Source organism: Nocardia abscessus NBRC 100374 (genome assembly GCF_000308455.1).
GTDB classification, from domain to species: domain Bacteria; phylum Actinomycetota; class Actinomycetes; order Mycobacteriales; family Mycobacteriaceae; genus Nocardia; species Nocardia abscessus.
Map to the genome: position 1 here is coordinate 1 of NZ_BAFP01000042.1, position 50,961 is coordinate 50,961.

The 50,961-nt window shown below is 67.7% G+C and carries 49 protein-coding genes, 1 tRNA gene and 1 pseudogene; 28 read left to right on the top strand and 23 right to left on the bottom strand.

All coding sequences use genetic code 11. The annotated features are described in order from the left end of the window. The coding region (locus ON19_RS08865) for an AI-2E family transporter (RefSeq protein WP_043688903.1) at positions 1 to 605 on the bottom strand (605 nt) is incomplete at its 3' end. Between the two features lie 124 nt (positions 606 to 729). Between ON19_RS08865 and ON19_RS44500 the strand changes: the two genes are divergently transcribed. The 3 genes from ON19_RS44500 to ON19_RS08875 all read left to right on the top strand — a co-directional run bounded on the left by ON19_RS44500 (position 730) and on the right by ON19_RS08875 (position 3,579). Next, positions 730 to 1,281, top strand: coding sequence for an NAD(P)H-binding protein (locus tag ON19_RS44500; protein ID WP_306307037.1), 552 nt, complete (start codon positions 730 to 732; stop codon positions 1,279 to 1,281). A gap of 229 nt (positions 1,282 to 1,510) precedes the next feature. Next, positions 1,511 to 2,188, top strand: a complete 678-nt coding sequence (locus ON19_RS44505) for a DUF2867 domain-containing protein (protein ID WP_306307038.1) — start codon at positions 1,511 to 1,513, stop codon at positions 2,186 to 2,188. 92 nt (positions 2,189 to 2,280) lie between these two features. Continuing rightward, the gene (locus ON19_RS08875; RefSeq protein WP_043688906.1) at positions 2,281 to 3,579 is read left to right on the top strand and encodes a vWA domain-containing protein; all 1,299 of its coding nucleotides are present in this window, start codon (positions 2,281 to 2,283) and stop codon (positions 3,577 to 3,579) included. Positions 3,580 to 3,695: 116 nt separating this feature from the next. On the opposite strand, the gene ON19_RS08880 is transcribed toward ON19_RS08875, so the two are convergent. Then, a complete protein-coding gene (locus ON19_RS08880; protein ID WP_039796837.1) occupies positions 3,696 to 3,971 on the bottom strand; it encodes a hypothetical protein in 276 nt (91 codons plus the stop codon). A gap of 399 nt (positions 3,972 to 4,370) precedes the next feature. Here ON19_RS08880 and ON19_RS08885 point away from each other — a divergent pair, with 399 nt between their 5' ends. From ON19_RS08885 to ON19_RS08905, 5 genes are all read left to right on the top strand, one after another. Then, positions 4,371 to 4,664: a hypothetical protein gene (locus tag ON19_RS08885; RefSeq protein ID WP_040865713.1), complete on the top strand. Its 294-nt coding sequence runs from the start codon at positions 4,371 to 4,373 to the stop codon at positions 4,662 to 4,664. Between the two features lie 254 nt (positions 4,665 to 4,918). Further along, entirely contained in the window at positions 4,919 to 6,337 is a 1,419-nt protein-coding gene (locus tag ON19_RS08890) for a DUF1254 domain-containing protein (protein WP_051168670.1), read from the top strand. Positions 6,338 to 6,541: 204 nt separating this feature from the next. Next, on the top strand, positions 6,542 to 7,960 hold the full coding sequence (locus ON19_RS08895; RefSeq protein ID WP_043688910.1) for a DUF1254 domain-containing protein: 1,419 nt from the start codon (positions 6,542 to 6,544) through the stop codon (positions 7,958 to 7,960). A 240-nt stretch (positions 7,961 to 8,200) separates the two neighbouring features. Then, a complete protein-coding gene (locus tag ON19_RS08900) occupies positions 8,201 to 9,430 on the top strand; it encodes a cytochrome P450 (RefSeq protein WP_043688976.1) in 1,230 nt (409 codons plus the stop codon). An 8-nt stretch (positions 9,431 to 9,438) separates the two neighbouring features. Continuing rightward, the gene (locus ON19_RS08905; RefSeq protein ID WP_043688913.1) at positions 9,439 to 10,164 is read left to right on the top strand and encodes a TetR/AcrR family transcriptional regulator; all 726 of its coding nucleotides are present in this window, start codon (positions 9,439 to 9,441) and stop codon (positions 10,162 to 10,164) included. A gap of 14 nt (positions 10,165 to 10,178) precedes the next feature. On the opposite strand, the gene ON19_RS08910 is transcribed toward ON19_RS08905, so the two are convergent. Beyond that, on the bottom strand, positions 10,179 to 12,194 hold the full coding sequence (locus ON19_RS08910; RefSeq protein WP_043688915.1) for a TerD family protein: 2,016 nt from the start codon (positions 12,192 to 12,194) through the stop codon (positions 10,179 to 10,181). A gap of 84 nt (positions 12,195 to 12,278) precedes the next feature. Between ON19_RS08910 and ON19_RS08915 the strand changes: the two genes are divergently transcribed. Continuing rightward, entirely contained in the window at positions 12,279 to 12,776 is a 498-nt protein-coding gene (locus tag ON19_RS08915) for a hypothetical protein (protein WP_051168671.1), read from the top strand. Positions 12,777 to 12,788: 12 nt separating this feature from the next. On the opposite strand, the gene pabB is transcribed toward ON19_RS08915, so the two are convergent. Further along, complete coding sequence (gene pabB, locus ON19_RS08920; protein WP_043688917.1) at positions 12,789 to 15,038, bottom strand: aminodeoxychorismate synthase component I; 2,250 nt, start codon at positions 15,036 to 15,038, stop codon at positions 12,789 to 12,791. Between the two features lie 89 nt (positions 15,039 to 15,127). Between pabB and ON19_RS08925 the strand changes: the two genes are divergently transcribed. The 3 genes from ON19_RS08925 to ON19_RS08935 all read left to right on the top strand — a co-directional run bounded on the left by ON19_RS08925 (position 15,128) and on the right by ON19_RS08935 (position 18,060). After that, entirely contained in the window at positions 15,128 to 16,183 is a 1,056-nt protein-coding gene (locus ON19_RS08925) for a phosphotransferase family protein (RefSeq protein ID WP_043688919.1), read from the top strand. A 72-nt stretch (positions 16,184 to 16,255) separates the two neighbouring features. Continuing rightward, on the top strand, positions 16,256 to 16,786 hold the full coding sequence (locus tag ON19_RS08930; RefSeq protein ID WP_043688921.1) for a DinB family protein: 531 nt from the start codon (positions 16,256 to 16,258) through the stop codon (positions 16,784 to 16,786). Between the two features lie 143 nt (positions 16,787 to 16,929). Further along, positions 16,930 to 18,060: an NDMA-dependent alcohol dehydrogenase gene (locus ON19_RS08935; RefSeq protein ID WP_043688923.1), complete on the top strand. Its 1,131-nt coding sequence runs from the start codon at positions 16,930 to 16,932 to the stop codon at positions 18,058 to 18,060. 6 nt (positions 18,061 to 18,066) lie between these two features. Here the strand turns inward: ON19_RS08935 and ON19_RS08940 are convergent, their stop codons facing one another. Both ON19_RS08940 and ON19_RS08945 read right to left on the bottom strand, forming a co-directional pair. Then, a complete protein-coding gene (locus ON19_RS08940; RefSeq protein WP_043688925.1) occupies positions 18,067 to 18,414 on the bottom strand; it encodes an iron chaperone in 348 nt (115 codons plus the stop codon). A gap of 69 nt (positions 18,415 to 18,483) precedes the next feature. Further along, positions 18,484 to 19,677 (bottom strand): serine hydrolase domain-containing protein, encoded by a 1,194-nt coding sequence (locus tag ON19_RS08945; protein ID WP_043688927.1) that lies wholly within the window; start codon positions 19,675 to 19,677, stop codon positions 18,484 to 18,486. A 42-nt stretch (positions 19,678 to 19,719) separates the two neighbouring features. On the opposite strand from ON19_RS08945, the gene ON19_RS08950 reads away from it, so the two are divergent. Then, a complete protein-coding gene (locus tag ON19_RS08950; RefSeq protein WP_043688930.1) occupies positions 19,720 to 20,553 on the top strand; it encodes a serine hydrolase domain-containing protein in 834 nt (277 codons plus the stop codon). 95 nt (positions 20,554 to 20,648) lie between these two features. Next, complete coding sequence (locus ON19_RS08955; RefSeq protein ID WP_043688980.1) at positions 20,649 to 21,182, top strand: DUF3145 domain-containing protein; 534 nt, start codon at positions 20,649 to 20,651, stop codon at positions 21,180 to 21,182. A gap of 243 nt (positions 21,183 to 21,425) precedes the next feature. Here the strand turns inward: ON19_RS08955 and ON19_RS08960 are convergent, their stop codons facing one another. From ON19_RS08960 to ON19_RS44645, 3 genes are all read right to left on the bottom strand, one after another. Next, a complete protein-coding gene (locus ON19_RS08960) occupies positions 21,426 to 22,286 on the bottom strand; it encodes a methyltransferase domain-containing protein (RefSeq protein ID WP_043688932.1) in 861 nt (286 codons plus the stop codon). An 83-nt stretch (positions 22,287 to 22,369) separates the two neighbouring features. Continuing rightward, complete coding sequence (locus ON19_RS08965; protein WP_043688935.1) at positions 22,370 to 22,714, bottom strand: hypothetical protein; 345 nt, start codon at positions 22,712 to 22,714, stop codon at positions 22,370 to 22,372. A gap of 519 nt (positions 22,715 to 23,233) precedes the next feature. Further along, positions 23,234 to 23,509 (bottom strand): undecaprenyl diphosphate synthase family protein, encoded by a 276-nt coding sequence (locus ON19_RS44645; RefSeq protein ID WP_157229633.1) that lies wholly within the window; start codon positions 23,507 to 23,509, stop codon positions 23,234 to 23,236. Positions 23,510 to 23,890: 381 nt separating this feature from the next. Here ON19_RS44645 and ON19_RS08970 point away from each other — a divergent pair, with 381 nt between their 5' ends. Continuing rightward, entirely contained in the window at positions 23,891 to 24,709 is an 819-nt protein-coding gene (locus tag ON19_RS08970; protein WP_043688937.1) for a class I SAM-dependent methyltransferase, read from the top strand. A 39-nt stretch (positions 24,710 to 24,748) separates the two neighbouring features. On the opposite strand, the gene ON19_RS08975 is transcribed toward ON19_RS08970, so the two are convergent. Continuing rightward, a complete protein-coding gene (locus ON19_RS08975) occupies positions 24,749 to 25,468 on the bottom strand; it encodes a hypothetical protein (protein ID WP_043688939.1) in 720 nt (239 codons plus the stop codon). A 162-nt stretch (positions 25,469 to 25,630) separates the two neighbouring features. Beyond that, positions 25,631 to 26,254, bottom strand: a complete 624-nt coding sequence (locus ON19_RS08980) for a GNAT family N-acetyltransferase (RefSeq protein ID WP_083899239.1) — start codon at positions 26,252 to 26,254, stop codon at positions 25,631 to 25,633. Between the two features lie 195 nt (positions 26,255 to 26,449). Between ON19_RS08980 and ON19_RS41720 the strand changes: the two genes are divergently transcribed. Further along, a complete protein-coding gene (locus ON19_RS41720; RefSeq protein WP_157229634.1) occupies positions 26,450 to 26,926 on the top strand; it encodes a hypothetical protein in 477 nt (158 codons plus the stop codon). A gap of 33 nt (positions 26,927 to 26,959) precedes the next feature. Here ON19_RS41720 and ON19_RS41725 read toward each other — a convergent pair whose 3' ends face one another. Beyond that, a complete protein-coding gene (locus ON19_RS41725; RefSeq protein WP_157229635.1) occupies positions 26,960 to 27,124 on the bottom strand; it encodes a hypothetical protein in 165 nt (54 codons plus the stop codon). Between the two features lie 51 nt (positions 27,125 to 27,175). Between ON19_RS41725 and ON19_RS08985 the strand changes: the two genes are divergently transcribed. Both ON19_RS08985 and ON19_RS08990 read left to right on the top strand, forming a co-directional pair. Beyond that, entirely contained in the window at positions 27,176 to 27,505 is a 330-nt protein-coding gene (locus tag ON19_RS08985; protein ID WP_043688941.1) for an ArsR/SmtB family transcription factor, read from the top strand. Further along, complete coding sequence (locus ON19_RS08990) at positions 27,505 to 28,242, top strand: cation efflux transmembrane domain-containing protein (RefSeq protein WP_083899243.1); 738 nt, start codon at positions 27,505 to 27,507, stop codon at positions 28,240 to 28,242. The genes ON19_RS08985 and ON19_RS08990 overlap by 1 nt, the downstream gene beginning before the upstream one ends. A gap of 271 nt (positions 28,243 to 28,513) precedes the next feature. Here ON19_RS08990 and ON19_RS08995 read toward each other — a convergent pair whose 3' ends face one another. The 6 genes from ON19_RS08995 to ON19_RS09020 all read right to left on the bottom strand — a co-directional run bounded on the left by ON19_RS08995 (position 28,514) and on the right by ON19_RS09020 (position 33,918). After that, complete coding sequence (locus ON19_RS08995) at positions 28,514 to 29,983, bottom strand: hypothetical protein (RefSeq protein ID WP_043688944.1); 1,470 nt, start codon at positions 29,981 to 29,983, stop codon at positions 28,514 to 28,516. Further along, on the bottom strand, positions 29,980 to 31,125 hold the full coding sequence (locus ON19_RS09000; RefSeq protein WP_218006388.1) for a KGGVGR-motif variant AAA ATPase: 1,146 nt from the start codon (positions 31,123 to 31,125) through the stop codon (positions 29,980 to 29,982). The genes ON19_RS08995 and ON19_RS09000 overlap by 4 nt, the downstream gene beginning before the upstream one ends. A gap of 1,054 nt (positions 31,126 to 32,179) precedes the next feature. Next, positions 32,180 to 32,251 (bottom strand) — tRNA-Val (locus ON19_RS09005). A gap of 17 nt (positions 32,252 to 32,268) precedes the next feature. Next, a complete protein-coding gene (locus tag ON19_RS09010; RefSeq protein WP_043688949.1) occupies positions 32,269 to 32,733 on the bottom strand; it encodes a peroxiredoxin in 465 nt (154 codons plus the stop codon). Positions 32,734 to 32,811: 78 nt separating this feature from the next. Continuing rightward, a complete protein-coding gene (locus ON19_RS09015; RefSeq protein WP_043688988.1) occupies positions 32,812 to 33,234 on the bottom strand; it encodes a DUF3052 domain-containing protein in 423 nt (140 codons plus the stop codon). A 126-nt stretch (positions 33,235 to 33,360) separates the two neighbouring features. Next, positions 33,361 to 33,918, bottom strand: a complete 558-nt coding sequence (locus ON19_RS09020) for an Rv2240c family protein (RefSeq protein WP_043688952.1) — start codon at positions 33,916 to 33,918, stop codon at positions 33,361 to 33,363. Between the two features lie 327 nt (positions 33,919 to 34,245). Between ON19_RS09020 and aceE the strand changes: the two genes are divergently transcribed. From aceE to ON19_RS09055, 7 genes are all read left to right on the top strand, one after another. Next, a complete protein-coding gene (aceE, locus tag ON19_RS09025) occupies positions 34,246 to 37,044 on the top strand; it encodes a pyruvate dehydrogenase (acetyl-transferring), homodimeric type (RefSeq protein ID WP_218006389.1) in 2,799 nt (932 codons plus the stop codon). Between the two features lie 11 nt (positions 37,045 to 37,055). Next, positions 37,056 to 38,390: a PucR family transcriptional regulator gene (locus ON19_RS09030; protein WP_051168673.1), complete on the top strand. Its 1,335-nt coding sequence runs from the start codon at positions 37,056 to 37,058 to the stop codon at positions 38,388 to 38,390. A gap of 128 nt (positions 38,391 to 38,518) precedes the next feature. Next, complete coding sequence (locus ON19_RS09035) at positions 38,519 to 39,433, top strand: ACP S-malonyltransferase (RefSeq protein WP_043688956.1); 915 nt, start codon at positions 38,519 to 38,521, stop codon at positions 39,431 to 39,433. Between the two features lie 121 nt (positions 39,434 to 39,554). Continuing rightward, positions 39,555 to 39,854, top strand: a complete 300-nt coding sequence (gene acpM, locus ON19_RS09040) for a meromycolate extension acyl carrier protein AcpM (protein ID WP_014982996.1) — start codon at positions 39,555 to 39,557, stop codon at positions 39,852 to 39,854. 10 nt (positions 39,855 to 39,864) lie between these two features. Continuing rightward, positions 39,865 to 41,115, top strand: a complete 1,251-nt coding sequence (locus ON19_RS09045) for a KasA/KasB family beta-ketoacyl-ACP synthase (protein WP_043688957.1) — start codon at positions 39,865 to 39,867, stop codon at positions 41,113 to 41,115. Positions 41,116 to 41,236: 121 nt separating this feature from the next. Continuing rightward, positions 41,237 to 42,670 (top strand): acyl-CoA carboxylase subunit beta, encoded by a 1,434-nt coding sequence (locus ON19_RS09050; protein WP_043688958.1) that lies wholly within the window; start codon positions 41,237 to 41,239, stop codon positions 42,668 to 42,670. Between the two features lie 214 nt (positions 42,671 to 42,884). Further along, a complete protein-coding gene (locus tag ON19_RS09055; RefSeq protein WP_043688959.1) occupies positions 42,885 to 43,370 on the top strand; it encodes a winged helix-turn-helix transcriptional regulator in 486 nt (161 codons plus the stop codon). A 61-nt stretch (positions 43,371 to 43,431) separates the two neighbouring features. Here the strand turns inward: ON19_RS09055 and ON19_RS09060 are convergent, their stop codons facing one another. Continuing rightward, complete coding sequence (locus ON19_RS09060; protein WP_043688960.1) at positions 43,432 to 44,118, bottom strand: nitroreductase; 687 nt, start codon at positions 44,116 to 44,118, stop codon at positions 43,432 to 43,434. 180 nt (positions 44,119 to 44,298) lie between these two features. Between ON19_RS09060 and ON19_RS44650 the strand changes: the two are divergent. After that, positions 44,299 to 44,913: pseudogene (locus ON19_RS44650) on the top strand (Eco57I restriction-modification methylase domain-containing protein); the annotation flags it as partial. A gap of 1,143 nt (positions 44,914 to 46,056) precedes the next feature. On the opposite strand, the gene ON19_RS40050 reads toward ON19_RS44650, so the two are convergent. After that, positions 46,057 to 46,680, bottom strand: coding sequence for a TetR/AcrR family transcriptional regulator (locus tag ON19_RS40050; protein WP_083899241.1), 624 nt, complete (start codon positions 46,678 to 46,680; stop codon positions 46,057 to 46,059). Between the two features lie 226 nt (positions 46,681 to 46,906). Here ON19_RS40050 and ON19_RS09075 point away from each other — a divergent pair, with 226 nt between their 5' ends. Both ON19_RS09075 and ON19_RS09080 read left to right on the top strand, forming a co-directional pair. Further along, entirely contained in the window at positions 46,907 to 47,719 is an 813-nt protein-coding gene (locus tag ON19_RS09075) for an SDR family NAD(P)-dependent oxidoreductase (protein WP_043688963.1), read from the top strand. 68 nt (positions 47,720 to 47,787) lie between these two features. Further along, the gene (locus ON19_RS09080; protein WP_051168674.1) at positions 47,788 to 48,834 is read left to right on the top strand and encodes a GAF domain-containing protein; all 1,047 of its coding nucleotides are present in this window, start codon (positions 47,788 to 47,790) and stop codon (positions 48,832 to 48,834) included. Positions 48,835 to 48,858: 24 nt separating this feature from the next. On the opposite strand, the gene ON19_RS09085 is transcribed toward ON19_RS09080, so the two are convergent. The 3 genes from ON19_RS09085 to ON19_RS09095 form a co-directional block, all read right to left on the bottom strand. Further along, complete coding sequence (locus ON19_RS09085; RefSeq protein WP_043688967.1) at positions 48,859 to 49,044, bottom strand: hypothetical protein; 186 nt, start codon at positions 49,042 to 49,044, stop codon at positions 48,859 to 48,861. Positions 49,045 to 49,211: 167 nt separating this feature from the next. Beyond that, positions 49,212 to 49,727, bottom strand: a complete 516-nt coding sequence (locus tag ON19_RS09090; protein ID WP_043688994.1) for a gamma carbonic anhydrase family protein — start codon at positions 49,725 to 49,727, stop codon at positions 49,212 to 49,214. Between the two features lie 75 nt (positions 49,728 to 49,802). After that, positions 49,803 to 50,750: a GlxA family transcriptional regulator gene (locus tag ON19_RS09095; RefSeq protein ID WP_043688969.1), complete on the bottom strand. Its 948-nt coding sequence runs from the start codon at positions 50,748 to 50,750 to the stop codon at positions 49,803 to 49,805. Positions 50,751 to 50,961 lie beyond the last annotated feature (211 nt).

Here is a 50,961-nt window from a genome sequence, read left to right on the forward strand (position 1 = left end):
TGCAGCCAGGGCAGGAAACGCGGGCCGTCCTTGACGAAGAAGAAGGTCAGCACCAGCACCAGGAACAGCGTGATCAGCACCGACGTCGCGGTGGACACGCCGCTGAACACGCCGGTCGCGATCTGCTCCGAACTCGACTGCAGCCGGGAGACGATCGCGTCCACGGCCGAATCCAGTTGCTCGTCACGGATTCTCAATGGCGGACCCTGTAACCAGTCGCGCACCTGTTCGACGCCCGCGCCCGCCTTGTCGGCCAGCTCCGGCGCCTGGTCCACGACCGAGGGCACGATCAACGCGATGACGCCGGCCAGCACACCGATCAAACCGATCAACGCGATCGAGGCGGCCGCGGCGGGCGGCAGGCCGTGTGCGGTCATCCAGCGCACCGGCGGCCACAGCACCGTGGCGATCACGATCGCCAGCGCTACCGGCAGGATCACCACCCACAGCCGGGCGACCAGGAATCCGAGCACCCACGCGCCCGCCGCGATGGCGACGATGCACAGCGCCCACTTGGCCAGCCACAGCAAGCCCACACCGATGACGTCACCGCGATCCCGCAAGGTGGGCTTGTCCGGTCCGTGGCTTTTGCTACGTTCGCTCACCGGCCCAGTCTGGCACGAAGGTGGCGGATCGATCAGGGCTCACGGCCGGTCGCGCGAGCGGGACGCGGTTTGACCCGGCGGCCCCGGGTCATCACGAGAGCAGGTCATCGGAAGGGTGGTTGTCGTGCGATGCGTGGTGTTCGGTGCGACCGGCTACATCGGCGGACGACTGGTACCGGAGTTGCTGCGCGCCGGTCACACGGTCCGGGTGCTGGCTCGCACGCCGGGCAAGCTCGCCGAGGCGCCGTGGCGCGATCGCGTCGAGGTGCTCGCCGGTGACGTGACCTCCGTCGCCGACGTACGCGCCGCGCTGGCCGGACAGGACGTGTTGTACTACCTGATCCATTCGCTGACCCGCGCCGACTTCGACACCGTCGACCGGGAGGCGGCCACGCTGGTCGCCGCCGAGGCGGCGCAGGGCGGCCTGACCAGGATCGTCTATCTGGGCGGCATCATCCCGGGTGCGCAGCGGTTGTCGCGCCACCTGGCCTCCCGCGCCGAGGTCGGCGAGATCCTGCGGGGGGGGCGCGGTGCCCGCCCTGGTGCTGCAGGCCGCGGTGATCATCGGCTCCGGCTCGGCGAGTTTCGAGATGCTGCGCTACCTGACCGAGCGGTTGCCGATGATGGTCACACCGCGCTGGGTGCGCAACCGGATCCAGCCGATCGCGGTGCGTGACGTGCTGTATTACCTGACCGAGGCGGCGACGCTGCCCGAAGGCGCGGGCGGGGCCTTCGACGTCGGCGGTCCGGACGTGCTGACCTACCTGCAGATGATGCGCGGCTACGCCGAAGTGGCGCAGCTGCCGCGGCGGCTGATCGTGCCGGTGCCGGTGCTGACGCCGTGGTTGTCGGCGCAGTGGGTGAATCTGGTGACACCGGTGCCGCGCGCGATCGCCGTGCCGCTGATGGAGTCGCTGATCAACGACGTGGTCTGCCGCGACCACGCGATCGCCGATCTCATCCCGGACCCACCGGCGGGCCTGACCGGGTACCGGCAAGCAGTGACGCTGGCGCTGCGGAAGATTCGCGATCTGGACGTGCCGACCAGGTGGTCGGACGCTCACCCGCCGGGCGCGCCGTCGGATCCGCTGCCCACCGACCCGGATTGGTCGGGCGGTTCGCTGTACCGGGATGTGCGGCAGCGCCACACCGACGCCGACCCGGCGACGCTGTGGCAGGTGATCGAGGCGATCGGGGGCGAAAACGGCTGGTATTCGTTCCCGCTGGCCTGGTCGCTGCGCGGGTGGATCGACCGGCTCGCGGGCGGCGCCGGTCTCGGCCGCGGTCGCCGCGATCCGCACCGGCTGCACGAAGGCGAGGCGCTGGATTGGTGGCGGGTGGAGCGGCTGGAGCGTCCGCGGCTGCTGCGCCTGCGCGCCGAGATGCGGGTGCCGGGCCGGGCCTGGCTGGAACTCGCGGTCGAACCGGACGGCCCCGGCGCCACCTACTACCAGCGCGCGCTGTTCGAGCCGCACGGGTTGGCCGGGCACCTGTACTGGAAATCCATCGCGCCGTTCCATGCCGCCATCTTCGGCGGGATGGCGCGCAATATCACCGGCGCCGCGGAATCCGCCCGCGCGTAACGACGCCCGGAGCGAAGACTCCGCATCCTCCCGATTGTGGACTTACGCTGATCCCGGTGGGGATTTCGGAGTGACGACGGCTGGGAGTCTCGGTGGGTGCGGCATTGGTCAAAGGTCAGAACGGGGCATTGGACGTGGCCGGTGTGTTGGTGTCGGTGCGCACCGAGGCCCCGGTCGACGTGTCGGCGCTGCTGGTGACCGAAGCGGGCCGCGTTCGATCGGACGCGGACTTCGTGTTCTTCAACCAGCCCAGCGCGCCCGGCGTGACGCTGGCTCAGGGAACGCCTGCCGCGCTGTCGGTTTCACTGGGCGATCTGCCCGCGGATATCGCGCAGCTGCGCGCGGTGCTCACTCTCGACGATCCGGCGCAGACCTTCGGCCGGTTCGCACCGCCGGTCGCCACGGTCGCCGACGCGGCGGGAAACGTGCTGTACGAATACCGCATCGAGGGTCTGGGTAGCGAATCCGTGGTGATCGCGCTCGAACTGTATCGCCGCCAGGGCGCATGGAAGGTGCGGGCGGTCGGGCAAGGCTATGCGGGCGGCTTCGCCGCGTTGGTCACCGATCACGGCGTGAGCGTCGACGACGAGCCGTCCCGAGGCGAGGCCCCGTCAGCGCATGCGGCCGCGCCGAACCCGCAGGCCGTGGTCATTCCGACGGAGGATGTCTTCACCGTCCCCGGTGAGGCGAAGCTCTCGTTCGAGAAGCGCGCGAAGCTGGACCTGCGCAAGCGCGCGGTCGCGAAAGTCCTCATCGACAAGGACGCTTTCGGAATCCGCGCCCGCGTCGTGCTCGTCATCGACAAGACCGGCAGCATGAAGCGGCAGTACCACGACAAGGTGGTACACCGCGTCGTGCAGCGGATGATTCCGGTGGCCACCCAGCTCGACGACGACGGCACCCTGGAGGCGTACCTCTACGCCCTTTCCTTCGCCAAGCTGCCCGACATCACCGTCGAGCACGGCGACGAGTGGGCACGAACCTTCCTGCACCTCATTGGTACCCACGCGGGCATCGACTACGACCGGCTCGGCGGCCGCAACGACGAACTGCCGATCATGCGCGACATCATCGACTCGTTGTGCCCTGACGGCCGCCCCACCCTCGTGTTGTTCTTCACCGACGGCGGCTTCGCCAAGAAGCGCGAGATCGCGGCGCTCATGCGCGAAGCCTCGCAGCTGCCTGCCTTCTGGCAGTTCGTCGGTCTCGGCCGTGCCAACTACGGCCTGTTGCGCACCCTGGACGAGCTGTCGGACCGGGCGGTCGACAACGCGGGATTCTTCGCCCTGGACGACATCGATCAGGTCGACGACGGGCAGCTCTACGCGCGTCTGCTGGGCGAGTTCCCGGACTGGCTTCGCGCCGCGCGCACCGCGGGCATCCTGCGCTGACCCGCGAGAGTGCGCAGACGGCCTCGTGGCGAACAGCGCAGAGCTGCCCTGCCCACTGCCCAGCACCCCGCATGCCATAGCGAACAGCTATGGGGTGGGTTTCGTCGCGCCTCGGATCAGCCGATGACGGCGTTCATGATGGTGCCCGCACTGGTGGCGATCACCCCGCCGATCATGGCTCCCGCCACCATCTTCGGCGACTCGAGCCCGCCGCCGGTCCACTTCTCCCAGGCGAAGCGGCCACCGGCGTAGATGATGCCGCAGATGCCCGACAGGAGCACGAACCACGTCAGGTAGCGGACCAGTTGGAGGAACTTGTCGGAGATCGGCGGTGCTTCTGGTGTGGGATTGCCGATCTGCGCCAAGGTGTCGTAAGCGGCGGCCAGGATCATTGTCGTTCGCTCATTCTGGATTCGGGACAGGGGCAAGGGATTCGCTGAGAAGATCGTATCCGTTCGCTCGCCGGGATGCAGTCGGGTCCGTGCAGCGCAGTGAAGTTCGCGTTTCCCGTTGCCTTGCCGGGGTAGGCGAACCTCGGGATCATCGAGGAGACGCGGCGGTCGAGAACTTGCCGTCGCGTATCGCCGGATCCGCCGACGACTGCTCGCGTGTGGTCCGGTGTGATCCCACTGCTGGTTCCGCGGCTGGTCGCGGGCGTTCCGGGCAGAGCACACCGCGTCGCGGTCCGTGCCCGTATCCTGGTGCGTGGCCGAATTCATCGGTGGTCGAACAGTTTTCGCAAAGCGGCTGGTCGGCGGCAGGGTTGTATTCGAGCGTAGAGGGAGTAGACGGTGAGCATCATTCTGGCGTCGGTCGGCGATTCGTTCACGACGTTGGCGCAGATCGGCAATCCGACCCCGGAGGCGCCGCCTTTGGCGGACAAGCTCTTACAGTTCGTGCGGTACCTCACGTGGTTCGCACTGGCGTCCGGCATCGTCAGCATCATCTACGCGGGCGGCAGATTCGCCTGGGAGAAGTGGAGCGGCGGCGGGTTGCAGTCACCGAAGATGATCGCGGGGGCGATGCTCGGCGGGGTGGTCGCCACCAGTGCGGGCACCATCATGAACACCGTTCTGGAGTTCTGAGCGCGGGCGCGGCGCGGCGATCCCTCGGGCCCGCTTTCGTCGGTGGCGACGAGCGTGCCGCGAACGGATCGCCGGGGCCGCCGAGGGAACTCGGTCGCGCTGCCAGGCGAGCTCCGCCCGCGGCCGAGGCGCCGACCGGCACCGGTCGGAGGTCCTGTGATTACCGCGTTGACCTGCGATTTCCGCCGCGGAGTGCGGCTATACTCCGGTACGGATCTCGCGGTGCCCGATATGATCGGAGGCGGAGCAGGATCATGGACGACAGGACCTACCGCAAGGTCACGGTGTCGCGGCGCACCGCGTTCGGCATCGCGGCGACGTCGATGGCCGCGTTCGGGTTGTCGGCCTGCGGCGGCTCCGACGACGAGGACTCCGCCCCGGGCTCCGTCCCCGGCGACGCCGCCACGATCGCCAAGGACGCCTACGAGTTCGGCTATCCGCTGGTGCTGATGGATGTTACGCGCACGGCGGCGGAGGAGGCCACCCCCGTCAACTGGTTCGAGCACGCGACGTCGTTGGCCACTCCGGCGCAGCGAGAAGTGGTGCGACTGGACCGGGACACGCTGCGTTCGACCGCTTGGCTCGATCTGACGAGCGAGCCGATGGTTCTGAGTGTCCCCATGATGGACAGCGGCCGGTTCTGGCTGGTGCAAGTGCTGGATGCCTGGACGAACAACGTGCGCAACCTGAGCAGCGTCCGGCCGCAGGCGACGTCGGCTGCCCTGCCGTACGCGGTGACCGGTCCCGGCTGGTCGGGCGCGCTGCCGGACGGTCTCATCGCGCTGCCGGCGCCGACGCCGACGGTGTGGCTGATCGTCCGGATCCAGGTCGACGGCGAGAACGATCTGCCGGTTGTCCGCTCCCTGCAGCAGCAGGTGAAGCTGGTTCCGTTGAGCGCGTGGATCGCGGGCACCGAGCCGCCCGCGCCCGCCGCGCCGCCTGGGCGGGCGAGCGCGCAGCCGCCGCCGGAGCGGGTCGCGGAGATGGACGCGGGCGTGTTCTTCGATCGGATGTGCCAGTTGATGTCGGTGAATCCGCCGGCTGCCGAGGACGCGCCGGCCATGCGGCGTTTCGCGGAGATCGGAATCCGGCCGGGCGGCGCGGTCGAGGGCGTCTCGGACATCGACCTCGCCGCCGCGGTGGACAGCGCCCAGCAGCAGATTTCGGTGTATCTGGGGGCGCGGACGGTCAACGAGAACGGCTGGCTCGTGGACCCCGACGTCGGGCGCTACGGCACCAACTATCTGCTGCGCGCCGTCGTCGCCCGGATAGCTCTCGGCGCCAGTCTGGCCGAGAACTCGTTCTATCCGACCCTGTTCGCTTCGACAGACGCCGGGGATGGTGCCGGCCGATTCCGTCTGCACTTCGCGCCCGGTCAGCTGCCACCGGTCGACGACTTCTGGTCGCTGACCGCCTATGACGCCGATAGTTACCTGGTGTCCAATCCGGCGGGGATCTATGCCGTTGGCCACCCGGCTCCGGTAGTTCTCAATCCCGATGGGTCCTTCGACATCGCCTTGCAGTACACCGACCCGGGACCGACCGTTCCGGCCGGGAACTGGCTGCCCATCCCGGCATCCGGTCAATTCTCCTTGACGCTGCGCCTGTATGCGCCGAAAGCGGAGGCCGTTCAGGGGCGATGGCGTCCGCCGCCACTGGAGCCCGCGTCCTGATCTTGTCTCCGCGCGCCGTGATCATCGAGCGTTCCCGGCCGGTCATCATCGCGACACGTGGCCGCGATCTGTGGCGAACAGGTCGCTGGGCAGGGCATGGGGCCGCAGTCGGTGGCTTGACCAGCAATTTTCCCTTCAGGCGGTGGTTATAATCCAGGGCGGATCTGGCACGGTACCCGATCGGATCGGAGGCGGAGCAAGATCATGGGCGACTGGACCTACCGCGATGCCGCGCTGTCGCGGCGCGCCGTGCTCGGCATGGCGGCGACATCGATGGCCGCGCTCGGCGTGGCGGCGTGCGGCGGATCGGACGAGGACGGTTCGGCCGACACCCACCCCTCCGCCACCAGCGAGGGAGGAATGGTCGCCAAGGACGCCTGTGTGTTCGGCTTCCCGCTGGTGCTGATGGATGTCACCCGCGTGGCGGCCGAGGCGGCCACGCCGCCCAACCGGTTCCGGCACGCCACGTCGTTGCCCACCCCGGCGTACAACGAGGTGGTGCGGCCGGATCCCGACACCCTGCACTCGACCGCTTGGCTCGATCTGACGAGCGAGCCGATGGTGCTGAGCGTCCCCATGATGGACGGTGGTCGCTTCTGGCTGGCGCAAGTTCTCGACGCCTGGACGAACAATGTGCACAATCCGAGTAGCCGTCGGCCGCAGGCGAAGTCGGCTGTGCCGCCGTACACCTACGTGGTGACCGGCCCGGGTTGGTCGGGCCCGCTGCCAGAAGATCTCACTCCGCTGCCGGTGCCGACGCCGACGGTGGGGCTGATCGTGCGGATCCAAGTCGACGGAGACAAGGACCTTCCGATCGTTCGCTCGTTGCAGCAGGGGTTGAAACTGGTTCCGCTGAGCGCGTGGAAAGCGCGCGAGCAGCCTGCCCCGGCTGTCCCGCCGGACGGGCAGGCGAACACCCAGCGCCCGGTCGATCAGGTCATGGGAATGGACGCGCACGCGTTCTTCGACCGGATGTGCGCGGTGATGTCGATCAATCCGCCCGCTCCCGAGGACGAGCCCGCCATGCGGCGCTTCGCGACGATCGGAATCCGGCCGGGCGGCGCGGTCGAAGGCGTCTCCGAGGACGAACTGACCGCCGCGGTCGAGACCGTCGAGCGACAGCTCCCGGTGACTCTGGGCGCGAACACGATCAACGACAACGGCTGGGTCGCCGATTTCGGGGCCGGCCGGTTCGGCACCGACTATCTCCTGCGCGCCGTCACGGCGTTCGGTGCTCTCGGCATCCCCTTGTCCGAGGACGCGCACTACCTCTTCACGGCGGTTCCTGCGGGCTCCGGCCCTTTCCGGCTGCACTTCACGTCGGGCGAGCTGCCGCCGGTGGACGCTTTCTGGTCGTTGGCCGTCTACGATGCCGCGGACTATCTGGTGTCCAATCCGGCCGAGATCTACTCGATAGGTCACCACGTCCCCGTCGTGCTCAATCCGGACGGCTCCCTCGACCTCACGCTCCAGCACGACGACCCTGGTCCCAGTGTCCCCAAGGGCAACTGGCTGCCCATCCCGGCATCGGACCCGTTCTCGGCCACCCTGGCGCTGTTCGCCCCGAAAGAAGCTGTCCTACAGCGACGTTGGCAACCGCCGCCGCTGATCGCCCTGCGGTGAGCCGGTCGTGGCCCCCCTCCAGTGGTGGGACCGCGCAGTCGGGTGCAGTTCCGCGTCGCTGGGCGCCGGATCGGCGAGCGCCTTGTCGTAGAGCGCCGCTTCGACGCGATGCAGCAAAAAGGTAAACGGGTTTTACTAAACACTGTTCACCAGGGGTGGTTCTGTGGTTGCATCTCCCTTGACCGTGTGCCCGACATCGTCGTGAGGTCTGCGCCCAGACCGTAGGAGTTAGCCGTGACCGTGACCACGCCCTCGATCCCGACGGGATTCGATTTCACCGACCCCGACCTGCTCGCCTCCCGCCTGCCCATCGCGGAGTTCGCCGAACTGCGCCGCACCGCCCCGGTGTGGTGGTGCGCGCAACCCGATCGGGCCAGCGGCTTCGACGACGGCGGGTACTGGGTCGTCTCCAAGCTCGCTCACATCAAGGAGATCTCGAAGAATCCCGAGGTGTTCTCCTCACACCAGAACACCGCGATCATCCGGTTCAACGAAGAGACCACCCGTGAGCAGATCGACATGCTCGGCGACATGCTGCTGCTCAACCTCGACCCGCCCAAGCACACCAAGACCCGCCGCATCATCTCCAAGGGCTTCACCCCGAGGGCGGTGGAAAGCCTGCGCGCCGCGCTCACCGAACGCGCGGCGCGGATCGTGCACGAGGCCAAGAAATCCGGTAGCGGCGACTTCGTCGAACAGGTCGCCTGTGAACTGCCGTTGCAGGCGATCGCCGAGCTGCTGGGCATTCCGCAGGAAGACCGGAAGAAGATCTTCGACTGGTCCAACCAGATGATCTCCTACGACGACCCGGAGTTCGAAGGCGACCACCAGGCCGCGACCGCCGAGGTGATGGGGTACGCCTGGAACATGGCCGAGCAGCGGCGCGCCTGCCCCGCCGAGGACATCGTCACCCAGCTGGTCAACGCCGACATCGACGGCGAGCACCTCGGCTCGGACGAGTTCGCCTTCTTCGTCATCCTGCTGTCGGTGGCGGGCAACGAGACCACCCGCAACTCGATCACCCACGGGATGAAGGCGTTCGTGGACCACCCCGAGCAGTGGGAGATCTACCGGCAGCAGCGCCCGCGCACCGCGCCCGACGAGATCGTCCGGTGGGCCACCCCGGTCACCGCGTTCCAGCGCACCGCGACCCAGGACACCGTGCTCGGGGGCCAGGAGATCAAGCAGGGCCAGCGGCTCGGATTGTTCTACAGCTCGGCCAATTTCGACGAGGAGGCCTTCGCGGATCCGTTCACCTTCGACGTACTGCGCGACCCGAACCCGCACGTCGGCTTCGGCGGCACCGGCACGCACTACTGCGTCGGCGCGAACCTGGCCCGGTTGCAGATCGATCTGATGTTCAACGCCATCGCCGAGGTGATGCCCGACCTGCGGCAGGTGTCCGATCCGGTGCGGCTGCGGTCGGGCTGGCTGAACGGGATCAAGCGCTGGGAAGTCGAATACGCTTGAATCGAACGGTGCAACAGTCCAAACCACGGGGCCGTGCGCCGGTGGTGACCGACACCGATATCCGGCGGGTCGCCAGCGCGCTGCTGGTCGAACGCGGGCCCGATGCGGTCACCTTGCGCGCCATCGCGCGGGAACTCGGTGTCACCGCGCCCGCGCTGTACCGGTACTACGACTCGCTGGAAGACCTGCTGGAGCAACTGCGGCTGGACTTCTGCGCCGACCTGGCGGCGGAACTGACCACCGAGATCGCCACGCTGCCCGACGACGGCGCCGTGCAGTTCTTCGCCATCTGCCGTGGCTTCCGGCGCTGGGCGCTGACGCACACCAGGGAGTTCACCCTGGTGTTCGCCTCGCCCGGCGCCGGACAGGCCCGCGCGCTGCGCCGCTTCGACGAACCCTTCGGCCGGATCTTCCTGGCCGCGGCGGGCAGGCTGCTGGCGAACTACGACATCGTCACGCCCTCCACCGACGTCATCCCGCCGGAGTTGCGCGAGGATCTGGTGCACTTCCAGACCGAACTGCTGGCCGCGCTGTCGGAGTCGAGCCAGAAGTTCCCCGCCGAGAAGCTGGATCTCGGGGTGACGTATCTGATGATCCAGATCTGGGCGCGGCTCTACGGGCACGTCACGCTCGAGGTGTTCGGGAACTATCCGATACCGCTGGACAAGCCGGAGATCCTGTTCGACGCGATGCTGGCCGACCTGGGGCGCACGGCGGGCCTGCTCGGCGACTGATCCCGGCGCTCGCGCTAGATGCGAGCTCCTTTCGCGCGGTTGCACGCGCGGCACAGGATCTGGAGGTTCGCCGCGCTGGTCGCACCGCCGCGGCTGAGCGGGATGACGTGGTCGAACTCCAGGTAGTGCCCGTCGCCGCATTCGACGCAACGGCCGCCGTCGCGCTGCCACACCTGCGCCTTCACCTCCTGCGGGATGCTGCGGGTGTCCCGCTGGCCGGGATTGAGGACGAGACGTTTGGCCACGCGCAGCGCGCCTTCCAGCGCGGCCGAGACATAGTCCGGGTCATCGACGGCGAACGTCGCGCCCCCGCGCGCGGAGGTGGCCGCGAGCACCACCACCCCCTGTTCCGCGTGCACGGACACGACGCGTGACCACGGCATCTCGATGCCGGTGTCGGCGCCGACGAAACGCAGCTTCTTGTTGCTGCCGATCAGCCTGCCCTCGGTGAGCTTCGGGCCGCGGGCGAGCTGGCGCACGTGCGTCGCGGGCAGGTCGAGATGCACCGTCTCCTCGGGGTCCAGATGCAGGCCGGGCGTGCGGACGACCGGCAGATCGCCGGTGCGCAGCCGGTAGAGGGTGTTCCCGCGATGCATCCGCCGGCGCAGGTCCTCGATCAGTGGTCCGCCGAGCGCGAGTTCGGTGACCGCCTGTTCGAACAGCTCCAGCTCCGCAGAATGGACTTCGGCGTCGGCGAAGGCGAAGGTGACCAGCCGTTCCACATAGCTGAGGCCGACCTCGCGCAAGGCCGTGCGCCCCGCTTCGGCGTCGATGCGCTGGTAGCGCAACGATGCCCACAACGCCGCCCACTCGGGGCCACGCGGCCCATGGGCGGTGAGCACCCGCCATGCCCGTGTGTGCCAGTGGATGAGGTATTCCTCGATCTCCTGCGCACACCGCTGGCACGGGGCGAGCCCGCCGAACAGCTTGCGGCGGAGCGGGTTTCCGCAACGATCGCAGTGCCGTCCGCTTGTCGGGTGGGGCAGATACCGGTCCTCGGTCCAATAGGCGCCGTCCCACCAGCGCATGCGCTGCGGATATTCCGGATCAGGGTGCCAATCCGCGTGTTCGGGGTTGGGGGGTGGCGGGGGAGCCAACGGTGCGGTTTCGGGGGTGTACCGGTTGAGGTCGACCGTACGGTGAGTGTGCGGCAGGGGAGCGGTGTCGACGCGGTCGAGCACCTCGGTGCGTGGCCGAACGGGGGTGTCGGGGCCGTCGAGCGGCCCGTCGAACCGCCCGGGTGAGATCTCGGCCTGGCCGTGATGCTCGCCGATACGTGGCACCGGACCATGCTCGGCGGCGCCGTTCGGCGCGTCCGTTCGCTCGGCCGCGGCGGAATCCCCGTTCCTGCGAGCCTGGAACGACCCGTGCGGGATGTGCCGGGCATGGCGGTCGAACCGTTCGGCCGAGTCGAGGCCGGACTCGGCCGCGCCCGTGGATCGGCCCGGAAGTCGTTCCTGCGCAGGTGTGGCCGATCGGTGCACCCGGAACGGGTTGGTGGGATGCGTGGTGCGGGCGGGCGCCGAGGGATCGTCGACGCGGACGCCGAACTCGCTGATCAACCCGGCCAGTCCGCTGGACCAGCCCTGGCCGATGGCGCGGAACCGCCACTGCCCGTCGCGGCGGTAGAACTCGCCGAACATCAGCGCGGGCACCGCGTCGGCGTCATCGACCTCGAACGTCACGACCGCCCCGTCGACGGAGTGCACGGCGACGGTCAGTCCGTGGATGTCGCCGAAGGTGCCTCCGTCCACCGAGCCGGAGACGACGATGCGATCGACGTCCGCTTCGGTGCGCGGCAGCGACACGCTCAGCCGCGCGGTGCCCGGCGCCGGTTCCTGATCGAGGGTGACCGCCTGGGAGACGTGCCGCGGTGCGTTGTAGAACACGAGGTCGCGGTCGGATCGAACCGAGCCCGACGCGTCCAGCAGCAAGGCGTGCGCGTCCACCGAGTGCTCCGATCGCCATGAAACAACCACGGCTAGAAGAGATGTCGGTACCGCTGCGTTCGCGCCCTTGCTGAGATTCATTGTGCTCGAACTATGCCACGACCCTCCGACACGCCGAACTCGCGAGGGGACGTCCTTCGGCGGGGCGTGCGGCACAGTGTTCTCATGACGAACCCGAAACGCCCGGGTCGTAAGCCCCCGACCCCGAAGTTGCCCGGTGGGCGGGTGCCCGGCCCCGCCGACGTGCTGGCCGCCGCGCAGGCCGCGGTCGAAGCGGCACAGACGGCCGCGGGGCAAGCGCTGGAAGCCGCCCAGTTGACCGCCACGTCGGCTTTCGACACGGCGGTGCGGCTGCCGCCCGCGTCGGCCCAGCTGGCCGCGCAACTGCCCGGCCTGGTCGAGAACCTGTCGACCGCGATCGAGCGGCTCAACTCCACCATCGATCGGCTCGATCGCACCCTGGCCCTGGCCGATCCGGCATTCGCGGCCTACGACCGGCTGCTGCCCAGGCTGGAAGCGATGATCTCGCTCGGCGAGGACGTGCTCGGGCGATTGGCGAAGGTGCCCGGCGTCGCCCTGCTCGGCAAGCTGACCGGTCTGAGCGCGCCGGAACAACCCGCCACCGAACCACCGCGGCGGAAGTCCACCAGGCGCCGCACCTAGCCGGGTTCGCGCTCAGCGGTGCGCGTGGTCGGCGGCGGCGCGCAGGGTGGCGGCGGCCTTGAGCAGAACCTCGTGGTATTCCTCGGCCGGATCCGAGTCGAGCACGATGGCGCCGCCCGCCCCGATCCGCCAGCGTCCGCCGTAGCGGACGGCCGTGCGGATCACGATGTTGAGATCCGCGGTGCCGCCGAGCCCGAGATAGCCGATCGTGCCCGAATAGACACCGCGCGCTTCTGTTTCCAGCGCATCGATGATCTCCATGGTGCGCAGCTTCGGCGCACCGGTCATCGAGCCGCCGGGGAAACACGCGCGCAGGCAATCGACCACGCCGACCTCCGGGCGTAGCCTGCCGCGCACCGTCGACACCAGCTGATGCACCGTCGCGTACTGCTCGGTGGCCATCAGCTTCGGGACATACACGCTGCCGATCTCGCAGACCCGGCCGAGATCGTTGCGCAGCAGGTCGACGATCATGAGGTTTTCCGCCCTGGTCTTCGGGCTGTCGGCCAGCTCACGGCGCAGGCGCTCGTCCTGCTCGGGTGTCGCGCCGCGCGGCGCGGTGCCCTTGATCGGTTTGCTCTCCACGATGCGGCGGCGGTCGACCTTCAGGAACCGCTCCGGCGACGAGCAGGCGATGTCGAGGTCGTCGAAGCGCAGGTAGGCGGCGTACGGGGCGGGGTTGCACCGGCGCAGCGTGCGGTAGAAGTCGAGGCCGTCGGCCGCGGCGGCGGGGATCGTGGCGCTGTCGGTCAGGCAGATCTCGTAGGACTCTCCCGCGTGCAGCCGCTGCTGGCAGACCGCGATATCGGCGAGATAGCGCTCCCGGCCGCGGGTGAGCAGTGGCTCGACGGCGTCGCTGTCCTGCGGTACCTCGAGCGTCGGCGGATTCGACCAGGTGGGAAGGCTGTCCAGGATTTCGCGGGTGTCGCGCAACCAGTCGGCGCCGGATCGGGCGGTGGCCACGTCGTCGCTCAGCGCGAGCAGGTGTGTCCGCCCGCCGACGTGGTCCACCACCACCATCCGGTCGGCGAAGATCCACTGCGCGTCCGGGGTCGGCGCGCGGTGCACCGCGTCCCCGCCGCAGTCGGCTTTGACCTCGTAGCCGAGGTAGCCGACGTAGCCTCCGGCGAAATCGAAGGGCAGGTCGGGCAGTTCCAGCCTGCGCGCGCGCAGTTCGGCGGACAGGAACTCCAGGATGCCGCCCGGTGCGGTGCGCCGGTGCCCGTCGGAGGACTCCACCGTCACCGCGCCGTCACCCACGCGGTAGCGCAGCACCTCGGCCAGGGGACCGCTCGCGTCCCCGAGGAAGGAGAACCGGTCCGCCCCCGGTTCGACGTGCTCGCTGTCCAGCCAGAACGCCGTGGGGGAGTTGCCGTACAGCTGCACGAACGCACTCTCGGTATCGATCGGCCGCTCGATGACGGCCCGCTGGAGCCGGAAGGTCCGCGGCGCCGGGAGGTCGGTGCGCACCGGATCCGTGCGTGCGGCGGAGGATTCGGCAGGGCGCTCCAGTTCGACCGCTCCGGCGGGGAACTGCTCGGGTGCGAGCGGCATGTGGGTGCCGGTCGCTGCCTCGGGGAGTGCCGTGGCAAGCGGGGATCCGCTCGCGACGGGCACCGCGGCGCCCTCGCGCTCCATGCCGAACGACCGGCTGCGCGGGGCGAAAGCACGCCGGCTCGCCTGCGTAGCGGTGAGTTCGGCGAAGTTGCGCAGCAATGCCCTGCCGAATTCGCCTGCGATGGATTCCGGGTGGAACTGCACGCCCCACTGCGGTCGCGTGCGGTGCCGCACGCCCATGATCACGCCGTCGCCGGACCGCGCCGTGACCTCCAGTTCGTCCGGCAGCGGCCGCAGCGCGCACAGCGAGTGATAGCGCACGGCGGTGAAGCCCTGCGGGATACCGGCGAACAGGTCCCGCTCGTCGTGCTCGATCCGATCGAGATACCCGTGCCTGGCGGCGGGCGCCTCCGCGACCACGCCGCCCGCCGCGACCACGATGCCCTGATGGCCCAGGCACACCCCGAGCAGCGGCAGGTCGCACTCGCGGATCACCGCCGCGGAGATTCCCACGTCGCGCGCTACGTCCGGCCGCCCGGGGCCGGGCGATACGACGACGTTGTCGAAGCGCCACGGATCCAGGTCGGCGACCGTGCGCGCCTCGTCGTTGCGCACGACCGTCGGCTCGACGCCGTTCACCTCGCTGATCAGCTGATACAGGTTGTAGGTGAACGAGTCGTAATTGTCGATCAACAGCGTGTGCATGGTTCTGGAAACCCTACGCCGCGCCGGTCGGAGCTAACTGTTGTCGTCTGCCTTCAGTTCGGGTCGGCCGGTGGTGCACAATGTGGGACATGTCTGTTGCGCAACCGGTCGATGTGGATCCCGCGGTCGTCGACTTCGCCGTCGTCGGAAAGTGGATGGATGAGCAGGATCTGCCCTCCGGTGAGTTCGAGGACGTGACCGCGCTGGGCGGCGGAACGCAGAACATCATGCTCCGCTTCGGCCGGGGCGGCCGGACCTACGTGCTGCGCCGCGGGCCGAAGCATCTGCGCGCGAAGAGCAACGACGTGATCCGGCGCGAGGCCCGGCTGCTCGGCGCGCTCGGCGGCACCCAGGTTCGCGCGCCCCGGGTGATCGCGGCCTGCGCCGACGAGTCGGTGCTCGGCGCGGTCTTCTACCTGATGGAGCCGATCCACGGTTTCAATCCGCAGAACGAGCTGCCCGAACTGCACGCGGGCGATCCGGAGATTCGCAGGCAGATGGGTCTTTCCGCGGTCGAGGCCATCGCACGGCTCGGCGCGCTGGACTATCAGGCGCTCGGGCTGGCCGATTACGGCAAGCCGGAGGGCTTCCTGGAGCGTCAGGTGCCGCGCTGGCTCGGTGAGCTCGAGTCCTATTCGGCCAACGAGGGCTACCCCGGGCCGGAGATCCCCGGTGTGGCGGCGGTCGGGGAGTGGCTGGACCGCAACCGTCCGGCCCGGTGGACCCCGGGCATCCTGCACGGCGACTGCCATTTGGCGAACATGATGTTCTCCTTCGACGGCCCGCAGGTGGCGGCGATGGTCGACTGGGAGATGTCCACCATCGGCGACCCGCTGCTGGATCTGGGCTGGCAGATCGCCACCCGTCCGGAGCCGGGCACCACCGGCGCGGCGCTGGTGGGCAAGCTCGGCGCGGTCGGCGGGCTGCCGACGGCCGAGGAGATGATCGCCCACTACGGGCAGTTCTCCGAGCGCGACCTGAGCGCGATGCCCTGGTACACCGTGCTGGCCTGCTTCAAGCTCGGCATCGTCCTGGAGGGCACCCATGCCCGCGCCTTCGCGGGTAAGGCTCCCAAGCAGGTCGGCGACTTCCTGCACGCGATCACGCTGGAACTCTTCGAGCGGGCGCAACGCCTGATGGAGTGACTGTCGGGATGTTGCCGACAGGTGACCGGATATCGGTGGAAGGTGTCATCCGGCCGCGCCTAGGTTGAGCGCATGCCGATCGTTCCCGATGTCAAAGACTGGACCTGGGTGCTCGAGCGCCCGTGTCCGCAATGTGGTTTCGACGCTGCCGCGACCGCCTACGAATCCGTCCCCGCGCTGACCCGGGACGCCGCCGACCGCTTCGCCGCGGTGCTCGACCGCCCTGGCGTCCGCGCGCGTCCGGATGAATCGACCTGGTCCGCCCTGGAATACGGCGCGCACGTACGCGACGTGTGCCGCCTGTTCGACACTCGCCTCGCTCTGATGCTGGCCGGTGCCCCCGAGGGCGAGCCGCCGCGTTTCGCGAATTGGGATCAGGACGAGACCGCGGTCGCCGACCGCTACAACGAGCAGGACCCGCCCCGGGTGGCCGCGGAACTGGACGAGGCCGCCGGGCGGGTGGCGCGCTCCTTCGAATCGGTGCCGCCCGAGCGGCGTGGTCTGCGCGGCGCGCGCAGCGACGGAGCACTGTTCACGGTGGAGTCGTTCGCGCGGTACTTCGTGCACGATCTGGTGCATCACGTGTACGACGTCCGGGGCTGACGCGTCGCAGAACTGTAACGCGTTCGGTTCTGAGGTCACGCTATACCGACGATTTTTTCGACCAGTACTAGAACGCGTTACATTTTTCTCGTACTGTGGGTGCAGTCACATACAAGCACGTGCATGCGAGAGGGTCGACAGGAATGAAGACGAAGGGCGCGATCCTGTGGGGGATCGACCAGCAGTGGTCGGTGGAGGAGATCGAGGTCGGTGACCCGGTCGCGGGCGAGGTGCAGATCCGGATGGAAACCGCCGGTATGTGCCACTCCGACCATCACATCGTGACCGGTGCGACCCCGATGCCGTCCTTCCCCGTCATGGGCGGGCACGAGGGCGCGGGCGTGATCACCAAGCTCGGCCCGAACTGCCCGGCCGATCTCCAGGTCGGCGACCACGTGATCCTGTCGTTCATCCCCGCGTGCGGCCGCTGTCCGGCATGCGTGGCAGGACACATGGCGCTGTGCGACCTGGGCGCGGGCCTGCTGATGGGGCAGGCCATCAGCGACGGCACCTACCGCATCCAGGCCCGCGGCGAGAACGTCATCCCGATGTGCCTGCTGGGCACGTTCGCGCCGTACATGACGGTGCACCACACCTCGGTGGTCAAGATCGATCCGAGCATTCCGTTCGAGGTCGCCTGCCTGGTCGGCTGCGGCGTGCCCACCGGCTTCGGCTCCTCCACCCACGTCGCCCAGGTGTCCCCGGGTGAAACCGTGGTGATCGCGGGCATCGGCGGCGTCGGCATGAGCGCGCTGCAGGGCGCGGTGCTGTCGGGCGCCTCGAAAGTGGTGGCCATCGACCCGAACCCGTGGAAGCGCGAGCAGGCGCAGAAGTTCGGCGCCACGCACACCTACGAGAGCATGGCCGCCGCCATCATGCCGCTGATGGAGGCCACCGAGGGCCGGATGGCCGAGAAGGTCATCCTGACCATGGGTGAGATGCACGGCGAGTACATCGAAGAGGGCCTGATCCTCACCTCGAAGGCGGGCACCCTGGTGGTCACCTCGATGGGCCGGATGGACGAGAACGACGTCAAGCTGAACAGCTTCCTGCTGTCGATGCTGCAGAAGACGGTGAAGGGCTGCATCTTCGGTGGTGGCAACGCCCGCCAGGACGCGCCGCGCCTGCTCGCGCTGTACAAGGCGGGCCAGCTGAACCTGGACGACATGGTCACCCGCAGCTACTCCCTGGAGGAGATCAACCAGGGCTACCAGGACATGCTGGACGGCAAGAACATCCGCGGCATCATCAAGTACACCGAAGCGGACTGGTAGACCGCCTCAGCGTCGCTCGGCGAGCGCGGTGGCGATCCGGGCGATCAGCTCGTAGGGCACCGGTTCGCCGAGCCGGAACCGCAGCGTTCCCTTGCCCGCCCGGTACGGCTCGAGTTCGCGTTCCAAGGCCGGATCGCCGTCCGGGATCGGGTAGAGGCTGACATGCTGCTTCCAGCCCGCGAAGTGCACGACATTGCGGCCGTGCAGCTTGAAGGTGGGTATGTCGTAGCTGATCGCCTCGGTGGCGTCGGGCAGCGCACGCCGGATGGCCGCACGGATCCCGGTCAGGATCTCGCGCACGTCGTCCGGGAATCCGGCCAGATACGCGTCGATGTTCTCGGGATGCTCCGCCACCAGGGCCTCCTCGGTTCCGCCGATCGGTTACCGCTGTTCGAGCGTGGCCAGTCTACGGAATCCGGGTGCTCAGATCGCGCAGCGCAGGAGGGCGTCGCGCAGGTTGCGGCTGCGCACGTCGTCGAGCACCGCGAGGCCGAGCCGATTCATCGTGTAACCGAAACCCAGACCCGTTGCGGGGTCGGCGAAGCCGAACGAGCCGCCGAGTCCCGTGGTGCCGTACGCGCGCTTGTCCGAGCCGAAGCGGAACGAGCCGCGCGACTTGCGGAAGCCCAGGTGGTAGCGGCTCTTGGTGTGCAGCACCAAGTCGTCGGCGGGGACGTCGTCGGCGGTCTCGGCCGCCGCGAGCCGGTCCAGCAGCGCGTCGTCGATCGGCAGCGCGCCGGTGCGGCCTGCGGCCGCGCCGTAGACCTTCGCCAGCGCGCGGGCGTTGCCCACCCCGTTGGATCCCGGCAGTTCCACTTCGAGGAATTCGCGGCGGGTCGCCCGCGCCGGCGCTCCGCAGCGCGGGTTGGTCAGTGCCGCGTAGGACAGCCCGCGTTTGGCGTAGATCTCGGCGCCGATGCGCAGGGGGAGATCGCGCTCGTAGCGCAGCACGTCCAGGCCGCGAGTCGCCGACATCGTGGCGATGCGGTCCATGCCCTGTTCGGCGGGCAGACCGATGAAGAAATCCGCACCGAGCGGTCCGGCGATGTCTTCGGCGAAGATCCGTCCGAGCGTGCGGCCGCGCGGGTCGACCCGGCGCAGCAGTTCGCCTTGATACAGGCCGAGGGTGATCGCGTGATAACCGTGCCTGGTGCCGGGGCGCCAAGCGGGTTTCTGCTCCGCGAGAATGCGCGCGAGGCCGTCCCGGTCGGCGATCTGCGCCAGGCGCACGGTCTCGCCGAGGCCGGACAACCCCGCCTGGTGGTCGATCAGCTGGCGCACGGTGACCGTGTCCTTGCCGTGCGCGGCGAACTCCGGCCAGTACTTCGCCACCGGCTGCTCGTAGTCGAGCAGGCCCTCGGCGACCGCGGCGGCGACGGTGAAGGCCGCCATGCCCTTGGTGGAGGAGAACACCGGCACGATCGTGTCCTGCTCCCACGGCAGTGTGCGCCCGCGATCGCGGAAGCCTGCCCACAGATCCACCACCGGGCGCTCGCCCGCGTAGACCGCTACGGCGGCGCCGATTTCACCGTGGCGCTCGAAGTTGCGGCGGAAGGCGTCGGCGACCGGTCCGAAACCGGACGCGACGTCACCGTGAACAGTGGGCTTTTCACTCATGGTGAGTCGATGGTAGTCACGTGGTTCTCGTAGGCTCGCAGGGTGCGTTCACTCGAGCAGATTCGGGAATGGCCCGTACGGCACGCGGCGTCCGCGGTGGTCACCGCCGACGGTGATACCGCGAGCGAAGGTTCTGTCGAGCGGGTGTTCCCGCTCGCGTCGGTGACCAAGCCGCTGGTGGCCTACGCCGTGCTGGTAGCGGTGGAGGAGGGCGCGGTCGAACTCGACCAGCCCGCGGGGCCGCCCGGCGCGACCGTGCGCCATCTGCTGGCGCACACCTCCGGGCTCGCCTTCGACACCACCGACGTGCAGGCGCGGCCCGGCGCCAAGCGGATCTACTCCAGCGCGGGTTTCGAGGTGCTCGCCGCGTTCGTCACCGAGCAGACCGGGATCGCGTTCGACGAGTACCTGCGCGACGCGGTGTTCCGGCCGCTGGGCATGACGGATTCGGTGCTGGCCGGCTCGGCCGGGCACGCGGGACGCTCCAGCGCGGCGGATCTCGCCCGCTTCGCCGCCGAATTGCTGAATCCGCGGTTGATCTCGGCGCAAACGCACGCGGAGGCCACCTCGGTGCAGTTCCCGGGCGTGAACGGGGTGCTGCCCGGCTATGGTTCGCAGCGCCCCAACGACTGGGGGCTGGGCTTCGAGATCCGCGACAGCAAGACGCCGCACTGGACCGGTGGCACGAATTCGCCACAAACCTATGGACATTTCGGCCAATCCGGGACATTTTTATGGGTTGACCCGAAAACGGGGTTGGCGTGTCTCGCCCTGAGCGACGAGAATTTCGGCGACTGGGCGCGCGCGGCCTGGCCACCACTGAGCGATGCTGTGATCGCGGAGGTGACCGCCGCGCGCAACACGGTTGCGAAGTAACACGTGTAACTTCGGGCACTCCAGTACACTCGGGCAACGCCAGTTCGACGAATCGTTGGGGAAGACGTTCCTCGTCGAAGCTGGAGGTGTTGGTGGTGCGCGCATCGAGTCAGTTCGCGGATGCGACGGCGGGTGTGGTCTACATCCACTCGTCGCCTGCCGCGCTGTGCCCGCATGTCGAATGGGCACTCACCTCTGCCCTGGGCGCCCCGGCGAAGCTGCGCTGGACCGCCCAGCCGGCCGATGGGCAACTGCGCGCCACCAGTGAGTGGATCGGCCCCGTGGGCACCGCCTCGAAGATCGCCCAATCGTTGCGCTCCTGGCCGGTTCTGCGCTTCGAGGTGACCGAGGACCCCAGCGACGGCGTGGACGGCGAGCGCTACAGCTTCGTCCCCGGCCTCGGTCTGTGGCACGGCTCCACGAGCGCCAACGGCGACGTCATGATCGGCGAAATGCGCCTGCGCGCCATGCTCCAGGCCACCCGCGAACTCGGCAAGTACTCCGCCTACGACCTGGCCGCCGAAATCGACCGCGCCCTAGGCACCCCCTGGGACGAGGACCTCGAAATCTACCGCTACGGAACGGATTCCGGCGCCGAAGTCACCTGGCTGCGCCGGGACGTGGGGTAGGTCGCGCCGCTCCGGTTCCGACAGCCACGGGGATCAACGGCCCATCGTCGGCTGCCGCGACGCCGACTCGGTCGGACAGAGCTCGAACGTCGTCGCGCATTCCCGACGGCGGTCGTTTCAGCAGGGCGTACTGCACGCCTCCCGCGCGGCCGTCGTATCGAATCGTCTCAGGTGCCATGTGTTCGGACTTGTCGAGCATGGCCGGATGGGGGTCGACAATGGTGAGAGCCGTTCGGCCATGGCCTATTTCGCGTGTGGAGCCAAACGCCCCAGAACGGCGAACATGGTGACCGAGAGGTGGTAGTCGCCTCGGGCGATCCCGGCTTCCATGTCGGCGGACAGTTCGTCACGTTCCTGCTCGGTGATCGTGCCGTCGGAGCGGGCGCGCTCGGTCATCTGGGCGAAGAGCGGGCGGATGGTTTCCGGGTCCCAGATCACCGCTTCCGATCCGATGTCGTCGATCGCGAAGCCGGCGGCGGTGAGCAGGCCGCGCAGGCTTCGGCCCGACTTGGGGTTCGGGGTGGTCGCGAGCATCGACGTGCTCAGGCGTGTGATCACGTCGTCGTCGCCCGGATGGGCGATCGCGGTGTGCCAATCGCTGTCGATGAGCAGCACCCGCCCGCCCGGTCGCAGCACCCGCGCGATCTCGGCGGTGGCGGCGGCCGGGTCGTCGAGGTGCTGGTAGACGCGTTCGCAACGGACCGCGTCGAAGGAATCGTCCGGGAAGGGCAGGCGGTAGGCGGTGCCTTCCACGAAACGGGCGCGCACCCCGGCGGCCTCGGCTCGCGCTCCGGCGACGGCGAGCATCGCGGGATTCGGATCGACACCGACCGCCTCGCCGTCCGGCCCGACGCGCTCGGCGAATTCGAGCACCTCGGACCCCGTCCCCGCACCGATATCCAGCGCTCGCTCACCGGGCCCGACCGCGAGAGCGTCATGTCCCCATTGCCGCATCCGCCGAATGCCCGGCAGCGCTGCCTGAAGATCGAGGATGGCGACCAGCAGGGCCATCGGGTCGTCGGCGGGCTCGTCGGGCCGTTCGGCGGGTATCGCATCCGTGTGGAACGACGGTGCGGGAGGAGGCGTCGAGGGGTCGGTCGGCATGCCCCGACAGTAGTCGCCGCCCCTGCGGCGAAAGGCGGTCCGACAAGCTGTGCCGCAGCTCCGCTTCGAGTCGCGGGCGCCTGTCAGAAGGAACTCACGTTGTTCACTTCGTTCCCGGTGGTGTACCCGCTGACGTGGTAGTAGACGCTGTACTGATCTTGCGAGTCGAAATCGACTATCGGCGACTCGCCGGAAGCTGAGAACAGGATGTAGATCTCGTGTCCGGCCTCGTACTGGTCGCTGGTGGCGCCCGGGGCCAGATCGAAGAGCTGTTTCGGAACGTCCCATTCCTGCCGGAAGACCGAGACCTGCCCGTTGGTGTCGTTGTGGAGCTTGTACCAGCCGGGCGAGCTCCGGTCGACGGGCTTGCGGGCCGTCGACGCCATGGAGATGGTCTTCTTCTTGACCGCCATACCCGTTCCGATCATTTGCCCTCCGAGGAGTCGCATTCGGCTTCGATGACGGGACCAGGCTGCCATCGAGACCGCGCAACGCGGCTCACACTTTCCGAGTGAAATTGCCGGTAGCCGTCGGCGGAGCCCGTTCCGCCCACCAGATCTGGCGGCTGCTCGTCGGCGGACCGGCGAATGAGTCCTCCGCTCTGCTCGTGAACTCGAGCAAGATGTTGCTTGGCAGGCACGGGAGTGAGTGACCCTTTGCTATCTGCTTGGTCAACAGCCGACGTGATGATTGAATACTCTTGCACCGCCGTCGCCGCAGTTCTCGGTTTCGGTGAATCGTTCACGGTCGAGTATTCTGCGTAAGGCGCGTGGCGCCACCCGCTGTATGAGCAATGAAGGTAATCGGCATCGGATGACCTTGAATCACACTGTATCCGCTCGGCCGAAGTTGCGCCTCGGAGTGGATTGCCGCCGGACCGAGTTCGACGGGGTCGGTAGGTTCACTTCACTACTTATCGACTCGATCGAGAAATTCTTGCCGGAAGTTCAGCTGGTCTTGTTCGGCAATCCGGCCAACCTCCGCCGAATATGTCGCGGCCGATCTATCGAATGCGTGATGCTGCGTCGCATATTAGCCGACGACAAGAGATAGTACGAACGCCAAGGAATTTGGCGTTGCTGGCACGCCGTGTCGATGGTGAGTACATTGCTGTAGCCCGCATCGTGCCCGGTTGAGGGGGGAAAATTGCGATCTCGGGCCCATCGCCGATTACCGTCGACGATGAATGCGATATGCCGAGGGTTCCTGGAGGTCGATTGCACGGGCGGCCTAACTATCGAAGTTCACATACGAGTTCGATACTCGCAAAAGTTCGACGTGCCGAACAGATCGAAAATCGACCGGGAAGTCCGAGCGCCGAGCAAGATCTTGCGAGGCCGCGGCGTTTCTGCTCCGAGATCGCACCGCTGAGGCGAGCGTAAGCGGTTCGGGCGGCCATCGGGTCGTCGGTGGTGGCTGCCCCCGGTTTGTTCGTGACCGTTGCCGGGTAAGCACCTGCTTGGCTCGTGATTCGACGAGCCCACGTTCTGAGTTGGTGTGGGAGTGAAACGCCCGTGCTGGTGCATGGTGCCGATCTTTTCGGTAGCTGAGCGGGTGTGAACCCGCGGATGGTTCCACCGGCCCGACGACAAAGGGAGCGTCAGATGACCGAATCCGGTTCCGCGGATCTCAAGAAGCGGCATCGCGCCATGTGGGCACTGGGCGACTATTCGGCCGTCGCCACCGAAGTCATCCCGGGGCTCGGCAGGCGTGTGGTCGAGGCTTGCCGTATCGGCCCGGGGCAACGTGTGCTGGACGTCGCGGCCGGATCCGGGAACGCCGCGATCCCGGCCGCGGAGTCCGGTGCGAATGTCGTGGCGAGCGATCTCACGCCGGAGTTGTTCGAGGCGGGTCGGCGGATCGCCGCCGCCAAGGGGGTCGATCTGCAGTGGCAGGAAGCCGACGCCGAGGCATTGCCCTACGCCGATGCCGAGTTCGACGCCGTGATCTCGTGTGTAGGTGTCATGTTCGCGCCGTTCCATCAGGCGGCCGCCGACGAGCTGGTGCGCGTGACCAAGCCGGGCGGCACGATCGGGCTGATCAGCTGGACGCCCACCGGGTTCATCGGGCAGATGTTCGCCACGATGAAACCGTTCGCTCCGCCGCCTCCGCCCGGCGCTCAGCCGCCTCCGCTGTGGGGCGACGAAACGCATGTCCGGTCCCTGCTGGGTGGTCGCGTCGCCGACCTGGAGCTACGGCGCGAGAACGCGGTCATCGACCGTTTCGCCGACGCCACCGAGTTCCGTGACTTCTTCAAGACCTACTACGGACCGACGGTCGCGGTGTACAAGTCCATTGCCGGGGAACCCGACAAGATCACGCAGTTGGACGGTGCACTCGCGGACCTCGCGGCCCGCCACGATATGGGCAACGGGCGAATGGAATGGGAGTACCTCTTGGTCATCGCACGCCGATCGGCCTGAGCGGATCATTCGCTCGCGGTCGGCAGGCGAGCGCGACCGTCAGGAGGCGGTCACGGGGTGGTGGCGCGTCGGATCGTACTGCTCGAAATAGGACTCGCCCACGGCGAACATTCCGCGTTGCGGCAGCCAGAAATCACCCAATTTGGTCTGCTCGGCCAGTGGCCCGGGAGGACCGATGTCGATGCCATCGATCCGGGCACTGCTGTTTTCGACGGTCCACAGCATCCTGGGATTGGCCAGGAACCATTGACCGTTCGGGGAAGTGCCGCGCAGCCGCACCCGCCCGACGCCCAGCGCCGGGCCCGCGACCCGCGACATGAGGGACAAGACGGCAGGCCGTCGCCACAGAGCGGCAGGCATCATGCGTCCGAGACTCGTCATCGCTACGGTCGCCGCCGATCGTCCCAGCTCGAGATACCACTCGATCCGATCGCGCACCTGAACTGTGAGCGCGGAGGGACCCGTCCAGGTCACCGAGATATCTGCCAATTGCGCGTCTTCGAGCGCCGAGCCGAAATAGCGGGCGCAACTGGTCGCCGGGGAGACACTGCTGTAGATCACCCACTTGCCCGCGGGGTCTCGATGCCACACCGCGTCGTACCCCGCACCGACGGAGCTGGCCGGGAAATGCCGCAGTGCCAAGTAGTGGCCGCTGGCGAAGGGCATCCCCATCACCCCGTAGCCGGAGAATCGCTCCTCCTCCGCACCCGGTGGGAGCGCTTTGTCGATTTCTGCGATCGATCGTGGGCTGTCGGTCATCGCCAGCCTCCTCGAGGAGTGGACTTGTGCCGATAATTTTACGTCTGGCGGTGAGGGCGGACGGCTGGAATTCCGCCCGCGGTTGCCAGCCAGGCGCAGCAAGGCTGGTCAGCGACGGCTCACGGGGGTCGCTTGCCCGATACGGCACCGTCGCCCATCGGATCAGCGGTCATCTCCTGCGGCCGCATCCACGACGTGCTCACCAGCTGGGGACACGACAGGCTGGCCGTGGTGGTCGGGCCGCTGGCCATCGGCGGCCACACGCGCGGCGGTGTCGATCCAGTAACGCCGTGCCGGACCGAGCTCGGTGTCCAGGATGCGCTCGAGAACGCCGCCTTGGCGCTCGATGGTCTTCGCCGAGGCGATGTTGTCGGCCGCGCAGACGATCAGCACCCGGTCGATTCCTAGTTTCCCGGCCTCATCCAGCATCCGGCCCAGCGCCCAGGTGGCCAGTCCGCGCCGACGCGCGGAGGGTCGGATGCCATAGCCGATGTGGCCTGCCCACCGCACGAAGTCGTCGAACCCGTGCCGCAGAGCGATCCCACCCAGCACTCGGTCGTCCTCGACGATCCATCGGTAGGTGCAACGCGCTCGGTCTGCTCCGTCTGTCACCTGACCCGATTCGTCAGCCAGCCGGGCCACCCAGGCCGCAAAACCGGTCGGCGAGTCGACCTCGTCGGCCGGCCGCAGTCCGAAACCGTCCTCGTGCCGGCCGGGACCCCACTCGTCGTGCGCCTCGAGCCAGGCGGTGTGCAGGCGCGTAGTAGGAGCGATCAGGGCGGGCATATCGCGACGATACCGATTCGGGCTGAACTCCGATCGCACTCGCACCGGTCGGCGCGAAGCGGAAACCGGCTGATCGGAGGCCGACGGCCGATACCGCCGTGCAGGCGGTCGTAGTCGTCGAGATCGAGGCAATCGGTCGGCGCCGCGCGGCGTGCCTGTACGGAGTCGTCGTTGGCCTTTGGGAGTATTCAGTTCGTGTCGGATTGGGTGGAAGTGACCCTCGATCGTGAGTCGCTGAACGCTGGCGACGATTCACGCCCGCACGCCCAACGCTGGATGTTTCCGGCCACGTCCACGATCTATGAGTTGGTTATTTGGATTGCTGCGCATTACGTGCCGCGGATACCCGGCGTTCACCACTGGGAGCTCTATATAGATTCGGATAACACCCACGATGGTTGGATCTGCACAGGAAGCATGGGTTGGCCCTTCACAGGGTGTCCCCTCGGCGTCCTGTACACGCATACTCACGATGTGGGCCCTATAGAGGAGCTGGAAGACAGGGTGGCCCTGTACCTTTCAGGGGATTGGAAATTGGGCGGGCTTGCTCGAACGTCGCGCCTGAAAGTGACGGCAGCACATACATATAGAGATCCCGCAGAACCGATCAAGGTCAGCAAAATCTACGAAAGCCGATCCTTTGAGGGCGGCAGGCCCATCAGGGTGGACTAGGTGTGATGGCCGCCGTTCCTACCTGCCGCCCGCTCACCGATCGAGTGCGACGCTGATCAGCGTGCGGGCCGCGTCTCCGTAGACGGCGTGCCCATTCGCAGTGATGCGCTTCCACTCCGTCCAGTGGGCTTGGACGTCGCGCAGCGCCGCGACCAGATCGGGCAGCGCCAGCGGGGCATCACAGGGGCGGCACCACACCGTGAGGATTCATTATTTTCTGAATACAGATTTTCGTGTAACGTCTCCGGTGTGGAGACCTCGTTACGCAGTGACGCGCTGGCTCGCTTCGGGCACGCGCTGTCGGATCCGACCCGCACGCAGATCCTGTTGCACCTGCGTACGGGTTCGGCGTATCCGTCGGATTTGGCCGAGCGGATCGGGGTGTCGCGCCAGATCCTGTCCAACCATCTGGCGTGCCTGCGCGGGTGCGGGCTGGTGGTCGCGGTGCCCGAGGGCCGACGCAGTCGCTACGAGCTGGCCGATGCCCGCATCGGGCGAGCGTTGGAGGATCTGCTCGGGTTGGTGCTGGCGGTGGATCCGGCGTGCTGCCCGGCCGCCGATGCAGAGGCGTGCTGCTGATGGCATCGCTCGGGATGCCCTCGCTGCCGTCGCAGGTGACCGCGGCGAGCGTGGCGCGGCGTGCGGTGCTGTCCCGTCGGATCCGCTGGCTGGTCGCGGGCACCATCTCGTACAACGTGGTCGAGGCCGTCGTCGCGCTGACCGAAGGCGCGCGCGTGTCCTCGACGGCGTTGATCGGGTTCGGGCTGGATTCGGTGATCGAGGTGTCCTCCGCCGCGGCAGTCGCGTGGCAGTTCGCCGGCCGCGATCCCGAGGCGCGGGAGAGGGTCGCGCTGCGGATCATCGCGTTCTCGTTCTTCGCGCTGGCGCTGTATGTCACCGTCGACTCGATCCGCGCTCTGGTAGGTATCGGGGAGGCACGGCATTCGCCGATCGGGATCGGGTTGGCCGCAGCGAGTTTGGTCATCATGCCGGTGCTGTCGGCGGCGCAGCGCCGCACCGGACGCGAACTCGGATCGGCTTCGGCGGTCGCGGATTCCAAGCAGACCCTGCTGTGCACGTACTTGTCGGCGGTGCTGCTGGTCGGGTTGCTGCTGAACACTCTGTTCGGATGGTCGTGGGCCGACCCGATCGCCGCCTTGGTGATCGCGGTGATCGCGGTGAAGGAAGGCCTGAATGCTTGGCGCGGTGACACCTGCTGCCCGGCGTCCGCCGCCCTGGTCGAGGCCGGTGAGACCAGCCCGGCCGGGCACGACTGCGACTGCTGCGAAATCCCCCCTGCCGGAAAGGACTCCTGATGCCCCGTATCTCCGACCCTGCCCGCGCTCGCTACCAAGCAGAGATGCGCGCGGCGAAAACCGTGCGTTGAGCACCGAGAAGAAGCCGCCGACGGGGCGCTCATGGGCGAGCGGAAATCGCGTTGGTGTACTGCGGCCCAATCAGGCGGACGGTCGCAGCATGTAGGGGGTCCGCCAGCAATTTCCCAGGGTCCGAAATAGGTACCGGTCGGCAGTCGACCAGCGAGAAATCCAGGAGCCACCGGCGGGCCAACTGGGGGCGAGGAAGGTTCTATGCGTTCATTTTCGGCACGCCGCCCTTGCGTCCAATCGAGAAGGCGATCCGGTAGACGTCTGGCAGGTCGATCCGACCATCTTTGCGTCGCCGCATCACGCCAAGATCGGCAAGTTCCCTAATTAGCCGAGGGTAGTTCTCGGGGAAGCGAGGTCCGGTCCGGACTGCCAAGTCGTCGTCAGGCGAGCTGAGGCGATCCGCTTGGCTTCTTAGGGACTCGGTGAGATCGACGGCATTCCAACGGTCGATAATCAAACTCTCTTCAATCGGGACCTGCTGGCCACTGAGCGATTCAATCGCGGTGCGTACCCACGGCATGTCCTCGCGAATTTCTGCCACCCTGGTCTGAGACGCGAACTGCACGCCGCGGCGGATTCCTTCGTGATGAATCGCGTACATGTGAGTGGCATACTCGGTGATCGTCTCCTGGGTTGCTTTGGAGAGGGCGCTCAGGAAGCTGCGCGGGCTGACCTGTTCGCCACCGTCCATGAGGTGGTTCGGTAACCAGGTATAAGTAATGCCTTTTCGGAAGTTGGCACCCATGTACGGGCCTGCCACAGCTTTGAATGCGTCTTTTTGCACCGCTGAGTCAGCACGCAGAGCGGCTGGCGGAAGATAGCGGCTGTCGGTTGGCTCAGTCCAACCAGAGTGAAGATCCCTGAAGGCGGCGGCCTCACTAGCCGGGGCGTTCCCCAGCTGATGGAAGAACAAACCGTAGAGGTTTGTTGTGGACCATTTGAGGTCGGCTGCGTTCGAGGTCAGCTTCGACGCGTCGGGGAAGTTCTGCTGCGCGCTGTCGAACATGTCATGGCGAACAAAGACCTTGAACCTGATGTTTTCAGTCTTGAGGCGCATTTCCAGGGCCAACTGCAAGATGCCGGCCACCCAGCGGTCTGCCTTCTGGCGGTTGGAGTGGAGGTGTTCTAAGGCGTCGAAGAGTATGAGTTGCGTCGTATTGCTAGCCTGCGCCTGTCGGTCGGCCTGCGCAACCCAGTGGTCTCTCTCGCTCGGATTGTCGCGGACCCAGTCGATTCGATTCTTCCATGAGGTAATTTTAAGGAGCTGGGGCTGCCCCAATGCCACGAGCAGCACCGCGTTCCACAGATCGTATGCATTCGTATCAGCGTCGATGAGCTGGCGTAGTTCCCCTGACCCCGGATAACGCTCCGGTGCCAGGCTCGCTCCGAAGCCTGCCGCGACCGTCAGGTGGTTGAGTCTCTTGATGTTGTACTCGGTAGCTGCGACCCTGCGCAGATCTTCCCTAAGTAGAGAGCGATACCAGAAGGTTTTTCCGACACCACGTCCGCCCCGCACTACCGTGGCATCGACGTCGAGAGCGAGACGGTGACTGTCTGGGGTGAATAGACTGGAGATAGATGGCTGAGCCGTGTCGGCGTCCTGGGCGGGTGGCAGCGCAGCGCTCAGCAGTGCTCGGTAACTCTCGACGCTGAGCTCAGGAGCTGTCATCCTCGTCCTTCGGTGATCAAGAGACTGGCGGTGCGTAGGAAAGTACGATACGCGGCCTGCACTAGTTCGAGGTCATCCCATCCAGGTGTGGCTGCTGCGTCCAGGCCTACGAGCTGGACCGTAAAGAGTATCGGGATGGGCGAATGCGGTGCGGCGTCGTCCTCAGGGCTCGGGTTGAAGCCCGCCGCGTCGCCGTCCGGCAGATCATCGTAGAGGACGGAAAAGCAGGACCAAGCGTTCTCCCGGAATGACTCCAGATAGTCGGCTCGTGTGGTTACGTCGGGCACCATCGAGGCAACCATGCGCAGCTTCTCGCGTATCGCTTGAGCCTGGCCAGAGGCCTGCCATGCCTGAAACAGGTCGCGATAGCCGGTCCAAGTTTGGCGGTTATCGGAGCCGAAGAGAAGAGCGAGATCACACAAACGAGAGACAGTGACGGCCGCGAGGTCATGCAGGCCGGCACGGCTGTCGAGCAGTACGACATCCGGCGTTCTGCTGCGCCGCGCCACTGCATCTTCGCACGCACGAACGGCACCCTCCAACCGGCTGGCGAAGTCGGCTCCTGGAGCCGCAGTGTAAACGCGGTTCAGCTTATCGATATACGAGTAGTCCATGGTGTTGGTGCCCCGGCCACGAGCAGGTGCAACCCAAAGTTCGCCGTTGCCGCTTGGGAGTACGTGCGAGGCCCGCGAGACCAGGTCTAGGCCGTCTTCGTTGCCGAGGGCTGACTCGACTAGGTAGTCGACGAGCCCGTACTGGGGAACTCTGTCCTCGCTGACCAGCATGGGACCCGAACCCGGCGATTCGAGATCCAAGTCAACGACCAAGACACAGTGGCCCCGACTGACAAGATGTTTGGCCAACATGAACGTAGCTGTCGAACGTCCCACCCCGCCCTTGAATCCATACAACGCAGTACGGGATACCTGGGAGTCGGCCCCAAATGAGGGATCTCTCACTCGCGCCCAATCCTCACCCACCACTGTGTTGTCGAGACGGCGGATAGTCCCCTCGCCGGGCCCCGGTACGACGGTCACTTCGTCTACGGCGCGCGGAGAATCGAGGATTGTCTCGGCCATAAACAGGTCGGAGGCGAGTACAACGGGCTGGTCTGCGGCATACCGGTTTAGTTCGGTGGACATGCGCCGACGCCACGCGCTGACTTCGTCGGCCGGAACCGAGCTAATCCGATCATCCAGGACGAGCGAGAGCCGACCGAGAATGTCTCGGACTATAAGCAGGTTGGTGCCCCTCGCTGCTACCTCCCGGGCGAGGGATAGAGCGCGTGGTCCGGCGTCATCGAAGCGGACAGGATGGGACGAGAAGGTCACGGAATCACTCCGGTATGGACTGCTTGCTGGTGTAAGAGCAAGACCTGAGCCGATGCCGCTCTGCGGGCGTTGACATCGCTCACGACAACACCAGTGCCATCGAGGTACCGTTCACCCACATCCCAGGTGTTGAATGGGCCCGAACCCGTTAGTAAAGCGGACAGTCTGCCTCCACTGCGGCCGTGGACCTGCAGGATTGCTTCCGACCAAAGGGTCGGAAGGTGGCCAAGTTCTTTTGCCTGGCCATTAGACCCGACTACCCAGGGCTTGTTGCCAGTCTTGCCATTGGGTTTTGGGCCCATACTCGCTGCCTTGGACCGCAACAGCATGCTCTTGAGGGCGCACTCAACGGCGAACCCAAAGTGATGGTCGGCGTTTGGCAGTCGGCCGCCGTCGTGCAGGTAGACAGCGTCGTCGTGATGGCGTCGCGCTGCCGTCGCGAAGTGGACTTCATCGGATGTCTGCGGCACGTCGGGATCCTATCTACCGGAGCAGCAAACTGCGCCCGTACGCCCGACTGCGAAGACAGATGATCGCCGTCGCGCGGGTCCAGGCGCGCACGCCTCATGAGGTTGCTACGTACTCTGGCCGCTTCGCGGTGGTGGTCAGACGTTGTGAACCAGCCATTACGGGGCTCGGTCGAGCAATTGGGCAAGCCGACACTATTGGGCCTGAATAAGGTCAGAATTGTGGAGGCTGGGCCTGAGGGTTACCGGTGGGGAGGCTCTTCGCGTCTGCCAAGCACATCAAGGCCACCGGCCAGGGCATCGGAGCACCATGCTGACTGGCTGCCCCATGTCTGCCCCATTATTTGGCGTGGGCAGGAAGAACGGGAGTCGACAGTCCGCCTAGCTGGACTAATCTGTGGGCGCAGAGGGGATCGAACCCCCGACCGCTGGTGTGTAAAACCAGTGCTCTACCGCTGAGCTATACGCCCGTGCCGTTACCGGCGGCTTATGAATCTAGCGCGGCGAGCGCTTTCTCCCAAGCTGCCTGGTCACGGGGCTCGCCGGGGCCGTTCATCTCGGCGAAGCGGATGTAGCCCTCGCGGTCGACGACGAACGTGCCGCGATTGGGGTAGCCCGACTTCTCGTTGAAGACGCCGTAGGCCTGAGCGATCGCGCCGTGCGGCCAGAAATCCGACAGCAGCGGGAAGGTGTAGCCCTGTTCGGCGGCCCAGATCTTGTGGGTGGGCGGCGGGCCGACCGAGATCGCGATGATCTCCGCGTTGTCGTTCTGGAACTTGGGCAGCTCGTCGCGGACCTTGCACAGCTCACCCTGGCAGATCCCGGTGAACGCGAGCGGGTAGAACACGATGAGGACGTTCTTCTTCCCGCGGAAGTCCGACAGGGTCACTTCCTGGTTGTTCTGGTCTTTCAGCGTGAAATCCGGCGCGAGAGTGCCAACCTCGAGCGGCATAGCGAATCCTCCATCGTGTCGGGTTTCCACCGGGCGGCCCTCCGAGACCAACCCTGGTGGAAACCATAGCGCGGTGGCTCAGCGCTGCTTCGAGGGCGCCTTGGGCTGAACCAGCCTGCTACCCGTCCACGAGCCGAGACTGATCGCCGAGGTCTGAGTCAGACCGGCGGTCGGTGCGGATTCTGCGATTTCGCTCGGCTCGACATGGCCGGGCTGTCCGGTCTTGGGGGTGAGCACCCAGACGAAACCGTCGTCGGCCAGCGGGCCGATCGCGTCCATCAGTGCGTCCACCAGGTCACCGTCGCCGTCGCGCCACCACAGCAGCACAACGTCGATCACCTCGTCGGAGTCCTCGTCGACGAGTTCGCCGCCGACCGCGTCTTCGACGTCGGCCCTCAGTTCGTCGTCGACGTCTTCGTCCCAGCCCAATTCCTGGACAACCAAGCCGTGTGTAATGCCAAGCTTCTGAGCGTAGTTCTGCGCGTCCGCCGCGGCGACCACGGTGGTGTCCTCCTCAACTCCCGACAGTAGGTAGTTGCAAGCGAACATGGTTATGGGCTTCAGCGCAAGCCGATCCGGCGAAATAGCTACGGAATGTCGCGTTGCGATGGTGTGTCAAGGGCTTTCTCAGCGTTTCGGACACGAGTCGCGCACGACGTTGCGCGCGTCGTTGACCCGCCTGCTGGCGTCGTTGAGCGCCGCGACCGGGGCGGTGTAGGTCATCGTGCGCGTCTCGGCGGCGAGTGCGCGGGCCGCGGTCACGTACTCTGTGAGCTTGGCCGCCAGGTCCGCGGGTAGCGCGTCCTTGGCGGAGTTCACGCCGCTCTCCACCTTGTTCGCGGCGTCCTCGAGGGTCTGCGCCGCCGAGTCGCGCTTGGCGACGTAGTCGGGCGCGTTCGAATCGTGCGCGTCGACGAACTCGTTGTACCTGCTGACGCCCGCACCGGTGGTGCCGGGAAACTGGCCGCAGTTGTCGGCGATGGCCTTGGCCTCGGCCGCCGCGCGCCGGGAGGAGGTCGCGGCCGCCGACGAGGACGCCGCCTCGGTCTTGTACGCCGCCAGATCGCTCGCGTTCGGACCGGCCACGCCGTCAACCCGGTTGGCACATCCCGCGACGACCAATCCGATGGCGACGGCTCCGGTGGCGCACACCATTCCGAACCCCCGTGGGTTCAGCAGCTTCATCGTCCTCCAGCTCCTCAGGGCTGCCACGCTCGACTCACCTTGCCTGTCGAACGGTACTGGATTTACGGCTGACATGATGATTTGGGACGCGTCATCGGCAAGGATGGATGGTGCGCCCGAACCTTTCGTAAACGGGCGGTCCGCCAACCAGCGAAACCGCCCGGGGATACCGACGCCATCAGCATGTCCACCCCTGTACGAGGAGCAGATTTGACCGACCTGATCCACTCTGCCGCACCGGCGAAATCCGCCGGTACCAACCCCGCCCCCGCGCCCGCCGCGAGCCGCGATCCGAACGGGTCGCACCCGCCGCAGCCGGGCGGGCGGGTGCGGGTGATCCGCGAAGGGGTGGCGTCCTACCTACCGGACATCGACCCGGAGGAAACCAGCGAATGGCTCGAGTCGTTCGATGAAATGCTCGACCGGGAAGGTCCCGGCCGTGCGCGTTACCTCATGCTCCGTCTGCTGGAGCGGGCCGGTGAACGTCGCGTCGCCATCCCATCCCTGACCTCCACCGACTACGTCAACACCATTCCCACCGAGAACGAGCCGTGGTTCCCCGGCGACGAGGAGGTGGAGCGGCGCTTCCGCGCCTGGATCCGCTGGAACGCCGCGATCATGGTGCATCGCGCCCAGCGGCCCGGGATCGGCGTGGGCGGCCACATCTCCACCTACGCGTCCTCGGCGGCGCTGTACGAAGTCGGCTTCAACCACTTCTTCCGTGGCAAGGATCACTCCGGCGGCGGCGACTCGATCTTCATCCAGGGGCACGCCTCGCCGGGCATCTACGCCCGCGCGTTCCTGGAAGGCAGGCTGTCGCCCGATCAGCTCGACGGGTTCCGGCAGGAGTACAGCCACGGCGGCCCCGGCCACGGGCTGCCGTCCTACCCGCATCCGCGCCTGCTGAACAACTTCTGGGAGTTCCCGACGGTGTCCATGGGCCTGGGCCCGATGAACGCCATCTACCAGGCGCGGTTCAACCACTACCTGCACGACCGCGGCATCAAGGACACCTCCGACCAGCACGTGTGGGCGTTCCTCGGCGACGGCGAGATGGACGAGCCGGAGTCGCGCGGTCTCGCGCACGTGGCGGCCATGGAAGGTCTGGACAACCTGACCTTCGTCGTCAACTGCAACCTGCAGCGCCTGGACGGCCCGGTGCGCGGTAACGGCAAGATCATCCAGGAGCTCGAGTCGTTCTTCCGCGGCGCGGGCTGGAACGTCATCAAGGTGATCTGGGGCCGCGAGTGGGACGCGCTGCTCGGCGCCGACCGCGACGGTGCGCTGGTGAACCTGATGAACAGCACCCCCGACGGCGACTACCAGACCTACAAGGCCAATGACGGCGCCTACGTGCGCGACCACTTCTTCGGCCGCGACCCGCGGACCAAGGCGCTGGTGCAGGACCTGTCCGACCAGGAGATCTGGAACCTCAAGCGCGGTGGTCACGACTACCGCAAGGTGTACGCCGCCTACGCGGCCGCGATGGCGCACAAGGGCCAGCCGACGGTGATCCTGGCCAAGACCATCAAGGGCTACACCCTCGGCAAGCACTTCGAGGGCCGCAACGCCACGCACCAGATGAAGAAGCTGACCCTGCAGGACCTCAAGGACTTCCGCGACCTGCAGCGGATTCCGATCAGCGACGCGGAGCTCGAGAAGGATCCGTATCTGCCGCCGTACTACCACCCCGGTATGGAGGCCCGCGAGGTGCAGTACATGCTCGACCGGCGCAAGGCGCTCGGCGGGTTCCTGCCCGAGCGGCGCGCCGCGGCCAAGCCGCTGAAGCTGCCCGGCGACGAGGCCTACCGGTCGGTGCGCAAGGGGTCGGGCAAGCAGAACGTGGCTACCACGATGGCCCTGGTGCGGCTGATGAAGGAGCTGCTGCGGGACAAGGAGATCGGCAAGCGGATCGTCCCGATCATCCCCGACGAGGCCAGGACCTTCGGTATGGACTCCTGGTTCCCTTCGTTGAAGATCTACAACCGCAACGGCCAGTTGTACACATCGGTCGACGCGGAATTGATGCTTGCCTACAAAGAGAGCGCCGTCGGGCAGATCCTGCACGAGGGCATCAACGAGGCAGGCTCGACGGCGTCGTTCACCGCGGCGGGCACCTCGTACGCCACGCACGGCGAGCCGATGATCCCGCTGTACATCTTCTACTCGATGTTCGGCTTCCAGCGCACCGGTGACGGACTATGGGCCGCGGCCGACCAGCTCGCCCGCGGGTTCGTGCTCGGGGCGACCGCCGGGCGCACCACGCTGACCGGTGAGGGCCTCCAGCACAACGACGGGCACTCCCTGCTGCTCGCCTCGACCAACCCGGCCGTGGTGACCTACGACCCGGCATTCGCGTTCGAGATCGCGCACATCGTGCGCGACGGCCTGCGCCGGATGTACGGCGGCGGCACCGCGCCGCAGGGCGCGGCTCCGTTGCCCGGCACCCATCCGCACGGCAGCGCGGGTGAGTTCGGCGGCGAAGATGTCTTCTACTACATCACCCTCTACAACGAGCCGTACCCGCAGCCGGCCGAACCGGAAGGCCTCGACGTCGCGGGTCTGCTCAAGGGCATCTACCTGTACAAGCGCGGGGGCGAGGGCGCGGTGCGCGCCCAGATCCTGGTCTCCGGCGTCACCGTGCCGGACGGCCTGCGCGCACAGGCGCTGCTCGCGCAGGACTGGGGTGTGCAGGCGGACGTGTGGTCGGTGACCTCGTGGGGCGAGCTCCGCAAGGAGGCGCTCGACAAGGAGATCGCCGCGCTGCGCAACCCGGGCGCCGATCCCGGCGTCCCGTACGTCACCGAGGCGCTGTCGCGGGTCGATGGTCCGTACGTCGCGGCGACCGACTGGATGCGCGCGGTGCCCGACCAGGTCCGCAAGTGGGTTCCCGGCGATTTCACCACGCTCGGCACGGACGGTTTCGGTTTCTCCGACACCCGCCCGGCCGCGCGACGGGTGTTCAACGTCGACGCGCAGTCCATCGTGGTGGCCGCGCTGGCCGGTCTCGGCCGGACGGGCGGGATCGACCCCGCCAAGGCGGTCGAGGCGGCGGCGAAGTACCGGATCGATGACGTCGACGCCGCGCCGAAGCCCGCGGCAAGCGCCGAAGAAGAACTCGCGTAGCGGAATATTGGATGGTGGACCGTAAACCGCCGCGGCCGCGACGGATCTCCGAGGGCTCTTCCGAGCACGAGGTGTATCTGCCGACGGGCGCGCTCTCCCCGAACCGGCAAACACGCGACCCCCTTCCGGACACGCTGCTCAAACGGGTGAAGCAGTTCTCCGGCCGCCTCTCCACCGAGGCGGTGGGGTCGATGCAGGATCGGTTGCCGTTCTTCGCCGATCTGGACGCCGCGCAGCGGGCGGGCGTGCAGATGCTGGTGCAGACCGCGGTGGTGAACTTCCTGGAGTGGCTGCAGGACCCCGACAGTGACATCCGGTTCAGCCTGGATGCCTTCCAGGTGATCCCGCAGGACCTGGCGCGGCGGTTGACGCTGCGCCAGACCGTGGACATGGTCCGCGTCGCCATGGAGTTCTTCGAGCAGTGGCTGCCCGCGCTCGCGCGCAACGACCGGCAGCTGGTGGCCCTCACCGAGGCGGTGCTGCGGTACGGGCGTGAGCTCGGGTTCGCCGCCGCCTCGGTGTACGCCAGTGCCGCCGAGTCGCGCGGCGCGTGGGACACCCGGCTGGAGGCGCTCGTCGTCGACGCCGTGGTGCGGGGTGACACGGGTCCGGACATGCTCTCCCGGGCCGCCACGCTGAACTGGGACGCCACCGCACCGGCGACCGTGCTGGTGGGCACCCCGCCCGGTGAGCAGGGCGTCTCCTCGGTGGGATCGGTGCATTCCATCGCGGCGCGGCACGGGCGGGCCGCGCTCGCGGTGGTGCAGGGCGCCAGGCTGGTGATGGTCGTCTCCGGGCACCTGGGGGAGACCTCGCATGTCTCCCCGTTCCTTGCCGACCTGCTCGCCGAGGTGTTCTCCGACGGTCCGGTCGTGATCGGGCCGACCACCCGCACCCTGGGCGCGGCCCACGCGAGTGCGGTGGAAGCGCTGGCCGGAATGGAGGCCGTGGTGGGCTGGCGCGGGGCGCCGCGGCCGGTGCACGCGGCGGAATTGTTGCCGGAACGCGCTTTGTTGGGTGATCGAGCTGCGATCGACGCGCTGAACGAGTACCTTGTCCTACCGTTGGCCGCGGCGGGGTCGTCGCTGGCGGACACCCTCGATGCCTATCTGGATTGTGGTGGAGCTGTCGAGACGTGTGCGCGTCAGCTGTACGTCCATCCAAATACGGTTCGGTATCGGCTCAAGCGCATCGCCGAGATCACGGGCCGTGATCCGATGAATCCTCGGGACGCCTACGTGCTCCGGATCGCCGCCACAGTAGGTCGTTTGACACGAACCCGTAACGAATCGTCAACTTCTGCCCCAGAGGACCCTCGGGTCTCGCTCGGTCACGAGGGCCTGTAACGCATCCGTCGAATCGGTCGATTCGGACAGCCCACGTGGACTTTTGTGGGACCCCCACAAAAGCGCTTCCGAACCTTCATTCGCGTCGACATCTCGTGCGGCCCGCCTCACAGTGTTTTCTTAGAGGCGTGATCGCGTTGTTCGCCCCTGGACAGGGCTCCCAGACACCCGGCATGCTCGCGCCCTGGCTCGACCTTCCCGGCGCGAACGAGCGCCTCACGCTGTGGTCCAAGGCCTCCGGCCTGGATCTGGTCCGTCTCGGCACCACCGCGACGGCCGAGGAGATCACCGACACCGCCGTCACCCAACCGCTGGTGGTCGCCGCGGCGCTGCTCGCGTTCGCGGAGATCTCGCAGGACGCGCTTCCAGCCGATACCATCGTCGCCGGGCACTCGGTCGGTGAACTCGCCGCTGCCGCGGTCGCCGGAGTCATCTCCGCCGACGACGCGGTCCGGCTGGCCGCCATCCGCGGAGCGGAGATGGCCAAGGCGTGCGCACTGGAGCCGACCGGTATGTCCGCGGTGCTCGGCGGCGACGAAGCCGCCGTGCTGGAACGGCTCACCGAACTCGGCCTCGTCCCGGCCAACCGCAACGCGGTGGGCCAGATCGTGGCCGCGGGCCGGTTGGACGCTCTCGCCGAGCTGGCCGCGAATCCCCCGGAGAAGGCCCGGGTTCGCGCGCTGCCCGTCGCGGGCGCGTTCCATACGGCGTTCATGGCCCCGGCGCAGGAAGCTGTGACCGATGCCATAACGAAGATCACGCCGAACGAGCCGACCAGGACCCTGCTCTCGAACTTCGACGGCGAGCCGGTCACGTCCGGACAGGACGCGATCGACAAACTCGCCGCGCAGGTCACCCGGCCCGTTCGCTGGGATCTGTGCACCGAAACCGTCCGGCAGGCCGGCGTTTCGGCTGTGGCGGAACTGCCGCCGGCGGGCACCCTCGTCGGTATCGCGAAGCGGGAGCTGAAGGGCACGCCCACGCTGGCCCTGAAGACCCCGCAAGACCTCCCCGCGTTGGCTGAGCTGACCGTGTCCGGCTAGCTTTCCTCCGCGACCATGCATTCAGATGCGAGGTCGTGACCGAGAGGCGGTAACTATTACCGCGCTCGATCCGAAAAAAAACCAGTAGAGCCCTACAAAGTATCAAGAAGGGAGCCACGAAGTGGCCGCTCTGACCCAGGAACAAATCGTCGAGGAACTCGGCAAGATCATCGAAGAGGTGACCGGTATCGAGCCCTCCGAAGTGACGATCGAGAAGTCCTTCGTCGATGACCTGGACATCGACTCGCTGTCCATGGTCGAGATCGCGGTTCAGACCGAGGACAAGTACGGCGTGAAGATCCCCGACGAGGATCTGGCCAGCCTGAAGACGGTCGGCGACGCCGTCGCCTACATCCAGAAGCTCGAGGCCGAGAACGCTGACGCGGCCGCGGAGCTCAAGGCCAAGTTCGACGCCGAGTAGGGCCGAAACAGTGACCACTCCTTCCACCTTGAACGGGAATTTCCCCAACGTCGTCGTAACCAGCCTTGCGGCGACCACGTCGATCGCGGGTGACGTCGATGCGACGTGGAAGGGACTCCTCAACGGCGAGAGCGGCATAGACGTTCTCGAGGATTCCTTCGTCGAGGAATACGACCTTCCGGTCCGCATCGGCGGCCACCTGAAGGTCCGGCCCGACACTCTGTTGTCTCGTGTCGAATGCCGGCGCATGGCGTACGTCGAGCAGCTCGCGACCGTCCTCGGTCGCGAGGTGTGGCGGAACGCAGGCAGCCCGGAAGTCGACCCGGAACGGCTGGGTGTGGCCATCGGCACCGGATTGGGGGGCGGCGACGCCCTCATCGATTCCGTGGACAAGCTGAAGAACGGCGGCTATCGCAAGATTTCGCCGTTGGCTGTGCAGATGGTCATGCCGAACGGCCCGTCGGCCGTTGTCGGTCTCGAACTGAAGGCCAGGGCAGGAGTGGTCACTCCGGTCTCGGCATGCTCGTCCGGCTCCGAGGCCATCGCCAATGCCTGGCGCATGATCGTCATGGGTGACGCCGACATCGTCGTCACCGGTGGCGTCGAGGGCTTCATCGACGCGGTGCCGATCGCGGCGTTCACCATGATGCGCGCCATGAGCACCCGTAACGACGATCCGAAGGGCGCGTCGCGTCCCTTCGACAAGGATCGCGACGGCTTCGTCTTCGGCGAAGCGGGCGCGCTCATGGTCATCGAGACCGAAGAGCACGCCAAGGCCCGCGGCGCGACCATCCACGCGCGACTGCTCGGCGCAGGCATCACCTCCGACGGCTTCCACCTCGTCGCGCCCGATCCCACGGGTGACGGCGCCGCGCGGGCGATGACCAGGGCGATGCAGTCCGCGGGTCTGACCAAGAAGGACATCACGCACATCAACGCGCACGCGACGGCGACGCCGATCGGCGACACCGCCGAGGCGAACGCGATCAGCAAGGCCGTGGGCAACCATGCCTCGGTGTACGCGCCCAAGTCGGCGCTCGGTCACTCGATCGGCGCCGTCGGCGCCCTGGAGTCCGTGCTGACCGTGATGAGCATCCGCGACGGCATCGTTCCGCCGACGCTGAACCTGGAGAACCAGGATCCGGAGATCGACCTCGACGTGGTGAAGGGCGAAGCCCGCCGCCAGGAGATCGAGTACGCGATCAACAACTCCTTCGGATTCGGTGGGCACAATGTGGCGCTCGCCTTCGGTCGGGCATAGCCGCGCGATCGACTGCACACGATCCCGGCGGGGTCGGCCATTCACACTGGCTCGGCCCCGCCGCGGTTCGCCATACGCAGCCGCAGCAGCGGCACACTCATCGAGTTGAGGAGACCACGCGATGACAATCATCGCTCCCGCGTTGCATCAAGAGACGGCGACCGACCCGCGCGATCCGTTGGGTCGACTCCAGCGCTTCTTCGATCCCGGGACCATTCTTCCGCTCCATCCGCGTGACAAGTCCGGCGTGCTCGCCGCCATCGGCGAGGTGGACGGCGTCCGCACGGTCGCCTACTGCTCCGACGCCACCGTGATGGGCGGCGCGATGGGCGTGGAGGGATGCAAGCACATCGTCGACGCCATCGACACCGCCATCGGCTCCGGCGTCCCCGTGGTCGGCCTGTGGCACTCCGGCGGCGCTCGCCTGGCCGAGGGCGTCGAGGCGCTGCACGCGGTCGGCCTGGTCTTCGAGGCCATGGTCCGCGCGTCCGGCCTGGTGCCGCAGATCTCCGTGGTGCTCGGCTTCGCCGCCGGTGGCGCCGCCTACGGCCCGGCGCTGACCGACATCGTGATCATGGCTCCGGAAGGCCGCGTCTTCGTGACCGGCCCGGACGTGGTGCGCAGCGTGACCGGCGAGCAGGTGGACATGGCCACCCTCGGCGGACCTGCGACGCACGGCAAGAAGTCCGGCGTCACCCACATCGTGGCCGACGACGAGGCCGACGCGCTGCACCGCGCACGCCGGCTGGTGTCGATGTTCGCCGAACAGGGCGAGTTCGACCTGGTCGCGGCCGAGCACGGCGACGTGGACCTGAAGGCCCTGCTGCCGGAATCGGCCAAGCGCGCCTACGACGTCAAGCCGATCATCCACGAGCTGCTCGACAACGTGGACGGCGAGTCGTCGTTCGAGGAGCTGCAGGGGCTGTACGCCCGCAGCATCGTCACCGGTCTGGGTCGTCTCGGTGGCCGCACCGTCGGCGTGCTGGCGAACAACCCGATCCGGCTCGGCGGCTGCCTGAACTCCGAAAGCGCGGAGAAGGCGGCGCGTTTCGTGCGGCTGTGCGACGCGTTCGGCATTCCGCTGATCGTGGTCACCGACGTGCCCGGCTACCTGCCCGGCGTCGGCCAGGAGTGGGAAGGCGTGGTGCGGCGCGGCGCGAAGCTGCTGCACGCGTTCGCCGAGGCGCGCGTTCCGCGGGTCACGCTGGTCACCCGCAAGATCTACGGGGGCGCCTACATCGCGATGAACGCCCGCTCGCTCGGTGCGACGGCCGTCTACGCGTGGCCCGGTTCCGAGGTGGCCGTCATGGGCGCCAAGGCCGCGGTCGGCATCCTGCACAAGAAGGCCCTCGCGGCCGCGCCGGAGGAGGAGCGCGAGGCGCTGCACGAGCGGCTCACCGCCGAACACGAGCGCATCGCGGGCGGCGTGGAGCGCGCCATCGCGATCGGTGTCGTCGACCAGGTCATCGACCCGGCGAAGACCCGCAGCACCATCGCCGCGGCACTGGCCGCGGCCCCGGCCCGCGCCAGCCACCACAAGAACATTCCGCTCTGATCGACCCACCGAAGCGGGCCCCGGCACTTCCGGGGCCCGCTTCGAGTTTCCGGGCCCTCGTGGAACGGACCGGCACCGGGCAGCGCAGATCGCCGACGCCGCTTCGCCCGGTCGAGTGCTGAGTCGATTCGGTGGTGGGGGTCCTCGTCCGAGATGGACGGGATCGTGAGGTTTCACGGGGCGGGCTCGGGGGAGTGGTCGGTAGCATCGGGAGGTGCGCTACGAAGAACTGGCCGACGTGCCGTGCTCGATCACGCGCCCCCTCGTGATCTTCGGTGATCGCTGGACTCTGCTCATCCTCAAGTCTTGCTTCTCCGGCATCCGGCGGTTCAACGCTTTCCAGAGCACGCTGGGCATCTCGCGCAGCAGGTTGCAGGATCGGTTGGACCGGCTGATCGACAACGGCATCCTGGTCAAGCAAAAGGCTGCCGTGGGTGCGCACGAGGAATACCGCCTCACGCCCAAGGGCCACGACATCTATCCGATCCTGCTGGCCATTCGTGATTGGGGCGATGCCTACATGGCGCCCGAAGGGCCTCCGGTGCGCTACAGCCACCGCGAGTGCGCGGGCGAGGCGCACGTCAAGCTCGAATGCGATACGTGCGGAAGCGAACTCACCGCCCGCGAGGTCACCCCGGAGCCGGGACCGGGCTTGCTGAACGTCACCGGCGCCGAGGCGACCGCGCACAGCACGCGCTAGAAATCGTCGCAGCGGCGAATGCCGTGTGGGCGCGACCCCGCTGGGCGAGGTCGCGCGGGGATCAGTCGGCGAACCAGGTGGCGACTTCCTCGGGCTCGGCCCGGGTGGTGCGGAAGCCGTTGACGGGATGGTCGAGGTCCGGGTACCCGAACGAGATCCCGGCCACGACCCTGCGATGTTCCGGAATGCCGAAGTACTCCCGGATGAAGGGGGAGTACGAGGCCAACGCGGCCTGCGGCGCCGCGCCGAGACCGAGGCTTTGTGCGCCCAAGAGGAAACTGCCGATGTAGAGGCCGCAGTCGACCGCCCCGTAGACGCCCAGATCCGCCTCGCTGGTCACGATCGCCACGTGCGGCGCGTCGAACAGTTCGAAGTTCCGCACGGCCTGTCGCATGGTCTTCTCGTGGTCGCCTTTGACGATGCCGACGCTGTCGTAGAGTTGCTTCCCGCATTCGCGCCTGCGGTCGCGGTACACCCCGGTGTATCGGCCGGGGAACTCGAAATCCGGTGCGGGCGTGGCGGTAACGATGTGTTCGACCAGCTCCTTCCGGAAGCGATCGGTGCCCGCGCCCTCCGTCACCACGACCTGCCACGGCTGGGTGTTGCACCACGACGGGGTCCGCTGAGCCAGCCGCAAGAGGGCGCGGATGGTGTCGCGCTCGACGGGCTGCGAGCGGAACTGCCTGCAGGTCCACCGTTCGTCGAGCACCCGTGTCAGCGCCGTGAAGTCGTCGGTCGTCACTGTCATTCCCCCGCCTCCTTGTCAGTCCTATTTCGAGACCAAAGCTAGCATCGAACACTGCGACGCGAAAGCCGGGCGGCCGTGCGGTCGCCGAGGACGGGCGCGTCGAGCGCGACGCGCGCGGCCGTGTGATCCGGTTGTCCGCGTTGCGGCAATCGGCGCGGCGGGACGAGGCAGAATCCCGATATGGCGTCCGAAGCCCCCGCCGCGCGGGACCGCAAACGGCACGGCAGGCATTACACGCCCCCGGTGCTGGCCCGGTTTCTCGCACAGCGGCTGTTACGCCATGTCCCGCCCTCGGACGCGGGCGTGCTGCGCGTGCTCGATCCGGCCTGTGGTGACGGCGAGTTGCTGCTCGCGGTGCATCACGAGGTCGCGGCGCGATTCCCGGACACCCGGCTGGTGCTGACCGGCTACGACCTCGATGCCCGAGCGCTCGCGGTCGCCCGCGAACGCGCCGGTGCGGAAGGCATCGCCGCGCGATGGCACCGAGCCGACTTCCTCGCGGTCGAATCCCGGCTCCCGGACGCCTCGTTCGACGCGGTGATCACCAACCCGCCGTACGTGCGCACCCAGCAGCTGGGCGGATCGACCGCGCAGTTGCTGAGCAAGCGCTTCGGCCTGCGCGGCCGGATCGACCTGACCCATCCGTTCGTCGCGACGCTGCCTCGGTTGCTGGCCGACGGAGGCGTGCTGGGGTTGCTGTGCGCCAACCGCTTCCTGACCACCAAGGCGGGCGCGAACATCCGGCGGCTGCTGCTGACCGACCTGGCGCCGGTCGAGCTGTACGACCTGGGTGACACCAAACTCTTCACCGCCGCTGTCCTGCCTGCGATCACCATCGCGCGGCGCGGGAGCTATGGCGACGGCTGCCGCTATGTCTCCGCCTACCAGGTCAGCGGTGCGATACCCGGTGAGAAGACGCTTTTCGAGGCGCTCGCCGAACCGGACGGCTCGATTGTCGAGTTCAACGGCCGGACCTTCGCCGTGGAGGTCGGCGAGTTGGTGACGGCGACGCCCAGTGCTGATTCCGCAGCTCGGGGCGGCGAGAGTTCGACCGGCCGCGCGGCGACACGCGGTGGGCAGGCGCAGCGAGCGAATCGCCGGGACGTGTCCCACGAACCGGATGTCGCGTGGCGGATGTCGCACGACGCGGTCGATGCCTGGTTGACGAAGGTAGCGGCGGCGACCTGGCGCACTTTCGGTGATCTGGCACGTATCCGGGTCGGCATCAAGACGACCGCCGACCACGTGTTCATCTCCGACCGCTGGGCCGAAGCGCGACCATGCCCGGAATCGGAACTGCTGCTCGACCTGATCACCCACCACGACCTCGCGCCGTGGCGGGCTGTCCGCGTCCGCGACGTTCGGGTGCTGTATCCCTACGACCTGGCCCGTTCGCGCCGGGCGCCGATAGATCTGGCCGAGTTCCCCGGCGCCGCCGCGTATCTGCTGTCGCATCGGGAGACGCTGGCGGGGCGTCGCTACGTCGTCGAGAGCGGTCGCCCCTGGTACGAGATCTGGGTTCCGCAGCGTCCGCACTTGTGGCGCGAGCCGAAACTGGTGTTCCCGGATATCAGCGACCGTCCGCGTTTCGCGCTCGACAGCTCGGGCGCGGTGGTCAACGGCGACTGCTACTGGATCTCGCTGCCCGATCTGTCGGATGTGCCCGCCGAGGCGACGCGCTTGGCGTATCTGCTGATGGGCGTAGCCAATTCGGCGCTCGGGCTGCGGTTCTACGACGCGGTCTGCGGCAACCGGTTGTACTCGGGCAGGCGGCGCTGGATCACCCAGTACGTGTCGCGGCTGCCGGTGCCCGATCCGGCGGCCGCCCGGTCGGCGGAGGTGATCGACCTGGTACGCGAGTTCGTGCAGGGCCGGGCGCCGGACCCGGCGGCGCAAGCGGAACTGGACGATCGGGTGGCCGCCGCGTTCGGCGTGCGGTTACGCGCTGACCCGGACCCCGACCATCGGCAGCAGGGTGCGGCGGGCGAACTCGCGCGCGGCGGTCTGGTCGCTGACCGGGATCAGGCCGTCGGGGGTGAGGGCGAGCGAGAGGGCGAGCCGGGCCATGATCTCGGCGACCAGATCGGCGTCGAAGTCGTGCGTGCCACGGGCATCCCGTAGTCCGCGCAGTTTCTCGGCCAGGTAGTCACGGCCGACGGCGAGTATCGGTCCGGCTTCGGTGGTGAGGCGGGGCAGGATCAGGTCGGGTTCGGTGCGCAGCAGCCTGCGCAGCAGTTCGTTGCCCGCGATGGCGCGGATGAACGCGACGAAGATTTCGACCAGCTGGTCGTCGGTGCCGGAGACGGCATGCACCTGCTTGTCGATGGCGGCGACGAAGCGCTGCGCCTCCCGGACGCTGACCGCCTCGACGAGGTCGTTCTTCGATTCGTAGCGCCGGTACAGCGTGGCCGGGCTGATTCCCGCGCGGCGGGCGATCTCGCCCATGCTGGTCCGCTTGATGCCGAAGTCGAGGAATGCCGAGAGCGCGCTTTCCAGGAGCTTTTCCCCGTCGGCGACCGGCTTCTCCAGAATGCGCTGCAGTATGGGTGAGACGGTTGGCATCGGATCTCCAGTGGTTTCGGCGGCGGTGGCCGGCCCGTGGCCGGTAGACGCGGCATCGCGACGGGTGCGGGCGGGACGTCCATTATTTCATCGGTTCCGCACAGCGTGATCGGGCATTGCCCAACCGCGCCGTCCTCGGGCAATAGGTCGCATGTCCAGATTCGGCTGACTAGCCTGTGGATGGCGTCCGGCCGCACCATCGGCCGGTGCGGAAAGGGGTTGGGCCATGGGGTATTTCGCGGATCGCGTCGTGGCGATCACCGGTGCGGGCTCGGGTATCGGCCGGGAATTGGCCGTGGCGTTGGCTCGTGCGGGGGCATGGCTGGCGCTGTCGGACAAGTCGGCGGATGCCGTCGCCGAGACGGGCGTGTTGTGCGCCGCCGCGGGCCGGGAGCCCGAGGTGAGCACGGTGGACGTCACCGACCGCGCGGCCGTGTTCGGGTACGCGGAGCGGACCGTCGCGCGGTTCGGGCGGGTCGAGGCGCTGTTCAACAACGCGGGCATACTGCATGTCGGCAGCGTGCTGGAGTCACCGTTCAGCGACTTCGAACAGGTGATGGCCGTCGATTTCTGGGGTGTGGTGAACGGAACGAAGGCGTTCCTGCCGCATCTGCTGGCCGCCGAGCGCGCGCATGTCGTGAACATGTCCTCGGCCTTCGGATTGGTGGCGGTGGCGCGGCACGCGCCGTACAACGCGGCGAAGTTCGCGGTGCGCGGCTTCACCGACTCGCTGCGCCAGGAGATGCGGGCGGCGGGCGGCAACGTGCGGGTCACCGGCGTGTATCCCGGCGGCGTGCTCACCGGGATCGCCCGCTCGGCGAGTGTCGCGCCGGGTGTCGACGCGGCGCAGGTGGTGCGCCGATTCGAAGGGCACGTGGCGCGCACCGGTCCGGCCGCGGCGGCGCGGACCATTCTGCGCGGGGCGGCGCGCGGCGAGGCCAAGGTCCTGGTGGGACTGGACGCTGTCGTTGTGGACCTGGTCACAAGAGTCGCCGGGTCGTACCACGAGAAGGTGCTGGACATGGTATTCCGTTCCTGACCGCGCGCAGGGTACGCGGTCACGGATGGGGATGACGAAATGACAACTGGCCGAACGTATCTCACGTTATGGTGGATGATCGCCGCACTGCATCGTGGCGGCACGCCGAGGCGCGAGCGGTGACGAAGTGGATTCTCCTCGAGTGTTTTTCGGGTTCGCCTGGGCGAGTGATCGCCGTGGGGTCCACGCCGAAGTCGTTCGTGCCGCTGACCAATATCGTGCGCAACCCGCTGTCGCTGGCCGACGCGCGGGTGGCGCTGCGGCAGGCCTGCGCCACCGGTGCGCCGGTCGCGCGGGCCTCGGACGACGGCAGGCGCACGGTGCGGGCCGAGCCGCTGCTCATCGCGCCGCGGCAGGCGCATGCCGTGCGGCTGTGGGTGGGCCCGGCGCAGGAGCCGGTCGTCGCCGCGGACCCGATGGGCGCGTGGTACTTCGATCTCACGACCAACCGCTCGGTGCGTAGCGACGACCTGCTGGACCTGTACGGCGTCGCGCCGCGCGACCGCGCCGCCGAACTGGCCATCGCCGGCGCGTTCACCCGGCTGGTCACCAACCGTGACGAGAGCGAGGCGCTGGCCAAGATCGTCAACTCGGCGCCGGGCACCGAGCACCAGGCGGTCTGGACCATCCGGCGCGACGACGACGCTCTGCGGGCAGGCCACTTCGCCTGCCGGATCGTCGCCGAGCCGGACGACTCGGGCGTGCGGCACGTGCTGCTGCGCGGCGTGACCCAGGACATCGGCGCCGCCACCGCGGTCTCCGCGGCCCCGCCGCCGACGATCCTGGAGTACGCCGTGCTGGAGGCCGCCACCGAGCCGGGCGAATACCGCGCGATCGTCAATCTGCGCTCGTTGCGGCTGATCCGGTGGATCGGCGCGCCCATGCCGGAGATCGCCTGGGAGGACCTTCCCTGGCAGCCGAGACCGCAGATCCATCCGGACGATCTGGTCACCGCGCAGGCCATGTCGCGCGACCTGGCGCGGCATCGCACCGAGGGAACGGTGCGCTTGCGCCGTCTCGACGGGGGTTGGCAACGGGTGCGGGTACGGGCCGCGCTGATGGCGCTGGATCAGCACACCACGGCCGGACTCGCCACGGTCACCGCGGCATCATGAACCGCGGTGACCGTGGCGTCGAAGTCATTGGCGCGGCAGATCCAGCTCGGCCATTTCCTTCTCGATCGCATTCGCGGCGAAATCCACACCGCGCGAACGCAATTCATGAACCCGGCGCTGGAGTGCCTCGACTCCGCCGGGTTGGGCCGCGATGTCGGCGACGCTGATCCGGCCCATGGGCCGGTGCACGCCCGACTGCACGTACGACACCGTGTTACCTCCTGCCTGCACGCTCGCCCACCCACCGACCCGGGTGGGTTCACCACTGCGCTACAAGTCGCACGACAACCGTGTCGACAGGAGAGCCCGGGTCGCCGGGCACGCTGGCTGAATGCTATCAGCGATTTCTGCTGGACACTTGATCAGTGTGTTCTGTTTCACACCGCATTTCCCGTGCGATGTTGAGTTGTATTTGCTAGGTAGACAGTCGCATTCAGGCGAATGCGATCTTGTTCCTCGGGGCGGAGTTCCCGGCGCACCTTGCCGGGCACGCCCGCCACGAGCGAGCCGGGCGGAATCTGCGCGCCTTCCGGGATGAGCGCGTTGGCCGCGATCAAGCTGCCCGATCCGACGACGGCCCCGTTGAGGATGGTGGCGCCCATGCCGACCAGTACGTCGTCGCCGATCGTGCACCCGTGCAGGATCGCGTTGTGGCCCACCGACACCCCGGTTCCCACGGCAAGCGGGAAGCCCGGGTCGGCGTGCAGCACGCAGCCGTCCTGGATATTGCTGCGCGCGCCGACCTCGATCGTCTCCAGGTCGCCACGCAGCACCGCGCTGTACCAGATACTGACCTCGGCACCGAGTCGCACCCGGCCGATCACGGTGGCGTTCGGCGCGATCCACGCGCTCTCATCGATCTCCGGCGCATGCTCGCCCAGCTGAATCCGCATGCTCATGAACATAACGGGCGGGGCCGGGTGAGCGTCCGCAGCCCGCGCCGGGCCGGGCGAAGGCGAGGTGGCCGCTCAGCCGCGCCCCTGGAAGCTGGTGCGATGGGCGGCCGGGCTGGTGCCGAGAATGCGGTGGAAGTGGTGGCGCAGACTCACCGCCGTGCCGAAGCCGGTGTCGGCGGCGATGCGTTCCACGCTGTCGGCGGTGGACTCGAGTAACAGCCGCGCCCGGTCGGTGCGTTGCAGCAGCAACCACTGCTGCGGGCTGCTGCCGGTGCGGTCGCGGAAGCGGCGGGTGAAGGTGCGCCGCGACATGAGCGCGACCCTGGCCCAGCCGTCCAGGTCGATCGGGTCGCCGAGATGGGTCCGCGCCCAGACCATGGCGCGTTCGATCGGATCGTCCTGCGCGGCGTCGGGTACCGCGACCGGGATGTACTGCGCCTGTGAGCCGCTGCGGTGCGGTGCGGTGACCAGCGCCCTGGCCAGCTCGGTGGCGGCTTTGCTGCCCAGATCGCCGCGGACCAGGTGCAGGCAGCAGTCCAGTGCCGCGGCCACGCCGGCCGATGTCACCACGTCGCCCAAGTCCGACCACAGCGTGTCGGCGCGGACGCGGACCGCGGGAAACGCGCGGGCCAGTTCGGCGGCGGCGGCCCAGTGCGTGGTGACCTCGCGTCCGTCGGCCAGCCCGCTGGCGGCCACCGCCCAGGAGCCGAGGCACAGTCCGACGATCCTCGCGCCGCCCGCGTGGGCGGCGTGCAGCGCGGCGCGCAGGTCGTCCGACAGCGGCATGCCGGCTCGCCAGCTCGGGATCACGACCGTGTCGGCGCGGGTCAGCGTATCGAGGCCGTGCCGGACATCGATGTCGAATCCGGCGGGCGTGGCGAGGCTTCCAGGTTGCTCGGCGCACACGTCGACTCGATACGGCCCGGACCCGTCCACCCCTATCCGCCCGAAGACGAGGCTGGGTACCGAAAGATGGAATGGACTGATCCCGTCGTACGCGAAGACGGCTACGGTGCGCATGGCCCGATCTTAACGATCAGCGGCTCACGGGCCACTGTCGATCGGCGTGCGGGCCGCACAAGATCAATGGCATGAGCGACACGATCGAACGCACCACCCTGGAAGTCCTGCACGTCGGTGGCCCGACGCTGCGGTTCCGCTACGCCGGCCGCACGTGGCTGACCGATCCCACCTTCGACGAGCCCGGCGATTACCCGGGGCCGGTCACGCT

Excerpts from the sequence above, each read along its gene's own strand:
- ON19_RS44505 (WP_306307038.1), top strand. The coding sequence starts at position 1,511 with ATGGAGTCGCTGATCAACGACGTGGTCTGCCGCGACCACGCGATCGCC.
- ON19_RS08880 (WP_039796837.1), bottom strand. The coding sequence starts at position 3,971 with ATGATCCTGGCCGCCGCTTACGACACCTTGGCGCAGATCGGCAATCCC.
- ON19_RS08890 (WP_051168670.1), top strand. The coding sequence starts at position 4,919 with ATGGACGACAGGACCTACCGCAAGGTCACGGTGTCGCGGCGCACCGCG.
- ON19_RS08895 (WP_043688910.1), top strand. The coding sequence starts at position 6,542 with ATGGGCGACTGGACCTACCGCGATGCCGCGCTGTCGCGGCGCGCCGTG.
- ON19_RS08910 (WP_043688915.1), bottom strand. The coding sequence starts at position 12,194 with ATGAATCTCAGCAAGGGCGCGAACGCAGCGGTACCGACATCTCTTCTA.
- ON19_RS08915 (WP_051168671.1), top strand. The coding sequence starts at position 12,279 with ATGACGAACCCGAAACGCCCGGGTCGTAAGCCCCCGACCCCGAAGTTG.
- pabB (WP_043688917.1), bottom strand. The coding sequence starts at position 15,038 with ATGCACACGCTGTTGATCGACAATTACGACTCGTTCACCTACAACCTG.
- ON19_RS08925 (WP_043688919.1), top strand. The coding sequence starts at position 15,128 with ATGTCTGTTGCGCAACCGGTCGATGTGGATCCCGCGGTCGTCGACTTC.
- ON19_RS08930 (WP_043688921.1), top strand. The coding sequence starts at position 16,256 with ATGCCGATCGTTCCCGATGTCAAAGACTGGACCTGGGTGCTCGAGCGC.
- ON19_RS08935 (WP_043688923.1), top strand. The coding sequence starts at position 16,930 with ATGAAGACGAAGGGCGCGATCCTGTGGGGGATCGACCAGCAGTGGTCG.
- ON19_RS08945 (WP_043688927.1), bottom strand. The coding sequence starts at position 19,677 with ATGAGTGAAAAGCCCACTGTTCACGGTGACGTCGCGTCCGGTTTCGGA.
- ON19_RS08960 (WP_043688932.1), bottom strand. The coding sequence starts at position 22,286 with ATGCCGACCGACCCCTCGACGCCTCCTCCCGCACCGTCGTTCCACACG.
- ON19_RS08965 (WP_043688935.1), bottom strand. The coding sequence starts at position 22,714 with ATGATCGGAACGGGTATGGCGGTCAAGAAGAAGACCATCTCCATGGCG.
- ON19_RS08970 (WP_043688937.1), top strand. The coding sequence starts at position 23,891 with ATGACCGAATCCGGTTCCGCGGATCTCAAGAAGCGGCATCGCGCCATG.
- ON19_RS08975 (WP_043688939.1), bottom strand. The coding sequence starts at position 25,468 with ATGACCGACAGCCCACGATCGATCGCAGAAATCGACAAAGCGCTCCCA.
- ON19_RS08980 (WP_083899239.1), bottom strand. The coding sequence starts at position 26,254 with ATGCCCGCCCTGATCGCTCCTACTACGCGCCTGCACACCGCCTGGCTC.
- ON19_RS08990 (WP_083899243.1), top strand. The coding sequence starts at position 27,505 with ATGGCATCGCTCGGGATGCCCTCGCTGCCGTCGCAGGTGACCGCGGCG.
- ON19_RS08995 (WP_043688944.1), bottom strand. The coding sequence starts at position 29,983 with ATGACAGCTCCTGAGCTCAGCGTCGAGAGTTACCGAGCACTGCTGAGC.
- ON19_RS09000 (WP_218006388.1), bottom strand. The coding sequence starts at position 31,125 with ATGTCCACCGAACTAAACCGGTATGCCGCAGACCAGCCCGTTGTACTC.
- ON19_RS09010 (WP_043688949.1), bottom strand. The coding sequence starts at position 32,733 with ATGCCGCTCGAGGTTGGCACTCTCGCGCCGGATTTCACGCTGAAAGAC.
- ON19_RS09020 (WP_043688952.1), bottom strand. The coding sequence starts at position 33,918 with ATGAAGCTGCTGAACCCACGGGGGTTCGGAATGGTGTGCGCCACCGGA.
- ON19_RS09030 (WP_051168673.1), top strand. The coding sequence starts at position 37,056 with ATGGTGGACCGTAAACCGCCGCGGCCGCGACGGATCTCCGAGGGCTCT.
- ON19_RS09050 (WP_043688958.1), top strand. The coding sequence starts at position 41,237 with ATGACAATCATCGCTCCCGCGTTGCATCAAGAGACGGCGACCGACCCG.
- ON19_RS09060 (WP_043688960.1), bottom strand. The coding sequence starts at position 44,118 with ATGACAGTGACGACCGACGACTTCACGGCGCTGACACGGGTGCTCGAC.
- ON19_RS40050 (WP_083899241.1), bottom strand. The coding sequence starts at position 46,680 with ATGCCAACCGTCTCACCCATACTGCAGCGCATTCTGGAGAAGCCGGTC.
- ON19_RS09075 (WP_043688963.1), top strand. The coding sequence starts at position 46,907 with ATGGGGTATTTCGCGGATCGCGTCGTGGCGATCACCGGTGCGGGCTCG.
- ON19_RS09080 (WP_051168674.1), top strand. The coding sequence starts at position 47,788 with ATGGTGGATGATCGCCGCACTGCATCGTGGCGGCACGCCGAGGCGCGA.
- ON19_RS09090 (WP_043688994.1), bottom strand. The coding sequence starts at position 49,727 with ATGCGGATTCAGCTGGGCGAGCATGCGCCGGAGATCGATGAGAGCGCG.
- ON19_RS09095 (WP_043688969.1), bottom strand. The coding sequence starts at position 50,750 with ATGCGCACCGTAGCCGTCTTCGCGTACGACGGGATCAGTCCATTCCAT.